The 57671-nt window shown below is 75.2% G+C and carries 44 protein-coding genes (1 of these 44 running past the window's edge); 27 read left to right on the forward strand and 17 right to left on the reverse strand.

Going from position 1 to position 57671, the window contains the following annotated elements; translation table 11 throughout:
* Nucleotides 1-141 precede the first annotated feature (141 nt).
* Entirely contained in the window at nt 142-1104 is a 963-nt protein-coding gene (locus tag ACRYM6_RS04340; protein WP_432541437.1) for a carbohydrate kinase family protein, read from the reverse strand.
* Between the two features lie 116 nt (nt 1105-1220).
* Here ACRYM6_RS04340 and ACRYM6_RS04345 point away from each other — a divergent pair, with 116 nt between their 5' ends.
* From ACRYM6_RS04345 to ACRYM6_RS04360, 4 genes are read left to right on the forward strand one after another with little or no spacing between them, the layout of a single operon-like run.
* Nucleotides 1221-2582, forward strand: coding sequence for a 6-phospho-beta-glucosidase (locus ACRYM6_RS04345; RefSeq protein WP_432541438.1), 1362 nt, complete (start codon nt 1221-1223; stop codon nt 2580-2582).
* 44 nt (nt 2583-2626) lie between these two features.
* Nucleotides 2627-5713 carry an alpha-mannosidase gene (locus ACRYM6_RS04350; protein WP_432541440.1) on the forward strand — a complete coding sequence of 1029 codons (3087 nt, stop codon included), beginning with the start codon at nt 2627-2629 and terminating at the stop codon, nt 5711-5713.
* Complete coding sequence (locus tag ACRYM6_RS04355; RefSeq protein WP_432541442.1) at nt 5710-8589, forward strand: glycoside hydrolase family 2 TIM barrel-domain containing protein; 2880 nt, start codon at nt 5710-5712, stop codon at nt 8587-8589. The genes ACRYM6_RS04350 and ACRYM6_RS04355 overlap by 4 nt, the downstream gene beginning before the upstream one ends.
* A complete protein-coding gene (locus ACRYM6_RS04360) occupies nt 8586-9590 on the forward strand; it encodes an alkaline phosphatase family protein (protein ID WP_432541444.1) in 1005 nt (334 codons plus the stop codon). Before ACRYM6_RS04355 ends, ACRYM6_RS04360 begins: the two co-directional genes overlap by 4 nt.
* 5 nt (nt 9591-9595) lie before the next feature.
* Here the strand turns inward: ACRYM6_RS04360 and ACRYM6_RS04365 are convergent, their stop codons facing one another.
* Complete coding sequence (locus ACRYM6_RS04365) at nt 9596-10366, reverse strand: DeoR/GlpR family DNA-binding transcription regulator (RefSeq protein ID WP_432541446.1); 771 nt, start codon at nt 10364-10366, stop codon at nt 9596-9598.
* A 121-nt stretch (nt 10367-10487) separates the two neighbouring features.
* On the opposite strand from ACRYM6_RS04365, the gene ACRYM6_RS04370 reads away from it, so the two are divergent.
* From ACRYM6_RS04370 to ACRYM6_RS04395, 6 genes are read left to right on the forward strand one after another with little or no spacing between them, the layout of a single operon-like run.
* On the forward strand, nt 10488-11774 hold the full coding sequence (locus tag ACRYM6_RS04370; RefSeq protein WP_432541448.1) for an ABC transporter substrate-binding protein: 1287 nt from the start codon (nt 10488-10490) through the stop codon (nt 11772-11774).
* Nucleotides 11771-12739: a carbohydrate ABC transporter permease gene (locus ACRYM6_RS04375; RefSeq protein ID WP_432541449.1), complete on the forward strand. Its 969-nt coding sequence runs from the start codon at nt 11771-11773 to the stop codon at nt 12737-12739. The genes ACRYM6_RS04370 and ACRYM6_RS04375 overlap by 4 nt, the downstream gene beginning before the upstream one ends.
* 5 nt (nt 12740-12744) lie before the next feature.
* Nucleotides 12745-13620, forward strand: a complete 876-nt coding sequence (locus ACRYM6_RS04380) for a carbohydrate ABC transporter permease (protein ID WP_432541450.1) — start codon at nt 12745-12747, stop codon at nt 13618-13620.
* Nucleotides 13620-14768: a GNAT family N-acetyltransferase gene (locus ACRYM6_RS04385; RefSeq protein WP_432541452.1), complete on the forward strand. Its 1149-nt coding sequence runs from the start codon at nt 13620-13622 to the stop codon at nt 14766-14768. The genes ACRYM6_RS04380 and ACRYM6_RS04385 overlap by 1 nt, the downstream gene beginning before the upstream one ends.
* Before the next feature lie 19 nt (nt 14769-14787).
* Nucleotides 14788-15861 carry a Gfo/Idh/MocA family protein gene (locus ACRYM6_RS04390; protein WP_432541453.1) on the forward strand — a complete coding sequence of 358 codons (1074 nt, stop codon included), beginning with the start codon at nt 14788-14790 and terminating at the stop codon, nt 15859-15861.
* Complete coding sequence (locus ACRYM6_RS04395) at nt 15858-16811, forward strand: TIM barrel protein (RefSeq protein WP_432541454.1); 954 nt, start codon at nt 15858-15860, stop codon at nt 16809-16811. The genes ACRYM6_RS04390 and ACRYM6_RS04395 overlap by 4 nt, the downstream gene beginning before the upstream one ends.
* A gap of 18 nt (nt 16812-16829) precedes the next feature.
* Here the strand turns inward: ACRYM6_RS04395 and ACRYM6_RS04400 are convergent, their stop codons facing one another.
* Both ACRYM6_RS04400 and ACRYM6_RS04405 read right to left on the reverse strand, forming a co-directional pair.
* Nucleotides 16830-18620 (reverse strand): ABC transporter ATP-binding protein, encoded by a 1791-nt coding sequence (locus ACRYM6_RS04400; RefSeq protein WP_432541455.1) that lies wholly within the window; start codon nt 18618-18620, stop codon nt 16830-16832.
* The gene (locus ACRYM6_RS04405; protein ID WP_432541457.1) at nt 18617-20443 is read right to left on the reverse strand and encodes an ABC transporter ATP-binding protein; all 1827 of its coding nucleotides are present in this window, start codon (nt 20441-20443) and stop codon (nt 18617-18619) included. Before ACRYM6_RS04405 ends, ACRYM6_RS04400 begins: the two co-directional genes overlap by 4 nt.
* An 85-nt stretch (nt 20444-20528) precedes the next feature.
* Here ACRYM6_RS04405 and ACRYM6_RS04410 point away from each other — a divergent pair, with 85 nt between their 5' ends.
* Entirely contained in the window at nt 20529-21773 is a 1245-nt protein-coding gene (locus ACRYM6_RS04410; RefSeq protein ID WP_432541459.1) for a hypothetical protein, read from the forward strand.
* A gap of 181 nt (nt 21774-21954) precedes the next feature.
* Nucleotides 21955-23088, forward strand: a complete 1134-nt coding sequence (wecB, locus tag ACRYM6_RS04415; protein ID WP_432541461.1) for a non-hydrolyzing UDP-N-acetylglucosamine 2-epimerase — start codon at nt 21955-21957, stop codon at nt 23086-23088.
* Here the strand turns inward: wecB and ACRYM6_RS04420 are convergent.
* Complete coding sequence (locus tag ACRYM6_RS04420) at nt 23078-23896, reverse strand: nitrilase-related carbon-nitrogen hydrolase (protein ID WP_432541462.1); 819 nt, start codon at nt 23894-23896, stop codon at nt 23078-23080. The genes wecB and ACRYM6_RS04420 overlap by 11 nt on opposite strands.
* A 7-nt stretch (nt 23897-23903) precedes the next feature.
* Nucleotides 23904-25220: a histidinol dehydrogenase gene (gene hisD, locus ACRYM6_RS04425; protein ID WP_432541464.1), complete on the reverse strand. Its 1317-nt coding sequence runs from the start codon at nt 25218-25220 to the stop codon at nt 23904-23906.
* 79 nt (nt 25221-25299) lie between these two features.
* Between hisD and ACRYM6_RS04430 the strand changes: the two genes are divergently transcribed.
* A complete protein-coding gene (locus tag ACRYM6_RS04430; RefSeq protein WP_432541466.1) occupies nt 25300-26208 on the forward strand; it encodes a LysR family transcriptional regulator in 909 nt (302 codons plus the stop codon).
* A 7-nt stretch (nt 26209-26215) separates the two neighbouring features.
* On the opposite strand, the gene ACRYM6_RS04435 is transcribed toward ACRYM6_RS04430, so the two are convergent.
* The 3 genes from ACRYM6_RS04435 to ACRYM6_RS04445 form a co-directional block, all read right to left on the reverse strand.
* Nucleotides 26216-27382, reverse strand: a complete 1167-nt coding sequence (locus ACRYM6_RS04435; protein WP_432541468.1) for a cupin domain-containing protein — start codon at nt 27380-27382, stop codon at nt 26216-26218.
* Between the two features lie 24 nt (nt 27383-27406).
* Nucleotides 27407-28399, reverse strand: a complete 993-nt coding sequence (locus ACRYM6_RS04440) for an ester cyclase (RefSeq protein WP_432541469.1) — start codon at nt 28397-28399, stop codon at nt 27407-27409.
* 120 nt (nt 28400-28519) lie between these two features.
* Complete coding sequence (locus ACRYM6_RS04445) at nt 28520-29521, reverse strand: LacI family DNA-binding transcriptional regulator (RefSeq protein WP_432541470.1); 1002 nt, start codon at nt 29519-29521, stop codon at nt 28520-28522.
* A gap of 140 nt (nt 29522-29661) precedes the next feature.
* Between ACRYM6_RS04445 and ACRYM6_RS04450 the strand changes: the two genes are divergently transcribed.
* From ACRYM6_RS04450 to ACRYM6_RS04470, 5 genes are all read left to right on the forward strand, one after another.
* A complete protein-coding gene (locus ACRYM6_RS04450; RefSeq protein WP_432541471.1) occupies nt 29662-30420 on the forward strand; it encodes an HpcH/HpaI aldolase family protein in 759 nt (252 codons plus the stop codon).
* 121 nt (nt 30421-30541) lie between these two features.
* Complete coding sequence (locus ACRYM6_RS04455; RefSeq protein WP_432541473.1) at nt 30542-31846, forward strand: ABC transporter substrate-binding protein; 1305 nt, start codon at nt 30542-30544, stop codon at nt 31844-31846.
* Nucleotides 31847-31892: 46 nt separating this feature from the next.
* Complete coding sequence (locus ACRYM6_RS04460; protein WP_432541474.1) at nt 31893-32765, forward strand: carbohydrate ABC transporter permease; 873 nt, start codon at nt 31893-31895, stop codon at nt 32763-32765.
* A complete protein-coding gene (locus ACRYM6_RS04465) occupies nt 32762-33649 on the forward strand; it encodes a carbohydrate ABC transporter permease (RefSeq protein ID WP_432541476.1) in 888 nt (295 codons plus the stop codon). Before ACRYM6_RS04460 ends, ACRYM6_RS04465 begins: the two co-directional genes overlap by 4 nt.
* The gene (locus ACRYM6_RS04470) at nt 33646-34314 is read left to right on the forward strand and encodes an alpha/beta fold hydrolase (protein WP_432541478.1); all 669 of its coding nucleotides are present in this window, start codon (nt 33646-33648) and stop codon (nt 34312-34314) included. The genes ACRYM6_RS04465 and ACRYM6_RS04470 overlap by 4 nt, the downstream gene beginning before the upstream one ends.
* An 11-nt stretch (nt 34315-34325) precedes the next feature.
* Here the strand turns inward: ACRYM6_RS04470 and ACRYM6_RS04475 are convergent, their stop codons facing one another.
* Together ACRYM6_RS04475 and ACRYM6_RS04480 are read right to left on the reverse strand one after the other, a co-directional pair.
* Complete coding sequence (locus ACRYM6_RS04475) at nt 34326-36416, reverse strand: ATP-binding SpoIIE family protein phosphatase (RefSeq protein ID WP_432541479.1); 2091 nt, start codon at nt 36414-36416, stop codon at nt 34326-34328.
* A 52-nt stretch (nt 36417-36468) separates the two neighbouring features.
* Entirely contained in the window at nt 36469-37323 is an 855-nt protein-coding gene (locus ACRYM6_RS04480; protein ID WP_432541480.1) for a LysR family transcriptional regulator, read from the reverse strand.
* A 159-nt stretch (nt 37324-37482) separates the two neighbouring features.
* On the opposite strand from ACRYM6_RS04480, the gene ACRYM6_RS04485 reads away from it, so the two are divergent.
* A complete protein-coding gene (locus tag ACRYM6_RS04485) occupies nt 37483-38763 on the forward strand; it encodes an MFS transporter (RefSeq protein ID WP_432541481.1) in 1281 nt (426 codons plus the stop codon).
* 71 nt (nt 38764-38834) lie between these two features.
* The gene (locus ACRYM6_RS04490) at nt 38835-39941 is read left to right on the forward strand and encodes a GNAT family N-acetyltransferase (protein ID WP_432541482.1); all 1107 of its coding nucleotides are present in this window, start codon (nt 38835-38837) and stop codon (nt 39939-39941) included.
* 3 nt (nt 39942-39944) lie between these two features.
* Here the strand turns inward: ACRYM6_RS04490 and thrS are convergent, their stop codons facing one another.
* The 3 genes from thrS to ACRYM6_RS04505 form a co-directional block, all read right to left on the reverse strand.
* Nucleotides 39945-41120 (reverse strand): threonine--tRNA ligase, encoded by a 1176-nt coding sequence (gene thrS, locus ACRYM6_RS04495; RefSeq protein ID WP_432541483.1) that lies wholly within the window; start codon nt 41118-41120, stop codon nt 39945-39947.
* A 144-nt stretch (nt 41121-41264) separates the two neighbouring features.
* Complete coding sequence (locus tag ACRYM6_RS04500) at nt 41265-42563, reverse strand: glycoside hydrolase family 32 protein (protein ID WP_432541484.1); 1299 nt, start codon at nt 42561-42563, stop codon at nt 41265-41267.
* A 17-nt stretch (nt 42564-42580) separates the two neighbouring features.
* A complete protein-coding gene (locus tag ACRYM6_RS04505; RefSeq protein WP_432541485.1) occupies nt 42581-43084 on the reverse strand; it encodes a hypothetical protein in 504 nt (167 codons plus the stop codon).
* 211 nt (nt 43085-43295) lie between these two features.
* On the opposite strand from ACRYM6_RS04505, the gene ACRYM6_RS04510 reads away from it, so the two are divergent.
* Nucleotides 43296-44117, forward strand: coding sequence for an aldo/keto reductase (locus ACRYM6_RS04510; RefSeq protein WP_432541486.1), 822 nt, complete (start codon nt 43296-43298; stop codon nt 44115-44117).
* A gap of 13 nt (nt 44118-44130) precedes the next feature.
* Here ACRYM6_RS04510 and ACRYM6_RS04515 read toward each other — a convergent pair whose 3' ends face one another.
* The gene (locus tag ACRYM6_RS04515; RefSeq protein ID WP_432541488.1) at nt 44131-44499 is read right to left on the reverse strand and encodes an ATP-binding protein; all 369 of its coding nucleotides are present in this window, start codon (nt 44497-44499) and stop codon (nt 44131-44133) included.
* A gap of 127 nt (nt 44500-44626) precedes the next feature.
* Between ACRYM6_RS04515 and ACRYM6_RS04520 the strand changes: the two genes are divergently transcribed.
* A complete protein-coding gene (locus ACRYM6_RS04520) occupies nt 44627-46375 on the forward strand; it encodes a GAF domain-containing SpoIIE family protein phosphatase (RefSeq protein ID WP_432541489.1) in 1749 nt (582 codons plus the stop codon).
* Nucleotides 46372-47292, forward strand: a complete 921-nt coding sequence (locus ACRYM6_RS04525; RefSeq protein ID WP_432541491.1) for a P1 family peptidase — start codon at nt 46372-46374, stop codon at nt 47290-47292. Before ACRYM6_RS04520 ends, ACRYM6_RS04525 begins: the two co-directional genes overlap by 4 nt.
* A 13-nt stretch (nt 47293-47305) precedes the next feature.
* Here ACRYM6_RS04525 and ACRYM6_RS04530 read toward each other — a convergent pair whose 3' ends face one another.
* Complete coding sequence (locus tag ACRYM6_RS04530; protein WP_432541493.1) at nt 47306-49159, reverse strand: diguanylate cyclase domain-containing protein; 1854 nt, start codon at nt 49157-49159, stop codon at nt 47306-47308.
* Between the two features lie 125 nt (nt 49160-49284).
* Here ACRYM6_RS04530 and ACRYM6_RS04535 point away from each other — a divergent pair, with 125 nt between their 5' ends.
* The 3 genes from ACRYM6_RS04535 to ACRYM6_RS04545 all read left to right on the forward strand — a co-directional run bounded on the left by ACRYM6_RS04535 (nt 49285) and on the right by ACRYM6_RS04545 (nt 54155).
* Nucleotides 49285-51537 carry a molybdopterin-dependent oxidoreductase gene (locus ACRYM6_RS04535; RefSeq protein WP_432541494.1) on the forward strand — a complete coding sequence of 751 codons (2253 nt, stop codon included), beginning with the start codon at nt 49285-49287 and terminating at the stop codon, nt 51535-51537.
* 43 nt (nt 51538-51580) lie between these two features.
* Nucleotides 51581-52234, forward strand: a complete 654-nt coding sequence (locus ACRYM6_RS04540) for a GNAT family N-acetyltransferase (protein WP_432541495.1) — start codon at nt 51581-51583, stop codon at nt 52232-52234.
* 148 nt (nt 52235-52382) lie between these two features.
* Complete coding sequence (locus ACRYM6_RS04545) at nt 52383-54155, forward strand: serine/threonine-protein kinase (protein ID WP_432541496.1); 1773 nt, start codon at nt 52383-52385, stop codon at nt 54153-54155.
* Between the two features lie 13 nt (nt 54156-54168).
* On the opposite strand, the gene ACRYM6_RS04550 is transcribed toward ACRYM6_RS04545, so the two are convergent.
* Entirely contained in the window at nt 54169-55476 is a 1308-nt protein-coding gene (locus tag ACRYM6_RS04550; RefSeq protein ID WP_432541497.1) for an MFS transporter, read from the reverse strand.
* A 180-nt stretch (nt 55477-55656) separates the two neighbouring features.
* On the opposite strand from ACRYM6_RS04550, the gene ACRYM6_RS04555 reads away from it, so the two are divergent.
* Nucleotides 55657-57671 carry the 5' portion of a transglycosylase domain-containing protein gene (locus tag ACRYM6_RS04555; RefSeq protein ID WP_432541498.1) on the forward strand. 298 nt of this gene lie beyond the right edge of the window, so 2015 of the gene's 2313 nt are visible here — the first part of the coding sequence; its start codon is at nt 55657-55659; its stop codon lies beyond the right edge, outside the window.

Consider the following 57671-nt stretch of genomic DNA (forward strand, 5'->3'; position numbering starts at 1 on the left):
GGTTGTGTATTGTGGCCCCCCGCCGCCAAGAAACTTTAGTATTGTTACACGGGGGGGGGGCCGGGCCGGTTCGGGCGGCCCCCCCTCCACGCATTTGTAGACCCTTTTCACGGGTCCAGGTCGTAGCCCCGGGACCAGCCGTCAGGCCCGCAGGTGCTCCAGCACCCGGCCCCAGTCTCCGGCGGGCAGGCTGTCGTGCTCGCGGTGCCAGTCGATCGTGGCGGTGAGCTCGGTCCGCGTCGGGGCGGCGGACGAGCCGCCCAGCCGTTGCACGGACAGGGACGCCGCGAGCACCGCGACGGCCACTGACGTCGTCAGCGACCAGCCCGCCGTCCGGCCGCCGCAGAAGGCGGCGACGAAGCAGTCGCCGGCACCGGTCGGGTCCACGGCGGTCACCCGGGGTGCAGCGACCTCGCAGCGCTCACCGGTCCCGGCGTCGATTGCGATCGCGCCCGCAGCCCCGCGGGTGACGACGACGAGCCCGGTCCGCTGCGCGAGGACGTCGAGCGCGGTAACCGCGTCGGACGCCCGGGTGTAGGCGAGGGCCTCGTCCTCGTTGGGGACGAAGGCGTCCACCTCGGCCAGGCGGTCGAGCACCGCGGTGTCCCACCGCCCGGTGTCGTCCCAGCCGACCCCGCCGACGACGAGCGACCCGGCGGCGCGGACGTCGGCCACCCACGTGGGCAGTCCCTCGGCGATCCCGACGTGGCAGGCGCCGACCGAGGGGAGGGGAGCGGGCAGGGTGTCGGACAACCACGTCGCGCGTTCCTCGTACGTGACGAAGCTGCGGTCGGCGGCGTTCGTCAGGGCCACGGTCACGGCCGTGTGGGCGTCGGGCAGTTCGGCGAGCCAGCGCAGGTCGAGGCGGTCCTCGGCGGACAGCGCCGACCGGACGGCGGCGCCGAACACGTCCGCCCCCGTGGCGCCGACGAGGGCGGTGCGGAAGCCGAGGCGGGCGCCGGCGACGGCGCGTGTGGCCGTCCCGCCGGGGGCGACGGTGAACCCGTCGGCGAACACCTCGGCCCCGACGGCGGGAGCGGCGACACCCGACATCACCAGGTCGCAGAACACGCGTCCGCCGAAGACGAGGTCGAGGTCGGGCACGGGTGGGCTCCTCACGGACGGGTGATCGATCGTGCAGTGGATCGCGCAACAGACTAGTCACGGATGCGCGTTCGGTCATAGTCTTCCTGCGTGAACGAGCAGCGAGGGGTGGGCGCGTGAAGCTGGCGATCCTCGGGGGCGGCGGTTTCCGCACCCCCTTCGTGTGGCAGGCGCTGTTGCGCGACCAGGGCGACCCGCGGATCACCACGGTGACCCTCCAGGACGCCGACGCGTCCCGGCTCGCGGGCATGCGCGCCGTCCTCGACCAGCTCGCCGAGGGCTTCGCCGAACCTCCTGCGCTGGAGACGACCACGGACCTCGACGTGGCCCTCGAGGGCAGCGACTTCGTGTTCTCCGCCGTCCGCATCGGCGGTCTCGCGGGCCGCTGCGCCGACGAGCGCGTCGCCCTGGACCTCGGCGTCCTCGGCCAGGAGACGACCGGCCCCGGGGGTCTCGCGTATGCGCTGCGCACCGTCCCGTTCATGGTCGACGTCGCCGAGCGCGTCAAGCGCCTCGCGCCGGACGCGTACGTCCTGAACTTCACCAACCCCGCGGGCATCATCACCGAGGCCATGCAGGGCGTGCTGGGGGACAGGGTCCTCGGCATCTGCGACACCCCGTCCGGGCTCGGCCGCCGCGTCGCCCTGCTGCTCGGGCACGACCCCGACCACGCCCGCCTCGACTACGTCGGCCTCAACCACCTCGGGTGGCTGCGCCGCGTCGAGGTGCACGGCCGCGACGTGCTGCCCGACCTCCTCGGTGACGACGGGCTGCTGGCCCACCTGGAGGAGCAGCACGTGTTCGGGGCGCCGTGGCTCAAGACGCTCGGCGCGATCCCCAACGAGTACCTCTACTACTGGTACCGCAACGCCGAGGCCGTCGCCCGCATCCGCGAGTCCTCCCTGACCCGCGGGGAGTTCCTGCTCAAGACGCAGGGCGACTTCTTCGACCAGCTGCCGCACGCCGGTTCGCGCGCCGCGCAGCTGTGGCGCGAGACCGTCCTGGACCGCAGCGCCAGCTACATGGCCGAGGCCAAGGGCGGCGAGCAGGGGGCGCCGGAGAACCCTGAGCCGCCGGAGACCGACCCCTCGCAGCAGGGCTACGCCGGGGTGGCGCTGGCCGTCATGGCCGCCATCAGCCGCGACGAGCCGTCGACCGCGATCCTCAACGTCCGCAACGGCGCGACGATCGCCGGGCTGCCGTCCGACGCCGTCGTCGAGGTGCCGGTGGCCGTCGACGGGTCCGGGGTCCGCCCCTTCGCGACGACCCCGCCCGACCTGCACCAGCTCGGGCTCATGCAGCAGGTGAAGGCCGTCGAGCGGCACGTCATCGCCGCGGCCCTGCACGGCGACGAGTCCGAAGCCCTCATGGCGTTCGCGACGCACCCGCTCGTCCGGTCCGTCGACATCGCCGAGAAGCTGCTCGCCGGGTACGTCGCCCGGATCCCCGAGGTCGCCGCCGTCTTCGGCCGCTCCTGACCCGCCCCCAGCCCCCCCAGCACCCCTCACCGAGGAGCCCTCCCGTGCACGACGACCGTTCCCTGGTCGAGGGACGCGTCCACCGCGTCCTGACCCACCGCATCCGCCCGGCGGTCCACCCCCAGCGCGTCCCCATGACCCTGACGGCGTGGCTGGTCCCGGACGAACCGGTGCCCGCCCGCGACGCCGTCGCCGCGCTGGAGGCCGGGGAGTTCGGCGGGTTCTCCGTCGGCACCACGTGGGGCCGGCCGTGGTCGACGACGTGGGTGCGCGCGCAGGCGCAGGTCCCGGCCGAGTGGGCGGGCAAGCGCGTCGAGGCGCAGTTCGACCTGGGGTTCATCGGCGACTGGCCGGGCAACCAGGCCGAGGCGCTCGTGCACACCCTCGACGGGGTGCCCGTCAAGGGCGTCGCGCCCGACAACAAGATCGTCCCGGTCGTCCGCGAGGCGCGGGGCGGGGAGACCGTCGACTGGCTGCTGGAGATGGCGGCCAACCCCGACATCATGGCCGACGACATGCGGCCCACCCACCTGGGCGACAAGTCGACCGCGGGGGACGGGCACCTCTACACCATGAAGGTCGCCGACCTCGTCGTCCTCGACGAGGAGGTGTGGATGCTCGCGATCGACGTCGAGTGCCTCGACGACCTCATGCGGCACCTGCCCGAGCACGAACCCCGCCGCTACGAGATCGCCCGCGCCCTCGACCGCGCCCTGGACGCCCTCGACCTCGACGACGTCTCCGGCACCGCCACCGCGGCCCGCGCCGAGCTCGCGGACGTCCTGTCGTCCCCGGCCGTCCGCAGCGCCCACACGCTGTCCTCGGTCGGGCACGCGCACATCGACTCGGCGTGGTTGTGGCCGCTGCGCGAGACGCAGCGCAAGACCTCCCGCACCTTCGCGAACGTCACGGCGCTGGCGCAGGAGTACCCCGAGTTCGTCTTCGCCTGCTCGCAGGCCCAGCAGTACGCGTGGGTCAAGGAGCGCTCGCCCGAGGTCTACGCCCGGATGCAGGCCGCCGCGAAGGCCGGCCAGTGGGTGCCCGTCGGTGGCATGTGGGTCGAGGCCGACGGGAACCTGCCCGGTGGGGAGGCCCTCGTCCGGCAGTTCGTCACCGGCAAGTCGTTCTTCCGCGAGGAGTTCGGCGTCGACTGCCGGGGCGTGTGGCTGCCCGACTCCTTCGGCTACTCCGGTGCGTACCCGCAGATCGCGCGGCTGGCCGACATGGACTGGTTCCTCACCCAGAAGATCTCCTGGAACCAGACGAACAAGTTCCCGCACCACACGTTCCGGTGGGAGGGCATCGACGGGTCGCAGATCTTCACGCACTTCCCGCCCGTCGACACGTACAACGCGATCTTCTCCGCCGAGGAGCTCACGCACGCCGTCGCGAACTACTCCGAGAAGGGCCGCGGCACGCGCTCGCTCGCCCCGTTCGGCCACGGCGACGGCGGGGGCGGCCCCACCCGCGAGATGCTGGAGCGCGCCCGCCGGTTCGCCGACCTGGAGGGTTCGCCCAAGGTCGTGGTGCAGGACCCGAACACGTTCTTCGCCGACGCCCGCGCCGAGTACCCCGAACCGCCCGTCTGGGCCGGTGAGCTGTACCTGGAGCTGCACCGCGCCACGTACACCAGCCAGGCGCGGACCAAGGCCGGCAACCGCCGCAGCGAGCACCTGCTGCGCGAGGCCGAGCTGTGGGCGACGACCGCGGCGCTCAACGTCCCGTCGTACTCCTACCCGCACGCCGAGCTGGACCGGCTGTGGAAGGTCGTGCTGCTGCACCAGTTCCACGACATCCTCCCCGGCTCCTCGATCGCCTGGGTGCACCGCGAGGCCGAGCAGACGTACGGCCAGGTCCGCGCCGACCTGGAGGCGCTCGTCGCCGAGGCCGTCCACGCGCTCGGGACCGGCTCGCGGGTGCTGCTCAACACCGCGCCGCACGACCGCACCGAGGTCGTCGGCGACCGGCTCGTCCGGGTGCCCGCGTCCGGTGCCGTCGTCCTCGCGGACGCGGCGCAGGAGGCCACCGCCCCGGTGACCGTCACCCGCACCGACGGCACGATCGTCCTGGCCAACGGCGTCCTCACGGTCGTCGTCGACGCCGACGGGCTGCTGTCCTCCGTCGTGGACGAGGTCAACGACCGCGAGGTGCTGGCGCCCGGTGCGCGCGGGAACCTGCTGCAGCTGCACAGCGACTTCCCGAACAACTGGGACGCCTGGGACGTCGACCAGCACTACCGCCACCGCGTCGTCGACCTCGTGGACGCCGACGAGGTCACCGTCGTGGAGGAGGGGCCGCTGCGGGCCCGCGTCCGCGTCGTGCGCACGGTGCGGGACTCGCGCATCGAGCAGGAGTACGTGCTGGCGGCCGGGTCGGACCGGATCGACGTGCGCACGGGGATCGACTGGCACGAGCAGGAGAAGTTCCTCAAGGCGGCGTTCCCGCTCGACCTGCACGCCGCGGTGAGCTCCTCGGAGATCCAGTTCGGCCACGTGCAGCGCCCGACGCACACGAACACCAGCTGGGACTACGCCCGGTTCGAGACGGCGATGCACCGCTGGGTGCACGTCGCCGAACCCGGGTACGGCGTCGCGGTGGCCAACGACTCCACCTACGGCCACGACACGACCCGCGCCGCCCGCGAGGACGGCGGGTCGACCACGACCGTGCGCCTGTCCCTGGTCCGCGGGCCGCGGATGCCGGACCCGCAGGCCGACCAGGGCCGGCACGTCCTGTCGTACGCCCTCGTGCCCGGCGCGCGGATCGCCGACGCCGTCCGCACCGGGTACGACGTGAACCTGCCGCTGCGCGAGGTCGACGGCCCGGCGGAACCGCCGCAGGCGCCGGTGACCGTGACCGGTGACGGGGCGACGCTGGAGGCCGTGAAGCTCGCCCAGGACGGGTCCGGCGACGTCGTCGTCCGGGTCTACGAGGCGTGGGGCGCCCGCGCGAAGGGCGTCCTGCGGACGTCGTTCCCGGTCGCCGAGGCCACCGTCGTCGACCTCCTGGAGGACCCGGCGCAGGACGGCACCGCGGCGGCCCGCGGGATCGCCTCGCTGCTGGAGGACGAGACCGTCGGGTTCGCGCTGCGGCCGTTCGAGGTGCTCAGCCTGCGGCTGGCCCGCGCGTGAGGGAGTGGCTGGAACCCGAGCACGTCGGGCGGCGCCGCGAACCCGTCGGCACGATCCGGCGGGCCGTGCCCGACGACGGGTCCACCTGCGTCGACCTCGACGGGGACTGGGAGTTCCAGCTCCGCCCGCACCCCGAGGCCGCGGAGCTGCCGACGTGGCGGACCGCGCGGGTCCCCGGCTGCTGGACCACCGAACCGTCGCTGTGGGGGGAGGTCGCCGACCCGCCCTGGTACACGAACGACCGGATGCCGTGGCCGGACCTGCCGCCGACCCCGCCCACCGACCGCAACCCGACCGGGGTGTACCGCCGGGACGTCACCGTCCCGGCGGACTGGGCCGGTCAGCGGGTGCTGCTGCACGTGGGGGCGGCCGAGTCCCTGCTGCTCGTCCGCGTCGACGGTGAACCCGTCGGGTCGAGCACCGACTCCCACCTCGCGGCCGAGTTCGACGTCACCGCCCGGGCGGCGCCCGGGGCGACGGTGCGGGTCGAGCTCACAGTCGTGAAGTGGTCGGCGTCGACGTTCGTCGAGGACCAGGACCAGTGGTGGCACGGCGGGATCACCCGCTCCGTCCGCCTGTTCACCCGGCCGGCGCTGCACCTGGCCGACGTCCGGACCGTCGCGGACGCCGGCGGGGACCTCGCCGTCGACGTGCGCGTCGGCTGCGACGCGGGGGAGGGCGCGCACCGGGGCTACCTGCCCGACGGGTGGCGCGTCGCCGTCCGCCTCGGGGAGACGCCGCTGGCGTTCGACGCCGCGGCGCACGCCCGCGACCTCGACGACGAGCGCATCTCCCTGTACCGCGGCCGGGCCCGGTTCCGCGGGCGGTTCCCCGGCATCGCGACCTGGACGGCCGAGACGCCCGTGCTGCACGACGTCACCGTGGAACTGCGGGACGCGGACGGGACGCTGGTGGACTCCGAGGTCCAGCGCGTCGGGTTCCGCACGGTGGAGGTCGTCGGCCCCGACCTGCTCGTCAACGGCCGCCGCATCTTCGTGCGCGGGGTGAACCGGCACGACCGCGACCCGCTCACCGGCCGGGTCGTGACGGCGGCGCAGGTGCGCGAGGAGCTGCTGACCCTCAAGCGGTTCGGCTTCAACGCCGTCCGCACGTCGCACTACCCGAACGACCCGACGTTCTACGACCTCACCGACGAGCTGGGGTTCTACGTCGTCGACGAGGCGAACATCGAGTCGCACGCGTGGGCGCACGAGCTGTGCGACGACCCGGCGTACCTGCCGGCGTTCACGCAGCGCGTGGCGCGCATGGTCCGCCGCGACCGCAACCACCCGAGCGTCATCGTGTGGTCGCTCGGCAACGAGAGCGACTACGGCGCCAACCACGACGCCGTCGCGGCCTGGGTTCGACGCGACGACCCGACCCGCCCGGTGCAGTACGAGGGTGCGATCAAGGACGACTGGGACGCCGGCTCCGCGGCCAGCGACATCGTCTGCCCCATGTACGCCCACATCGGGCAGATGGTCGAGCACGTGACGCGGAACCCGCCGACCCGACCGGTCATCCAGTGCGAGTACTCCCACGCCATGGGGAACTCCAACGGGTCGCTGTCGGACTACTGGGCGGCGATCGAGTCGCTGCCCGGGCTCCAGGGCGGGTTCATCTGGGAGTTCGCCGACCACGGGATCCTCCAGCGCACCGACGACCGGCTGCCCGCCGGGCTCGCCGGGACCGGGCGGTTCGCCGGCGGCGTCCCGGCCGACGGGTTCCGCTGGGCCCACGGCGGCGACTTCGGGGACACCCCGCACGACGGCGCGTTCTGCCTCGACGGGGTCGTGCTGCCCGACGGCACCCCCAAACCCGTCATGCACGAGCACCGGGAGCTCGCCTCGCCCGTGCGGCTCTCGTTCGCCGACGGGGTCCTGTGCCTGCGCAACGCGCACGACTTCTCCGGCCTGGGGCACCTGCGCGGGCAGTGGGTGCTGGAGGCGAGCGACGGCACGTCGCGCTCGGTCCCGGCGCAGCTGCCCGACGACCTGGGACCGGGGTGCACCGCGACCGTCGAGGTCCCCGCCGAGCTCACCGGGGCCGGGACCGGGGAACGGTGGCTGCAGCTCGTCGTGACCCAGGCCGAGGGCACGGCGTGGAACCCCGCCGGGGCCGAGGTCAGCCGGCCGTGCGTGCGGCTGCCCGACCGGGAGCGGCACGTCGCCGGGGGACCGGCCTCCCCGGTCGTCCTCGACGCCACCGGTGCCCTGGAGCTCCCGGGCCTGGCTCGGCCCGAGCTCACGCTGTGGCGCGACCCCACGGACAACGACGACATCGCCGGGGACGGGGACCGCTGGCTGGCCGCCGGTCTGCGCGACGCCGGACCGTCCGTCGTCGCCGTCGAGGGGTCCACCGTGGTGTCGGTGCTGAAGACCGCGGCCGGTGAGGTCCGGCACACCCAGGTGTTCCGGTGGGACGAGCGCGGCCTGCGCTCCGAGGACGCCGTGGAGCTGCCCGACGGTCTCGAGGACGTGCCGCGCGTCGGCGTCCGCGTCCCGCTCGCGGGCACGGCGACCGGTGCCCGCTGGTTCGGGACCGGCCCGTGGGAGACGTACCCCGACCGCCGCACCGCCCCCGTCGGCTGGCACGAGCTGCCCGTGGCCGACCTCGCCGTCCCGTACGTCCGGCCGCAGGAGAACGGCGCCCGCACCCACGTGCGGGAGCTCGTCGTGACGACCACGGCCGGGGTGCTGCGCTTCTCCTTCGCGCAGCCCGTCACGGTGACCGTCCACCCCGACGCCGTCGTCGTCGACGCCGCGCACCGGGGGCTGGGGTCGGCGTCCTGCGGCCCGAACGCGCTGCCGCCGTACCGCATCGCGACCGGGACGCACCGCTGGACCTGGTCGGTGCAGCCCGAAGGGTTCGCGTGAAGCTGCTGCTCGTCGGGCTGGACGGGGTCCGCGTGGACCTCGCCCTGCCCGACGTCGTCGCAGCGGACCCGGCCTTCGCCGAGCCCGACCACCCGGCGGACCCGAGGTTCGGCGCGGCCGCGCGCGAGACGCCCGTCGTGGGAGGGACGACCGCGCGGGTCGCGCCGACCCTGGCGCGGCTCGCGGCCGGCGGCCGCGTCGTCCCGGTGTGGATGACCCCGCCCACCGACTCCGGCCCCGGGTGGTCCTCGCTGCTCACCGGCACCACGCACGAGCAGAACGGCGTGTGGTGGAACGAGTTCGTGGGCCACCGGCTCGCGCGCTGCCCCGACCTGCTCTCGCAGGTGTTCGCCGCCGACCCGCGCGCGCGGACGTTCGCGGCGTGCACGTGGCGCGCGCTCGTCGACCCCGGCGGGCCCGGGCCGGTGATCCACAGCCGGCCCGACCAGCAGGTCGGCGGGCAGCACCAGGTGTTCGCGGCGACCGACGTCGCCGACGGCTGCCGGTCGGCGGACCGGCAGGTGCGGACGCGGGCGGCGTGGGTCCTCAACCACGAGGGGCCGGACGCCGCGTTCGTGCACCTGGAGGGCCCGGACGAGGCCGCGCACCGGCACGGGTCCGCCGGACCGGAGTACCTCGAGGCGCTCGCCGACGCCGACGAGCACGTGCGGTGCCTCGTCAAGGCGGTCGCCGAGCGGTACGAGCAGCTCGGGGAGGACTGGCTGGTCGCGGTGACGACCGACCACGGCCACAAGCCGGAGGGCGGGCACGGGGAGGACGAGGTCGTCGTGCGGCGCTCGTTCCTGCTGCTGCACCGCATCGGCGGTCCGCTGCCGGCCGGGCTGCTGGGCCTGGGCACCCTGCGCAGCCACGAGGTCGCGCCGGTGCTGCTGGGCGCCGTCGGCGTGCGGCCCGGCTCCTACGCGGCCGACCACCCCGTCGGGGAGCTGCGCGACGTCCCGCCCTCCGGGCCCACCCGGGACCTGCGCTTCGAGTGGTGAGCCGGTCAGGCGGGGTGGGTGCCGTCCACGACCTCGACCGCGACCCCGGCGTTCCGCAGGGCCGAGGCGGTCTCCTCGTCGGGGTGGGCGTCGGTCACCAGGTGGCGGTAGGCGCCGGCGTCGCAGACCGTGGCCGTGCCGCTGCCGGGGAACTTCGAGGCGTCGGCGAGCAGCACGACCTCGTCGGCGGCCGAGATCATCGCCCGCTTCACCGGGACCTCCTCGGCCACGGTGTCCACCGAGTGCCCGCTGCGGCGGATCCCGCTGGTGCCCAGCAGGAGCAGGTCGGCGCGCAGCTGCCGCAGGCTCTCCTCGGTCAGGTACCCCACGAGGGACCGGTGCGCGGGGCGGACCTGGCCGCCGAGGAGGACGAGGTCGACGGCGGGGTCCTCGCCCAGCTCGGCGTAGACGGCGAGGTTGCGCGTGATGACGGTGACGGGCCGGCCGCGCAGGTACCGGGCGACGCGGCCGGCGGTGGTGCCGATGTCCAGCAGCACCGACTGGCCGTCGCGGACGCGGGCGGCCGCCGCGCGGGCGATCGCCTCCTTGGGCCCGGCCTGCCGGTCGACGAGGTCGGCGTAGACGTCGTCGCGCAGGTCCACGGGGCGGGCGCCGCCGTGGACGCGTTTGAGCAGGCCCGCGTCGTCCAGCTTGACCAGGTCCCGCCGGATGGTGGCCTCGGACAGGCCGAGGCGTTCCACCAGTTCGGACACCGTCGCCGGCCCCTGCAGGCGGACGACTTCGACGATGGCCTCACGCCGCTCCCTCGCTTGCACGTTCGACAGAATACCTTGCGCGTTCGCGCAGATGGCAAGTAGCGTTCGCGCAACAACGCCGGAGAAGGCTGCCGAGGATGACCGTTCGATCACGGCGCCGGATGTCGAGAAGGGTCTCGCCATGAACCTGTCCCGTCGCAACCTCCTCCTCGGCTCGGGGCTGGCCGCCCTGGGAGCCGGGGCCCTGTCGGCCTGCTCCACCAGCAGCACCGGCGGCGGGTCCGGCGGCGGGGGCAGCGCCGGCAGCGGCACCGCCCTCTGGTACTGGGCCGGCGGCCTCAGCGACCAGGTCGTCGCCGCGGCCCGGACGCAGTTCCCCGACGCCGGCATCACCCCGTCCGTCGTCGGCGGCGACTTCAAGCAGAAGCTGCAGACCACCCTCACCGGCGGGTCCTTCATCCCGCAGATCACCGGCGTCAAGGGCGAGGACATGCCCTTCTTCCGCAGCGTGGCCGACAAGTTCACCGACCTCAACACCCTCGGCGCGCAGGACGTCGCCGCCACCCAGCTCGCCTGGAAGTGGGCCGAGGCGCAGACGCCGGACGGAAAGCAGCTCGGCTTCCCCATCGACATCGGCCCGACCGCGATGTTCTACCGCGAGGACATCCTCGCCCAGGCCGGCCTGCCGACCGACCCGGCGGCCGTGTCGGCCGCCATCGCCACCTGGGACGAGTTCTACGCCTTCGGGCAGGAGCTGCACGGCAAGGTGCCGGCCAGCTTCCCCGTCGAGGCCCTCGGCAGCGTCTTCCAGATCATCATCGGTCAGCTCTCGCAGCGGTTCGTCTCCGAGGACGACACCTTCGTCGGGGACAGCGACGAGATGAAGCAGGCCTGGGACACGACCGTCAAGGCGCAGACCCTCGGGATCAACGCCAACGTCGCCCAGGCCAAGGACGCCAGCCTGGCCTCCGGTGTGATCGCGATGGAGATGGGTGCCGCCTGGGGTGCCCTGGACATCAAGAACGCCGCCCCCGACACCAGCGGCGCCTGGCGCGTCGCGAACAACCCGGTCAAGCCCACGAACTTCGGCGGTTCCTTCCTCACGATCCCGGCCGCGACCGAGGACAAGGAAGGCGCCTTCGAGATCATCAAGTGGATCCTCAGCACCGACAACCAGGGGCAGGCCTACACCGACGCCAGCATCTTCCCGGCCGACCCCGCCGCGTGGGACCTGCCGGCCCTCACCGGGGGCGACGAGTTCTTCGGCGGGCAGAAGACCATCGAGGTCTTCGGCCCGGCCGGCAAGCTCGTGCCCGAGCAGTACGTGGCGGCGTCGGACTCGGCGGTCTCCGCGCCGTACTTCAACGAGCTCACGAACGTCGAGGCGTCGGGCAAGGACCCCGAGCAGGCCTGGAAGGACGCCGTCTCCGCCGCCCAGGACATCGCGAAGCGGCAGGGCGTGAAGTGAGTTCGGCCGGCGTGGACCGGGGGTTCCGGCGCGTCAGCGCCAGGCCCCCGGCCCCGGCGGGTGCCCCCCGCGCGCGGGGGAACCTGCGGTTCTGGCCGCAGTACGTGGCCGTCAGCCCGTTCTTCCTCCTGTTCGCGGCCTTCGGCCTCTTCCCCGTCGGCTTCTCCGCCTGGCTCGCCTTCCACCGCTGGGACGGGATCAGCCCCGTCACGTTCGCCGGCCTCGAGCAGTTCCGGTTCCTCGCCGAGGACGCGACCTTCCGCAAGGCCGTCGTCAACACCCTCGTCATCTGGGTCCTGTCGACCGTCCCGATGCTCATCGCGTCGCTGGCCATCGCGTCCCTGCTCAACTCGGTGCGACGGTTCAAGACCTTCTACCAGGTGGTGCTGTTCCTCCCCAGCGTCACCTCGATCGTCGCCATCGCGATCTTCTTCAAGGCGATCTTCAACAACCAGGTCGGGCTGGTGAACCAGGTCCTCACGGCGATCGGGCTGCCCGCCGTGGAGTGGCTCAACGGCTGGTGGACGATCAAGATCGTCCTCGCGCTGCTCATGACGTGGCAGTGGGTCGGGTACAACGCCATCATCTACTTCGCCGGCCTGCAGGCCATCCCCGGCGAGGTCTACGAGGCGGCCAAGATCGACGGCGCCGGGGCGCTGCGGACCTTCTGGTCGATCACCGTGCCGATGCTGCGGCCGGTCATCCTCTTCACCGTCGTCATCTCCACCATCACCGGCCTGCAGACGTTCGCCGAACCGCAGGTCCTCTTCGGTTCCAACGCCGCGGTCAACCCCAACAGCGGTGGACCCGGCCAGGCCGGGCTGACGATGGTCCTGTACTTCTACCAGCAGGCCTTCAACAACAACAACTACGGCTACGGCGCGGCCATCGCCTACGCGGTCCTGGCCATCGTCGGCGTCTTCGCCCTCGTCAACTGGCGCCTGGTCGCCCGGTCGGAGAAGTGAGCTCGATGGCCCTGCGCACCGTCCCCCCCGCCACCGTCGGAGCCCGGCCGGCGAAGAACCGCGCCGTCCGGAACCCCGCGCGGTGGGCGCACGTCCCGCTGGGTCTCACCGCGCTCCTGCTGCTGTTCCCGTTCTACTGGACCGTGGTCATGGCCACGAACACGAACAGCGATTTCTACCGCACGCCCCCGCAGGTCGTGCCCGGGACGCACCTGCTGGAGAACGTCTCCTCCGTCCTCACGAGCCTGAACTTCTTCGGCTCGATGGCCAACACGTTCATCGTGGCGACCTCGGTCACCGTGCTCGTCCTCTTCTTCGACTCGATGGCGGCCTTCGCCTTCGCGAAGTACGAGTTCCCCGGCAAGAAGTTCCTGTTCGGCCTCATGATGCTGTTCTTCATGCTGCCCGCGCAGCTGTCCACCGTCCCCCAGTTCATCACCATGATCAACCTGGGCTGGGTCGGCACGCTGCAGGCGCTCATCGTCCCCGCGGCGGCCAACGCGTTCGGCATCTTCTGGATGCGGCAGTACATCTCCAGCGCCCTGCCGGACGAGATGCTCGACGCGGCCACCGTCGACGGGTGCGGCTTCTTCCGCCAGTACCTGCTCATCGTCCTGCCGGTCATCCGCCCGGGCCTGGCCTTCCTCGGCATCTACACCTTCGTCGCCGCCTGGAACGACTACGTCTGGCCGCTCATCGTCCTGGTGAACCCGGACATGCTCACCCTGCAGGTGGCGCTGTCCCAGCTCAACGCCAGCCGCGGGACCGACTACGCGGTCGTCATGGCCGGCGCGCTGCTCGCGATCGTCCCCCTCGTCGTCGTCTTCCTCGTCTTCTCCAAGCAGTTCGTCGCCGACTCCGTCAAGGGCGCGGTCCGCTGATGGGGCGCACCGTCGTGCGCGCCGCCCGCCCGCAGGAGCAGGCGGAGACCGACGCCCTCGTCGGCGCCGCGTTCTCCGCCGAACCCCCGCGGCGGCGGACGCCGGACGGCCCGGGCACCGCGGAGCCCATCGCCCGCGTCGCGGTGGACGAGGACACCGGCCGGGTGCTGGCCACCGCCGTCGCCCGCCCCACCGGGCAGTGGTGGGGCGGGCGCCGGGTGCCCGCGGCCGCCCTCGCCGGGGTCGCGGTCGACCTCACCGCCCGGGGCCGCGGGGTCGGTCGCGCCCTGGTCGCCGACACCTTCGCCGCCGCCCGGGAGGCGGGCGCCTCGCTCGTCGCGCTCATCCCCTCCACCCACGCCTTCTACCGCGGCGCCGGGTGCGGCGTCGCCGGCCGCCGGTCGGTGTACGCGATCGGCACCCACGACCTGCGCGCCCTGCCCCGCGACCGCTCGCTGACCCACCGCGAGGCCACCGCGCAGGACGCGCCGCGCGTCGCGGAGCTGGTCGCCGCGCACGGCGCCCGCACCAACGGCGTCCTCGACCACGACGAGCGGACCGGCTCGGCCGTCCCGTACGTCGCCGAGCGCGACGGCGCCGTCGTCGGCTGGTGCGCCCTGGGGCGCCGGCCCGTGCGCCCCGGCCACGGCGGGAACTACGCCGTCGTCGTGCACGACCTCGTCGGCGCCGACCCCGCGGCCGAGCTCGGGCTGTGGCGCGACCTGGCCGCCGACGAACCCAGCGCCCGCGAGGTGCACGCCCTCGTCCGCCCCGGCGGGCTGCTGGAACAGCACCTCCCGCGGCAGACCGAGGTCGTCGAGGACGCCACCTGGATGCTCGGGCTCCTCGACGTCCCCGCCGCCCTCGCCGCCCGCGGCTACCCCCACGGCCTCACCGGCCGGGTCGTGCTCGACGTCACCGGCCACGGCGTCCTCACCCTCGACGTCACCGACGGGCGGGGGACCGTGACGCCCGGCGGCACGCCGTCCGTGCGGGTGGGCCCGGCCGACCTCGCCTCCCTCTACGCCGGGCACCTCGACCCGCTCACCGCCCGGCACGCCGGGCTGCTGCACGGCGACGACCACGCCGTCGGGCTGCTGCGCACGCTCCTCGCCGGACCGCCCGCGGTCCTCGACCGCCCCTTCTGACCACCTCCGAGGAGAGACCGTGACCCTGCGCTGGGGAGTCCTCGGGCTCGGCACCATCAGCCGCGCCGTCCACCTGCCGCTCATCGCCCGGCTGCCCGGTCACGACCTCGCGGCCGTCGCCGACCTCGACCCCGGCCGCTGCGCCGAACTGGCCGCCGCGTACGGCGCGCGGGCGCTGACCCCGGCGGGGCTGCTCGCGGACGAGGACGTCGACGCCGTCCTCGTCGCCACCCCCGGCCGGCACGCCGCGCACGCCGTCACCGCCCTGCGCGCCGGCAAGCACGTCCTGGCCGAGAAGCCGTTCGCGCTGTCCGCCGAGGAGGTGCGCGAGGCCGTCGCCGTCGCGCGGCGGACCGGGCTGCACCTGCAGGTCGGGTACATGAAGGTGCACGACCGGTCCGTGCAGGTCGTCGAGGACGCCCTGCCCGGGCTCGGCGACGTCCGGCTCGTGCAGATCAGCGTCCGCCACCCCGTCGACGCCCCGCAGGTCGAGCACCTGCGCCTGGCGCCGCCGGCCCCGCCGCCCGCCGCGGCCGCCCCGCTCGTCGCCGCGGACGACGCCGCCGAGGAGCGGGCGCTGGACGCCGCGGTCGGCGCCGACGCGCCGCCGCAGCTGCGCCGGCTGTTCCGGTCGGTGCTGTGCGGGTCGGTGGTCCACGAGCTGTCCCTGCTGCGCGCCCTGGGCTTCGGCAGCCCCCGGTTCGACCACGTCGACCTGCTCGGCCGCGACGGCGCGGCCCCGCCCACGATCTTCGCGACCGGCCGCCTCGACGGCGGCGCGCGGTTCGTCCTGGACTGGGCGTGGACCCCCGACCGGCCCGAGTACGCCGAGACCGTGCGCATCACCACCACCGCCGGCGAGGTCGTCGTCGACGTCGCCCCGCCGTACCGGCTGGACGCGACGAGCACCGTCACCGTCACCGGCCCGGGCGGCACGCACCGCCCGCCGGCCGGCGCCGACGGCGCGTTCCAGCGCCAGCTCGAGTCGTTCGCGGCCGCCGTCGGCGGTTCCGCCCCGCACCCCCACTCCGCCCCCGAGGGCGCCCTGCACGACCTGGTGGCGCTGCAGCGGGTCGTGGAGCTGGTCCGGTGACCGGCCGCTGGATCGCGGGGGCGCCGGTCAGCTTCGGCGTGTGGGGCCCGCACGCCGGGGCCCCCGACGGGGACGGCGACGCGATCCTCGGGGCGCTCGCCGCCGCCGGGTACGCGGGCAGCGAACTGGGCGACACCGGGTTCCTCGGCGACCCCGGCCGGACCGCCGACGCGTTCGGGACGCACCGGCTCGCGCCCGCCGGGGTCTACGTGGGGCTGCCGCTGGCGCGGGGGGAGTGGAGCGCGCCGGAGCGCGCCGGCTTCGCGCTGACCTGCCGCACCCTGCGCGCCGCGGTGGACCGGCACGCCCTCACCGGCGATCCCGGTGCCCCTGCGGCCCGGATCGTGCTCGCCGACGACGGGGCCCCCGGCCTCGACGCCCCCCGCGACCCGGCGGACCGGGCGTCGGGGCTGGGCGACGCGGCCTGGGCCCGCGCCGTGGACCTGCTCGCCGAGGCGGCCGCGACCGCCGCCGGGCACGGGCTCGCGACCACGTTCCACCCCCACCTGGGCACGTACGTCGAGTCCACCTGGGAGGTCGACCGGCTGCTGGCGACCACGCCGCTCACGGTGACGCTCGACACCGGGCACGCGCTGCTCGCCGGCACCGACCCGGTCGGGGCGGTCGCGCGCTGGGCCGGGCGGATCGACCACGTGCACCTCAAGGACGTCCGCCTCGACGTGCCGCGCGCGGCGCGACGCGGGGGGCCGGTCCCGCTGCGGGACTGGTGGGCGGACGCGAACGTCCCGTTCGGGGCCGGCGACGTCGACCTCGCCGGCGTCCTGCGGGAGCTGCGCCGCGACGGCTACGCGGGGTGGCTGGTGGTGGAGCAGGACGCCGCCCCGCACGGCGGGCCGCAGCTGGCGCGGTTCGCGGCCGACCAGGAGCACAACCTGCGGGTGCTGCGGGGACTCCTGGACGACCGGCCGGGGGACGGGCCGGGGGACTGACCGGGGGACTGACCGGGCTCAGCCGTTCTGGGCCGTCCACGCCGCGTGCAGCCGCGAGTACGGCCCGCCCGCGTGGGCGAGCTCGGTCGCCGGACCGACCTCCACGACCCGGCCGGAGTCCACGACCACCACGGTGTCGGCGGCCTCGGCGGTGGACAGGCGGTGGGCGATCGCGACCGACGTGCGGCCGCTGAGGACGCCCTCCAGGGCGCGCTGCAGCCGGACCTCCGTGGCCGGGTCCACCGAGGACGTCGCCTCGTCGAGGACGAGCAGGTCGGGGTCGGCCAGGTGGGCGCGGGCGAGCGCCACGAGCTGCCGCTCGCCGGCGGACAGCCGCTCCCCGCGCTGGCCGACGGGGGTGTCCAGGCCCTCCGGCAGGCCGTCCAGCCACGACGTCAGGCCCAGGTCCGCGAACGCCCCCCGCACCTGGGCGTCGGTGGCGCCGGGCAGGCCGCGCCGCACGTTGTCCCCGACCGTGGTGTCGAAGAGGAAACCCTCCTGGGGGACGGCGACGACCCGGCGGTGCAGCTCGGCCGACGGCAGGTCGCGGGCGTCCACCCCGGACAGCAGGACGCGGCCCGCGACGGGGTCGACCAGGCGCGTCACCAGGCGCGACAGGGTGGTCTTGCCCGAGCCGGTCTCGCCCACGACGGCCGTGCGGGACCCGGCGGGGAAGTGCAGCGTCACGCCGGACAGCACGACCTTCGAGGTCCCCGGGTAGGAGTAGGCGACGTCCTGCACGCGGACGTCCACCGGGCCGCGGGGCAGGGACCGGGGGGTGCGCGGCTCGGGCACCGAGACGGGGGTGTCGATGAGGTCGACGACCCGGCGCCAGCCGGCGAGGGCGTTCTGCAGCTCGTTGAGGACCTCCGTCGCGGCCTGGACCGGCCCCACCCACAGCTGCGCGAGGAACAGGAAGGCCAGCAGCCGGCCCAGGGTGATGTCCCCGTCCAGGCCCAGCAGCGTCCCGACGACGATGACGAGCGCGACGACCAGGCCGGACACGAGCACCCCGGAGGAGAACGTCACCGCCGTCGCCGTCTGCGCCTTCACGGCCTGCCGCCGGTGCGCCTCGATGGCCTCGTCGATGCGCCGCCAGGACCGTTCCGACGCGGCGTGGGCGCGGATGACGTCGGCGCCCACGACCGTCTCGGACACCGCGGCGAGCAGGTCGCCCATCCGGACGCGCACGGCCCGGTAGGCGCGGGTCACCGGCCGCTGCAGCCGCTGGCGGGCCAGCACCAGCGGCACGAAGCAGCCGATGACGACGAGGGCCAGCTGCCAGGAGTAGAAGAACATCAGCGCCGTCGCGAGCAGCACCTGCCCGGCGGACAGGACCAGCACGAGCATCCCGGTCTGCAGGAACGTCGAGATGGTGTCGACGTCGCTGGTCACCCGGCTCACCAGGGACCCGCGCCGCTCCCCGCTCTGGGTGAGGACGGCGAGGTCGTGGACGTGCCGGAAGGCGCGGACCCGCAGCGTCGCCAGCCCGGCCTCGGTGGCCCGGAACAGCCGCACGTTGACGATCCACGCGGTGCCGGCCGTGACGAGCACCAGGAGGGCGGCCGCGGCGCACAGCAGCACGACGCGGGTCACGTCGGGGCCGCCGTCGGCGGACACGCCGGTGTCGACGGTCTGCTGGACGGCGATCGGGACGGCGACCTTGCCCAGGGTCGTCGCGGCGGCGATGGCCAGGGTCACCCCGAGGCCCTCGGCGAACTCGGGGGTCAGCTCGCGGGCGCGGGCGATGACGCCGCGCTCGGCCGCCGGCTCCCCGGTCGTGGTGGTGGTCGTGGTGGTGGTGCTCACGCGGCGCCCTCCTCGGCGGCCCGGTCCGCGGCGGCGCGGGCGTAGGCGGTGACGAGCTCGCGGTAGCCCTCGTCGCGGGCGGCGACCTCCGCGGCGGGGCCGCGGTCGACGACCCGGCCGTGGTCGAGGTGGACGACCTCGTCGGCCAGCGCGATCGTCGCGGGGCGGTAGGCGACGACCACGACGGTGGTGCCCAGGCCCGTGCGCTCCAGGCCGTCGAGGACGGCCCGCTCGACCGCGGGGTCCAGGGCGCTCGTCGCGTCGTCCAGCACCAGCAGCCGGGGGCGGCGCACCAGCGCGCGCGCCAGCGCGAGCCGTTGCCGCTGCCCGCCGGACAGGGTGGAGCCGCGCTCGCCGACGAGCTCGTCCAGCCCGCCCGGCAGCGCCGCGACGAACCCGTCGGCCTGCGCGAGCCGCAGCGCCTGCCACACCTCCTCGTCGGAGACCTCCAGGCCGAGGGCGACGTTGCCGCGGACGGAGTCGTCGAACACGAACGTCGACTGCGGCACCAGCGAGGCCGCCCCGGCGACCTGGCCCTCGGCCAGCTCGCGGACGTCGACGCCGTCCAGCAGCACCCGCCCGGTCGAGGGGTCGACGAGGCGGACCAGCAGCCCGGCCAGCGTCGACTTGCCCGCGCCGGTGCCGCCGACGACGGCGACCGTGGTGCCGGCCGCGACGTCGAGGGTCACGTCGGTCAGGACCGGTGGCGGCGGGGGGTGCTCGGTGCCCGGGTCGGCCAGCGGGTCGGCCGCGGGGGCCGGGTGCCGGTAGGACAGGTTCGACGTGGTCACGCCCAGCGCGCCGCCGTCGGGCAGCGGGCGCTCGCCCCACGGCGTCGTGGCGCTCTCGCGCAGCACGTCCTGGAGGCGGGCGTCCCCGGCGACCGTGCGGGGCAGGTCGGCCAGCAGCCACCCGAAGGAGCGGACGGGGAAGGCGAGCAGGCTGAGCAGGTAGGCGATCTGCACGAGGTCGCCGACGCCGGTGTGGCCGGAGGCGACCCGCACCGACCCGACGACCAGCACGAGCAGCGTGCCCAGCGACGGCAGCGCCTCGATGATCGGCTCGAACGCGCCGCGGGTGCGCCCGGCGGCGACGTTGGCGTCCCGCAGCCGCTGCGCGTCGGCGCGGAACCGGTCGACCTCCTCGTCGGCCAGGCCCAGCGTCTTGACGACCAGCGCGCCCTCGAAGCTCTCGTGGGCGGTGGCCGAGACCTCCCCGCGCAGCCGCTGCACCGCCACCACCAGCGGCGACATCCGCCGCTGGTAGACGATGTTCGCGCCGAGCAGGGCGGGCACCACGACCAGCCCGACCGCGGCGAGCACCGGGTCGGCCAGGACCATCGCGACCCCCGCGAAGACGATCAGCACGGCGGTGCCCAGCGCGAACGGCAGGACCATCGTCGCCTGCCAGGTCGCCTCCACGTCCGAGCTGGCGGTCGCCAGCAGCCGGCCCGCGGGGTGGGCGTGGTGCCAGGCCAGCGGCAGGTCCAGGTAGCGCCGGGCCAGCCGCCGGCGGTACCGGGCCTGGAGGGCGAACGTGAACGCGCCGCCGAAGATCCGGCGCAGCAGGACCCCGCCGACCAGGGCGAGGGTCACCGACATCAGGGTCGCCCCGGCCAGCCACGCGTCGCGCGCGGTGACCTCGCCGGTGCCGTTCACGGCGGGGACCACGACGTCGGTGGTGACGCGGCCGACGAGGAAACCCGACAGGGCGTTGCCGGCGCCGAAGACCACCGAGCCGACGATCGCGATGCGGAAGGGGCGGGGCTCCTCGCGGATGCCGCGGGCCAGGGTTCGCACGCCGTCGAGGAACGTTCCACTCACCTCCGGAGCCTTTCACAGGGGCTGCACGGTCGCTCCTCCTCGCCGGTGGTGGAGGCGACCGCGCCCGGGGTGACAGGCTGGCCCGGTGGCACACGACGACACGAACCCGGACACGAACCCGGACGCGAACCCGGTGACCGAGTCCCACGCGCTCGGCGAGCGCGCGATGGCGGACCTGCGCGGTCCCTTCACCGCCTGGCTGGACGAGAACGTCGAGGTCGACGAGGAGGTGGGCCCCGAGGCCGTCGTCGAGGCCCTCACCGTGGGCGCCGGCGGGCTGCTGACCCTGCGCCCGGGGGCGGTGCTGACCCGGCTGACCCCCGAGGACGTCGACGTGCTCGTCACCCGCGTGATCCCCGCGCTGGTGGAGGACTCCGGCACGCCCGAACCGGAGGAGATGGCCGAGGACCTCGCCGCGATCTGGTGGCAGCTGCTGACGTTCCTCGGGGAGACCGGCCGCTGGCAGGGGTCGGCGGGGGACCTGGAGACGTGCCTGGTGCTGGTCGCCGGGGAACCCCCGGAGATCGCCGAGGTGCTGGCCGCGGCCGCCGAGGACGTCGACGCCGACGAGGAGGACGAGGCGGTCCTCGCGTCCTTCCCCGTGCGGGCCGCGCAGGCCGTCCTGGCCCACGTCGGGGACGGCATCGCCGTGCCGGACGACGCCGAGCTGTCCGCCGACGACGTCACCGCGGTCCTGGCCGGGTTCGAGCACCGCCTCCCCAGCACCGTCGACGCGGACGGCGAACCCACCGAGCTGGAGGACGTGCCGTGGCTGCGGCAGGTCGTGCTGCTGATGATCGCGCTGGACCTGCTCGACGGCGAGGACGAGACGCTCCTCGCGCCCGGCGCGGAGGCCGAGGGCTGGCTCGCGCGCGAGGACGGGCCGCGCGAACTGCGCCGCCACCTCGTGGGGCGGTTCGTCCTGGACGACCCCGAGACCCTCGACGAGGGTTTCTCGATCTCCGACGCGGTGCTGCCCACGGTCCTGGCCTCGGCCGTGACCGGTCACCCCTTCGACGACGCGGCCCTGGACGAGCTCGTCGACAGCGCCGCCGGGCTCGGGCCGGCCGCGGGCGTGGCCGTGGCCGAGCTGCGGGCCCGGCTGTCCGACCTCGGCGTCCTGGGCCTGCTCAGCGAGTCCGCGCCGTGGACGATCGCGCGCGGGTTCTGGCCCGCGGTCGCCGCGGCGGCCGAGGACCACGAGGAGGAGGACGTCCTGGGCGACCTGTTCGGCGACGGGGAACCGCACTGGCTCCAGGGCGTCATGGGTCAGCTCGGCGTCGGGGACGACCAGATGCGGCAGATCCGCGACATCCTCGGCGGCCGCTGAAGCGGTCGCTGAGGCGGACACCGCGGGCGCGGAGCGTGGTGGCGTCCTCACGGAACGGGGGGTCCCGGGCGCCCGGGGCCCCCCGTCCTCGTGAATCTCGGCGGATCCGCCCCGAGCGGGGCCGGGTGTGCGTCACCCTCGGTGCGGCAGGAAACCGCACCACCGTCACCGGAGCCTCGTCGTGATCGACACCCCGCGTCCGCCCGCACCCCACCGCGTGCTCGTCGTCCTCGGCACCCGGCCCGAGGCCGTGAAGCTCGCCCCCGTCGTGCGGGCCATGGTCGCCTCGCCGCGCTTCGAACCCGTCGTCGTCACCACCGGGCAGCACCGCGAGATGCTCGAGCAGATGCTCACCGCCCTCGAGGTCGTCCCCGACGTCCGGCTCGACGTCATGCGCGAGCGCCAGGACCTGCACGGCCTCACCTCCCGCCTCGCGCGCGAACTCGGCGCCGTCGTCGCCGGCGCCCCGTTCGACGCCGCGGTCGTGCAGGGCGACACCACCACCGCGTACAGCGGGGCGCTCGCCGCGTTCTACGAGGGGATCCCCGTCGCGCACGTCGAGGCCGGGCTGCGGTCCGGCGTCGCGACCGACCCGTTCCCCGAGGAGCTGAACCGCCGCCTCGTCGCCCGGCTCGCGCGCTGGCACTTCGCCCCCACGGCGCCCGCCGCGGAGAACCTGCGGCGCGAGGGCGTTCCCGTCGAGGACGTCGAGGTCACCGGGAACACCGTCATCGACAACCTGCTGTGGGTCGTCGGCCGCGGCCTGGGCACCTCGGCGTTCCCGCCCGCCCGCACCGGCGGCGGACCCCGGATCGTCGTCACCCTGCACCGCCGCGAGAACCAGGGCGACACCATGGCCGCGCTCGCCCGCACCGTCGCCGACGTCGCCGACGCCCGCGACGCCGAGGTCGTGCTGCCCCTGCACCTGAGCCCCGCCGTCCGCGACGCCGTGCTGCCGGTGCTGGGCGACCACCCGCGCGTCCGCGTCACCGGACCGCTGGACTACCTCGACTTCACCGCCACCCTCGCCGACGCCGACCTGGCCCTCACCGACTCCGGCGGCGTGCAGGAGGAGGCGCCGTCCCTGGACGTCCCCGTCCTCGTGCTGCGCCGCACCACCGAGCGCCGCGAAGCCGTGGACGCCGGTGCCGCCGCGCTCGTCGGCACCGACCCCGAGGAGGTCCGCCGGTACGCGCTGGACCTGCTGGACGACCCCGGCCGGTTGCGGCGCATGGCGTCGGTCGCGAACCCGTTCGGCGACGGGCGGGCCTCGGCGCGCGTCCTCGAACGCCTCGACCGCGACCTCACCCCCTGACCGGGGCCGGCGCCCGGTACACGTCGGGGCGCCGGTCCTCGAACAGGTGGGCGCGGGCGGTCAGCCGCTTGTCCCGCGCGAGCGCCAGGTCGACCTCGGCCAGCAGCAGGCCCTCGGCGTCCCGGGACGCGACCGGCCAGCCGTCCGCGCCGACGACCGTGGTGCCCGCGGTCCAGCGCACCCCGCGCTCGGTGCCCGTCCGGTCGCAGCAGGCGACCACCACGCGGTTCACCCGGGCCGTCGCCATCGCGATGACCACCTCCGGGGGGCGCTCGCCGTCCGGGCGGGGGACCAGCGGCCAGTTCGTCGGGACGGCCAGCACCTCGGCCCCGGCGAGGGCGAGCGCGCGCGTCAGCTCGGGAAACTCCAGGTCGTAGCAGACCAGCGGCGCGACGCGCCCGGCCCGGGTGTCCAGGACCGGGGGCGGTGCGTCCCCGGCGGTGAAGAACCGCTTCTCCTCGTCCCACAGGTGCACCTTGCGGTAGACCGCGAGGACCCCGGTCGCGTCGACGACCGCGGCGCTGTTGAAGACCGTGCCGTCCGGGGCGAGTTCGCAGAACCCGCCGACGACGACGGCGTCCCCGGCGGCGCGGGACCACTGCGCGAACACCTCGTGCCCGGGGTCGATCGCGAGGCCGGCCGCCTCCTGCGGCGAGGTGAACACGTACCCGGACGTGACGAGCTCGGGCAGGACGACGAGGCCGGCGCCCGCGGTGACGGCCTCCCGCACCGCGGCCACCGACCGGGCGCAGTTCCCGGCCAGGTCGCCGACGCGGGGGGCCGCCGTCCAGCAGGCGATGCGGGTCACCGAGGTCTCACCGCCACCGGGCGGTGCGCAGGGTCGCGGTGGCGCTGTGCGCGGCCATCCCCTCGGAGTCGGAGATGACCTGCACGGCCGTCGCCAGGTCGGGCGTCGCCTCCCGCGAGACCCGCTGGTAGGTGAGGGGCTTGAGGTAGCGGGAGACCGAGAGCCCGGCGCTGTGCTTGGCCCCGCCCGCCGTGGGCAGCGTGTGGTTCGTCCCGGCCATGCCCTTGTCGGAGTAAGCGACCGTGGACCACGGGCCGAGGAACAGCGAGCCGTAGCTCGTCAGCCGGTCGTGGTACCAGTCGTCGTCGGCGGTGAGGACCTCCAGGTGCTCGGGCGCGAGGTCGTCCATGAGCGCGGCGGCGGTCTCGCGGTCGGCGGCCCAGGTGACGCTGCCGTGGTCGCGCCACGCCGCCCCGGCGATGTCGCGGGTGGCCAGGGTCGCCAGCTGCCGGTCGACCTCGGCGACGACGGCCCGGCCCAGTTCCTCCGACGTCGTGACGAGCGCGGCGGGGGAGTTCGGGCCGTGCTCGGCCTGGCCCAGCAGGTCCGCCGCGACCAGGACCGGGTCGGCGGTCTCGTCGGCGATCACCGCGACCTCCGACGGGCCGGCGAGCAGGTCGATCGCGACGGTCCCGAACAGCTGCCGCTTGGCCTCGGCGACGAACGCGTTCCCGGCGCCGACGAGCATGTCCACGGGGCCGTCGCCGACGAGGCCGAACGCCATCGCGGCCAGCGCCTGCACCCCGCCGAGGACGAACACCCGGTCGACGCCGGAGACGGCGGCGGCGTAGAGCACGGCGTCGTTGGCGCCGCCGCCCGGTTGCGGCGGCGTGCAGGCCACGACGGAGGGGACCCCGGCGACCTTCGCCACGCCGACCGTCATGAACGCGCTGGCCGTCAGCGGGAACCGCCCGGCGGGCAGGTAGGCGCCGACGCGGCCGACGGGGACGTACCGCTGCCCGACGAGCAGCCCGGGGGTGAGTTCGACGGAGAAGTCGACGAGGTGCTCGCGCTGGGCCGCGGCGAACGCGCGGGTGCGCTCGCCGCCGAGCTCGACGGCGGCGCGCAGGTCGGCGGGCAGGCGGTCGCCGCTGCGGGCGATCGTCTCCGCGTCCAGTTCCACCGGGCGGCCGTCGTACCCGTCGAGCTCGGCGGCGTAGCGCAGGACGGCGTCCAGGCCGCCCTTCTCGATGTCGGTGAGCATCCCGGACACGCGGGCCGCGACGGCGGGGTCGCGCTGGGCCGGCGGGGTGCTGACGGCCGGCGACTTCAGCGGGCGGAACCGGCCCGCGAGGGCGGTGAGGAGGGCGGGGGTGAACTGCATGCCAGCAGGCTAGGAACCTCGCCGAACCCCGGACAAGAGCGAGGTTTCCTCCGGGACCGGCAGGACTACCCTGTCGGTCGTGACGCTGAACCAGTTGCGGGCCTTCCTCACCGCCGCCCGCACGGGGTCGTTCGCCGCGGCGGCGGTGGAACTGGGCGTCGCCCCGGCGTCCGCGTCCGAACTGGTGCGCCGCCTGGAGGAGGAGCACGGGATCGCGCTGTTCCACCGGGGGCCGCGCCGGCTCGTGCTCACCGGTGCGGGTGAGCAGTTGCGGCCGTTCGCCGAGCAGTCCGTCGCGGCCGCCGACGCGGGCGCCGAGGCCGTGCGGTCGGTGCGCGACCTCGGCGGCGGGGTCGCGACGTTCGGGTTGCTGCGCAACGCCGACCACTACCTGCTGTCCGGTCTCGTGGAGGACTTCCACGCCCGGCACCCGCGGGTCAGGGTGCGGCTGGTGGGGCTGAACTCCGTGGAGGTCGCGGCGGCCGTGGCGGCCGGGGACGTCGAGGCGGGGATCGTGGTGCTGCCCGTCGACGACGCGGGGCTGACGGTGACGCCGCTGCTGCGCGACGAGGTGCTGTACGTCAGCGCGGACCCGGGGCGGCTGACGCGGCCGGTGACGGTCGCCGACCTCGCCGCGGTCCCGCTCGTCCTCTACGACGCGCACCACGGCTGGCGCGACCCCACGCGGCGGCAGGTCGCCGACCGCGCGCGGCTGGAGGGTTTCCGGCTGGAACCGCTCATCGAGGTCGAGCACGTCGAGGCGGCGCTCGGGCTGGTCGCCCGCGGGATCGGCGACACCTTCGTCAGCCGGGCCGTGGCGCGGGGGGCGGGGTTCCCCGCGCAGCTGGGGACCGTGGGTTTCGCCGAGCCGCTGCACGACGTCCTGGCGCTCGTGCAGCGGGAGGGGATCGCGCTGTCGCCCGCGACGCGCGAACTCGCGCGGCTGGCCCGCCAGCGCCTGCTCGCGCAGGGCGCCGACGGGCCGTGAGCGCGGCTCAGTCGTCCTCGGTGGCGGTGACCATCACGCCCACGGGGGCGAGGTAGCCGTTGGGGTCGATCATCCGGTCGGTGTCCCGGGCGGCGTCCACGACCTCCGGCGCCCAGTCCAGGTGCACGCGGTCGTCGCCGGAGTTCACGACGAGGAGTTCCCCGGCGCCGGTGGGGCCGGTCTCGACGCAGCGGAACGCGCGCCAGGCCCCCGGCGGCACGGAGAACGAGTCGCCCGCGCCGAGTTCCACGGTGGTGGCCGGGTCGCCGTTGAGGGTGACCGCCCACCGGCCGGTCTTCACGAGCAGCGCCTGGGTGCGGTCGTGCCGGTGCCGCAGCAGGCCCTCCTCGGCGCCGGCGCGGACCCAGGCCATGTTGAACGAGTGCGGTTCGGTGATCGCGGGGACCTGGCGGCGGTCCTCGCTCATGCCGTACCCGATGACCAGGCTGAGTTCGGCGGCCCCGCCGGGCAGCGTCGCGCACAGCAGCGCGTTCCGGCTCCAGACGCGGTCGGCGGGCTGGACGACGCGGCGGCGCATCTCCTCCACGGAGTACGCCGTCAGCTCGTCGATGTACTCCTGCTTCATCGGCTTGATGAGGGGGACGCCCTCGGGCAGGGTGTCGCCGGCGACGGTGTCGACGAGCCGGTTGTCGGCCGTCAGGTGCAGGCCGTACGACTCGGCCTCCCGCAGGACCGACGGGCCCCAGATGATGCCGCCGGTGACGTCGCGGCCCAGGACGGTCCACAGGATCCCGTCGTCGGGGCCCTCGTTGGTGAAACCCCGGAAGATCCAGGTGGGGATCGAGATGACGTCGCCGTCGGTGCTGACGTACTCGCCCTGCTTCCCGTCGACGCCCCAGCGCAGCCGGAACTCGCCGCCGAGGTTGACGAAGACCTCGGCGGTGAAGTGCAGGTGCAGGTTGTTGGAGATGCCCTTCGGCATCCCCGCCGCGCCGGTGTTGAACCCGTGCGGCTCGGTGAGGTTGACGAACTGGGCGGCGTTCTGGGAGACGCCGGCGCCGATGAAGGCGTAGTTCTCCTTGCGGTCCGACCCGGGGGTCCGGCAGTCGATGAAGGCCGCGTTGCAGGCGACCCAGTCGCTCCTGCGGATGGTGCGGCGCTCGACCTCGGCCGCGTCGACGGTCAGGTCGGTCTGCGCGTGGTCGGTGGTCATGGCGGGTTCCTCCTGGGCGGGCGGTCAGTAGATGTTGGTCGGGCGGGTGCCGTCGAGCGGGTCGACGTCGCCGCGCGTGCCGGCGATCTGCGCGCGCAGGGCGATGTCGTCCCACAGGCGGACCTCCTTGACGAGCGCCCCCTGGTGGAACGTGAACTGCGAGATGCCCAGGACGTCCACCGGCCGCCCGGTGCGGGGGCCGTAGGTCGGGACGCCGGTGTAGTCGCCGACGAACTTCCACGTCACGGCGACGCGCAGCCCGGCGTACCGGACGTCGAAGTTCGTCTGGATATCGCGGACCTCGAACTGCCCGGCCGGGAAGGACTCCAGGAAGCGCAGCAGCGCCCGCCGGTACCCCTCGGGCCGGATGACGACGCGGTTGCCGACGGTGAGCAGCACGAGGTCGCGGGCGAAGAACTTCTCGGTCTTCTGCAGGTCGCGCTCGTTCCAGACGGTCTGGATCAGGTCGAGGACGCGCTCGACCTCGGAGCGGTGCTCGTCGGGCCGGGGACCGGAGTCGCCGGCGGCGACGACGTCGACGGGGGCGGGGCGGGTCCACGACCCCGAGTACCCGCGGAACGCCTGCGCGCGGGCCAGCTCGTCCAGGTCCAGCCCGTGGGCCAGCGCGCCGGCGAGGGAGTCGCGGACGACCCACTCCTCGACCATGCGGCCGCGGCGGTAGAGGCAGTTGGCGATGGTGCGGCTGTGCTCGGAGGTCTGCAGGTGCCCGGACAGGACCAGGTGGGAGCTGAGGAAGGCGTCCTGGCCGCGGGCCTCCCAGATGACGTCCTCGGCCTGCCCGGTCCGGTCGGGGGTGGCGGCGATCCGCATGAGGGTGCCCTCGATGACCTCGTCGCGGGTGGTCGACGTGCCGTAGGCGCCGTGCACGATCGAGTCCGGTTCGTAGTTCTCGCGGATGAAGCTGATCGCGCGATCGACCCAGATCAGGTCGGTGACCTCGCGGATGAAGTCGTCGGGGTCGGCGTACGGCTTGTACGCCACCGGGTCGAGAGCCACTGGAGAACATCCCTTCGCTGGCGGTCCGAGGAGCCTCGGCGCCCCACGGCCCCGCCAGGGTATGCGTATGCACAGACGGTGGCAAGGGGGTCGTCCCCGCGGTGGGGAACGGCGCGGGGGTCAGCGCGCGGGGGCCGGTCCCAGGGAGCGGCGCTCCACGAACGTGCTCGGGAACGTCTTGTGCGACAACGGTTCCTGCGGCCCGTCGAGGCGCCGCACCGCCAGCCGCGCGGCCTCGCGGGCCATCTCGTGGAAGTCGTAGGCGATGGTCGACAGCTGCAGCACCGGCCAGGCCGCCGGCGGCAGGTCGTCGAAACCGACGATCGAGACGCCCCCGGGGACGTCCACGCCGGCCCGGCTCGCGGCGTTCAGCGCGCCGTAGGCGACGACGTCGTTGCCGCAGAAGACGAGGGTCGGCGGTTCGGGCAGCGCCAGGAGCTCGGTGACGGCCGCGTCGCCGACGGCGGTGTCGTACGTCCCCCGGCGCACGTACCGGGACTCCAGCCCGAGGCCGTGGTCGGCCAGCGCGGCGCGCAGGGCCAGTTCGCGGTCCTGGCCCGTGCTGGTGTTGCTCGGCCCCAGGACGGCGCCGACCCGGGTGTGCCCCAGCTCCCGCGCCCGGCGGGCCGCGGCGGCGAAACCCGCGGCGGGGGAGACGATCGTGGCGTCGGCGTCGACCTGCGTGCTCGTGCGGTTCAGGTACACGAACGGCATCCCGCGGTCGCGCAGCCGCAGCGGGGCGATCGAGTCGACGGTCGTCGTGGCGAGGATGACGGCGTCGATCCCGTTGGCCAGCAGGCGGTCCGCCACGTTCCCGTCGTCGGTCGACTCGGTGTGCAGGACGAGCTGGTACCCGTGCTGCTCCAGCTCGCGGTGCATCGGGGCGATGATGTGGTGGTAGAACTCGTTGCCCAGGTCGGTGACCAGCAGCCCGATGCGGCGGGTGCGCCCGGACGACAGCGCCCGGCCAGCGTCGCTGAGCACGTACCCCAGCAGGTCGGCGGCCTCGCGGACCCGCTGCTTGGTCCGGTCCGACAGGCGCGGGTCGTCACGCAGCGCCCGGGAGACCGTGGGCTGCGAGACGCCCGCCACGCGCGCGACGTCGCGGCTCGTGACCGCCATGCCTGCGACCCCCCGTTGCTGCGCGACCCCGTCGGCCCTGCCCCGGACCCCGCGGGAGTCTAGCCGACCCGGGGGCTGCTCAGGTATACGTAGGCACAGACCGGCTGGACGTCGGCGGGGGGGACCACGGGGGTGGGTGCGTGAGCACGGACGGGCGCGGGACGTCGCTGCGCGAGCGCGCGCACGCCGGGGAGAAGCTGCTCGGCGTGCTCGTGCGCACGCCTTGCGAGGAACTCGTCGAGATGGCCGCCGTCGCCGGGTTCGACTACGTCGTGCTGGACTGCGAGCACGGGCCGGGCGACCTCGTGCCGCTGCGCCAGCACCTGGTCCTCGCGGCCGTGCACGGGGTGCCGGTCGTGGTGCGCGTCGGCAGCGGGGACCCCGGGATGGTGCTGCGGGTCCTGGACCAGGGCGCCGAGGGCGTGCTCGTCCCGCACGTCGACGACGCCGCGCAGGCCGCCGCCGCCGTCGCCTCGGCCCACTACCCGCCGCTGGGGCACCGGGGCTTCGCGACGTACTCCCGCGCGGGCCGGTTCGGGACGGTGGACCCGCAGGCGCACCGGGAGGACCAGCTGCGCCGCACGCTGGTGCTGGCGATGGTCGAGTCCCCGGCCGGGGCGGCGGCCGCCGAGGAGATCCTGCGCACCCCCGGGCTCGACGGCATCATGGTGGGGCCGGCCGACCTGGCCGCCGCGACCGGCCCGGGCGACCCGTCCCCGGCGGAGTCGACGGCCCGGGTCCACGCCGCGCTGGCCGGCGGCGGGGGGCTGCGGCTGGACATCGTGGGCGGGGCCGCGGCGGCGTCCGCGGCCTTCGCCGACGGGGCCGACCTGGTCGTCTACAACCTCGCGCACGCGCTCGTGGCGCACCTGCGCGAACTGCGCCTGCCGCGCCCCTGAAACCCCTGCGCAACCGCTGCGCAACACCGCCGGAACCCGCCCGTGATCTCGTGCCCGGGTGTCCCCGGTTTCTCCCGGGTGAGGCTTCCCTTCGCGCTGTGCATACGCATACCCTCTGGCCATGCCCACAGAGAAGCGCACCTTCGCCCTCATCGCCGCGGCCGTCGCGGGTGCCCTCGCCCTCACCGGCTGCGGTGCCGGCAGCCGGGTCGGGAACGAGAACGGGACCTCGGTCACCTGCGACTACGAGGCCCCCAGCGAGGAGACGACGGTCAACGTCCTCGCCTACAACTCCTCCGCCATCGACCCCTTCACCGACACCATGGTGTCGAGCTGCACGAAGGGGGACGTCACGGTCAAGCACGACCCCATCGACTTCGGCGGTCAGGTCACCAAGACCACCGCCACCCTCGCCGGCGAGACCGGCACCTACGACATCGTCGAGACCTACGGCTTCGTCATCCCCGGCCTGGCCGAGGAGGAGAAGCTCGTCCCGCTGGACGACCTGTACGCGAAGTACGCCGCCGACGCCGACCTGGACGCCATCAGCGAGTCGATGCGTCAGGGGATGTCCTACGAGGGCAAGCTCTACGCGCTGCCCATGCAGGCCCAGATGTTCGTGATGGCCTACCGCACCGACGTCTTCGAGCAGGTCGGCCTCGACGCCCCCACGACGTTCCCCGAGATGGTCGCCGCCGCCGAGGCCATCAAGGCCGCCGGGATCATGGAGCACCCCATCGCGCTGCCCTGGCTCGCGACCTCCGACATCACCACCAGCTTCGAGGCCGCCATGAACTCCCTCGGCGCCGACTTCGTCGACGCCGACGGGAACGTCACCCTCGACGGACCCCAGGCGCGGCAGGCCCTGGAGGCGCTGCTGTCCCTCAAGCCGTACACCGACCCGCAGGTCACGACCTTCGACCAGCCCAAGGTGCAGCAGCAGATGTACAACGGCACCGCCGCCATGGCCATCATGTTCTCCGGCCGGATGAACGACCTGACCCTGCCCACCAACAGCGACCTCGCCGAGGAGTTCGCCTTCGCCGGGGCGCCCAAGGTCAGCGCCGACGCGCCGTACAGCTACAGCCGGCTGTCCATCGACGGCTGGTCCATCCCGCACAACACCAAGCTCGACCACGACATGCTCTTCACCATGATGGCCTCCGCCGTCGGCGAGGACGCCTCCAAGGCGTCGATCCCCGCGGCGTACCCGGCGCGCGAGGGCCTGGTCACCTCCTCCAACTCGCCCTACGGCGAGGCCGCCAACGCCTCGATCGCCTCCACCATGCCGCCCGTGGTCTCGCCCGTCCTGGCCGACGTCAGCAACGAGATCCGCCCGGTCCTGGCGCAGGTCCTCACCGGTCAGCTCCCCGTCGCCGACGGCCTCGCGCAGATGCAGGCCGCCGCCGAGAAGGTCGCCGGCTGACCCACCCACCCGCTCCGTCCCGCAGTCGCCGAGGAGGACGTCGGTCGTGAAACCCCGTGAGTTCTGGTTGTTGTTCTCCCCGAGCCTGGTCGTGATGGTCGGCCTGCTCGTCGTGCCCCTGGTGCGCACCGTGCAGTGGAGCTTCGAGGACGTCCGCTACGGCAGCGCCGGGACGTTCGTCGGGCTGGCCAACTTCGCCGCCGCGCTCACCGACGCCCGGTTCGGCCGGGCCGTCCTGTTCACCGTCGTCGTCACCGTCGTGACGACCGCGGTCCTGCTGGTCCTGGGGTACCTCATCGCCATCGGGGTGAACCGGCTGACCACCTCCCGGCCCCTCGTGCTGGGGATCATGCTGATCTCCTACGTGCTGCCCAACCTCGTCGGCGCCGTCGCCTACTCGTGGCTGTTCGACGACAACTTCGGTGGGCTGGTCAACCGCTTCATCGGGTTCCTCGGCGGGTCGCAGGTCCTGTGGTTCACCGACCAGGTGCCCAACGCGGTCGTCGTCGTCTCGAACACCGTGTGGCACATGCTCCCGTTCGCGATGCTCATCGTCCTGGCCGGGTTGCAGTCGGTCCCCACCGAGCTGCGGGAGGCCGCCACGATCGACGGGGCGTCGTCCTTCCAGACGCACCTGCGGGTCATCATCCCCACGATCCGCGGCGTCCTGGGGTTCGTCACCCTCATCTCGATCATGGACGTCCTGCGCATGTTCGACAACCTCGTGCCGCTGTCCCCGCAGGCCGCGGCCATCGGGAACGAGTCGATCATGATGTACGTGTACTCGGTCGCGTTCGCCGACGGGGCGCAGGACCTCGGGCTCGGCAGCGCCATCAACGTGCTGACCATCGGCCTGATCCTCGTCATGCTCATCCCGTTCATCCGCGGGATCTTCAAGGAAGCCAAGGTGGCCCGATGACCGTGCACACCGAACCGGCCACCGACGTGCGCAAGCCGTCCGCAGGGCCCGCCCTGCGGACGGTCCGCCGCAAACCCCCGGTCGTCACCGGCGTCCTGCTCGCGGTCGTCTGCGTCGTGATGCTCGGGCCGTTCCTGTGGATGGCGCTGTCGGTCACGAAACCCACCAACGTCGCCTTCGCGAACCCCCCGGTCCTCACCGGGTACGAACCGACGCTCCAGGCCTTCGTGAACCTCTGGCAGACCACCTACTTCGCGGACTACCTCACGAACACCGTCGCGGTCGCCGTCATCTCCACGGTCGTCGCCCTCGTCATCGGGATCCCCGCGGCGTACGCGCTGTCCCGGTTCCCCAGCTACGTCTCGGCCCTGCTGCTCGTGCTCGCGCTGGTATTCCGGGCCCTGCCCCGGTTCTCCGTCGTCCTGCCCATGTACGACATCAGCCGCGCCCTGGGGATCTACGACACGACGTTCGCGATGGCCGTCGCGCTCGTCGCCATCAACCAGCCCTTCACGATCTGGCTGCTGCGCAACTTCTTCGCCGACATCCCCCGCGAGCTCGACGAGGCCGCGATGATCGACGGCTGCACCCGCATCGGGATGCTGCGCCGCGTGATGATCCCGCTCATGCGCCCGGGGATCCTCACCGCGGGGATCTTCGTGTTCCTCTTCGCCTTCCAGGAGTACCTCACCGCGCTGGTGCTCACCGACTCCTCGTCCAAGACCGTCCCGGTGTTCATCGCCACCCAGCTCGGGCAGACCCTGCCGATGCTCCAGCAGGCCGGCGCCGCCTCGCTGCTGCTGACGCTGCCCGTGGTCGTCATCGCGTTCGTCGCCCAGAAGTACCTCGTGGCCGGCCTCAGCGACGGCTCCGTGAAGGGGTGAGCGCGCTCGTCCTGCTGCCCGGGATGAACTGCACGGAGGACCTGTGGACCGGCTGCGGGCTCGACCACGCCCTCACCCCGGCCCTGGACCGCGAGTCCGTCGGCGAGCAGGTGAGCGCGCTCCTGGACCGGCTCCCGCCGCGGTTCGTGCTCGCCGGGCTGTCCCTGGGCGCGATCGTCGCGATGGAGCTCGCCGTGCGGGCCCCCGACCGGGTCGAGTCGCTCGTGCTGGTCTCCACGAACTCCCGCGCCCCCACCCCGGGGCAGCGGGAGTCGTGGGCGCGCTGGCGGGCGGCGCTGGCGGCTGGCCGCTCCGCGCGGGACCTGCAGGGCGAGCTCCTCGACGCGCTGCTGCCGCCGGAGGTCGCCGCCACCCGCCCCGACCTCGTCGAGCGCGTCCTGGCGATGGGCCGCGACGACGACCTCCTGCGGCGCCAGCTCGCGCTGCAGGAGTCCCGCACCGACCTCCTGCCGCGCCTGCCCGCGCTGACCGTCCCCACCCTCGTGGTCTCCGGTGACCACGACCCGATCTGCCCGCCGCCGTTCCACGCGACCATCGCCGAGGCGGTTCCCGGCGCCGGCCTCGTGAGCCTGCCGGCCGGTCACCTGCCGCCGGTGGAACTGCCCCGGGAGTTCGGGGACCTGCTGCGCTCGCGCGGGGCCTGAACCGCCCGGGGTCAGTCCACCTCGACGGCCAGCTCCGCCCACACCGTCTTGCCGTCCCCGGTGGTCCGCACGCCCCACGCGTCGGCGACGGCCTCCACGATCGCCAGGCCCCGCCCCCCGAGAGCGTCCGGCCCGGCGTCGCGCTCGCGCGGGGAACGGGTCGAGGAGTCCTCCACCTCCACCGTCAGCCGCCGCGCGGCGCCGTCGAACCGCAGCGTCAGGCCGGCGCCGCCGCCGGCGTGGACGAGGGCGTTCGTGACGAGCTCGGACAGCACGAGTTCGGCCTCGTCGGCCAGCTCGTCGGCCGACCAGGCCAGCAGCCGCCCGCGCAGGAACTCCCGCGCCGAGGCCACCGACCGGATGTCCGGCGGCAACCACAGCGACGCGTCGAGCCGTCCCGCGGTGCTGCCCGTGAAGGTCGCCACCAGCAGCGCGGCGTCGTCGGTCAGCTCGTGCGGGATCGCGTCCATCACCGCCGAGGCCAGCCGCTCCGCGGACCGCCCCGGGTCGGCGCCCACCGCCTCCTGCAAGGTCGCGCGCAGCACCCGCTCGCCGCGCTCGGACCCCTCGCCCAGCACCTCCACCACGCCGTCGGTGTGCAGCACCAGCGCACCGCGCCCCAGCAGGCGGTGCTTCGCCGTCGGGTAGGTGGCCCCCGGGTCGACCCCCAGCGGCGGCCCGGGGTCCAGGACCACCTCGTGCAGCCCCGCGTCGTCGACGACCAGCGGCGCCGGGTGACCGGCCGAGGCGACGGTGACGACGCCCGTGGCCGTGTCCAGCCGCAGCAGGCAGCACGTCGCGAACAGCCCCGCGTCCAGGTCCACCAGCAGGCGGTTCGTCCGCTCCAGCGCGGCGGACGGGTCGTGGCCCTCGCTGACGTACGCGCGCACCGCCGTCCGCAGCTGCCCCATCAGCCCCGCGGCGCGGGTGCTGTGCCCCTGCACGTCGCCGATGATGAGCGCCACGTCGCCCCCGCAGTCCACCGCGTCGTACCAGTCGCCGCCGATGTCGGCCCCCGCCAGCGCCGGGGCGTACCGCGTGGCGACCTGCAACCCGTCCCGCGCCGGCAGCCGGGTCGGCAGCAACCCGCGCTGCAGGTCCCGGGCCAGCACCGCCAGCGCCTCGTGGGACCGCGACAGCGCCTCCCGCGAGGAGCGCTCGGCGTCCAGCAGCTGGGCCCGCTCCAGGGCCACCGTGATCTGCGCCGCCACCGCCGCGAACAGGTCCAGGTCGCTGTGCTCCAGCGGGGACCGGGAGGAGGCCCGGTCGTCCCAGCCGACGGTCAGCGCCCCCAGCACGACGTCGTCCCGCCCGCGCAGCGGGACCACGAGGACCACGCCGGAGCGGTCGGGGTCCAGCCCGTCCAGGTCGCGGTACCCGGCGACCTGCTCGCGCGTCACGACCAGCGGGCGCCCGGTGCGCACGGCCTGCGAGACCGGGGTGTCGGCCCCCCGACGCACCCGCCGCAACGCCTCCGGCAGCGGCGGGTCGCTCGCCCCGACCAGGTCCTCGCCGTCCAGCACGTGCAGCGACGACGACAGGCAGCCCAGGACCTCCACGACCGCCGGCGGGATCCGCGCGGTGATCTGCGCGCTCGTCGCGCTCGTCTGCAGCAGCCCCGTGATGCGCTCCAGCAGCGCCGCCCGGGCCGCGGCCGTGGCCGCGACCCGCTCGGCGGCCGCCAGCAGCGTCGTCTCCACCGCCATCCCCAGGCTCAGGGCCAGGACGGCGGCGGCCTGCTCCTCCTGCGCGGTGAAGCCGGTGGCGCGGGTCAGGACCAGCGCCCCGCGCGCCCCGTCGGCGTCCAGCGGCGCGACCAGCGCCGAACCGGTGGCCGGCAACCCCGGCAGCCCCGCCGGCCGCGACTGCCGGGGCCGGCCCGGCGCGACCGCCACGGGTGGGGCCTCCACGTCGACGAACACGTCACCGTCGAGCAGGTACAGCGGGCCGTGCGCCCCGGACCCGGCGAACCACACCGCGCTGTGCTCCGCGCCGAGCGCCGACCGGGCCGAGCGCGCGGCGGCGCGCAGCAGCGCCGGCAGGTCCCCGGCCACCCGCGGGTGCGTGACGTCGAGCAGGTGGCGGTGCAGACCCTCGAACACCTCCGCACCGTACCCACGGGCGCGGCGCGCGGCCCGCCGGCGAGTGGTGCGCTCAGCGGGTGGAGGACAGGCTCGACGGGCCGCTGGACAGCACGGCCGCGGCCAGCGCGCGCGACGCCGGGCGGTCCTGCGTGCGCGGGTTCGTCAGCAGCACCAGGTCGATCTGGCCCAGCTCGGGCAGCTTGTGCTGCGCGCCCAGCGCGACGAGCTGGACGGGCACCAGGGAACTCGCCAGGCAGGAGACGCCGATGCCCGCCGCGACCGCCGCGATGAGCCCGTTCACGCCGCGGCACACGCACGCCGAGCGGTAGCCGATGCCGACGCGGTCCAGGGCCTCGTGCATCGCGGCCGCGCTCAGCGACGGCGACGGGTAGACGGCCAGCGGCACCGGCTGGGTGAGGTCCAGGCGCGTCGAGGGGTTGCCCACCCACACGAGGCGCTCACGCTTGACGAGCTTGCCCTCGCCCGACCCGCGCGGGCGCTTGCCGATGAAGATGTCGAGGCGGTCGTTCTCCAGCCGCCGGTGCAGGGTCCCGGACTGGTCGACGGTGAGCTCCAGGTCGACCCGCGGGTTCTCGGAGCGGAAGTCGCGCAGGATCTGCGGCAGCCGCGTCAGGGCCAGGTCGTCGGACATGCCGATCCGCAGCCGTCCCACCGGGCGGGCGCCGGTGAAGTACGCCGCGGCCTGCTCGTGGGAGGCCAGGATCGAGCGGGCGAAACCGATCATGGCCTCGCCGTCGGGGGTCAGGACGACCGAGTGGGTGTCGCGGTGGACGAGCTGGCGGCCCACGGAGTCCTCCAGCTTCCGCACGTGCTGGCTGACCGTGGACTGCCGGACCCCCAGCCGCGCGGCGGCCTGGGTGAACGAGTGCGTCTGCGCCACGGCCAGGAAGGTGCGCAACTGCACCGGCTCGAACGTCCCCGCCGGTCCCCGCCCCGTCGCCACCGCGCCCGCCCCTTCGCGTCGTCATCACGACCCGTGATGACTGATAAGCCGCCGATGCGGCTGCAGCCTACCCGCCGGGTCGCCGATGATGGGGGGGACACCTCAGGAGGCACCAGTCCAGTGACAGCGGCAGCCGCCGGGACCAGCACCGAACCCACCAGCACCACCACCACCACCACCGAACCCACCGGTCGCGGGACCTTCGCGGCCCTGCGGGTCCGCACCTTCCGCGTCTACGCCACCGGGCAGGCGTTCGCCAACACCGGCGTCTGGGTGCAGAACATCGCCCTCGACTGGCTCACCCTCGAACTCACCCGCTCCCCGGCCGCCGTCGGCGTCGCCATGGCGCTGCAGTTCCTGCCCATCCTGCTGTTCGGGATGCACGGCGGGATGATCGCCGACCGCTACCCCAAGCGGAACATCCTGCTCGTCACGCAGCTGTGCAGCGCCACCGTCGCCACCGCGCTCGCCGTCCTCACCCTCACCGGGCACATCACCCTCGGCGCGATCTACGCCCTCGCCCTCGTCGGCGGGTTCGTCATCGCCCTCGACAACCCCACCCGGCAGTCCTTCGTCGCCGAGGTCGTCCCGCCCGCGTACGTCCGCAACGCTGTCGCGCTCAACGCCGCCGTGTTCCAGACCACCCGTCTCGTCGGGCCCGCGCTGTCCAGCGTCCTCATCGGCACCGTCGGCGCCGGGTGGGCGTTCGCCGTCAACGCCCTGCTCTACCTCGGGCCGACGATCGCGCTCGCGTCCCTGCGCGCCGGCGACCTCCAGCCCGTCACCGCCCTGCCGCGCGCCAAGGGGCAGCTGCGCTCGGCGCTGCGCTACGTCGCCGACCGCCCGCACGTCGCCTGGACCATCGCCCTCGTCGGCGTCTTCGGCACCTTCGGCCTGAACTTCCCCGTCGTCCTCACCGCCATGGCCTCCGAGACGTTCGACGGCGGCGCCGGGCTCTACGGGACGTTCAACGTCGTCCTCGCCGTCGGGTCCATCGCCGGGGCCCTGCTCGCCGGTGGCCGAAGCCGCTCCCGGCTCCGGCTGATCCTCCTGCTCGGCGCCGCCTTCGGCGCCGCGCAGACGATCGCCGCGTTCGCGCCGAACCTGCCCACGTTCACGGCGGTCCTCGTCGTCATGGGCGTCACGAACCTCGCGTTCCAGGCCATCGCGAACTCCTCCGTGCAGCTGTGGGTCGACCACGAGTACCGCGGGCGCGTCATGGGGCTGTACGTCCTGGTGTTCATGGGCGGAACCCCCCTCGGCGGGCCGCTCGTCGGCGCGATCACCGAGCACGTCGGCGTCCGCGCCGGGATGGCCGTCTGCGGGCTCGTCCCGCTGGCCGCCGCGCTCGCCCTCGCTGGGTTGCTGGCGGTGCGGGGGGCGCGGGTCCGCACCGCCTGAGGACGCGCGGGAGGTGCGGGGGTCCCGTGAAACCCGGTGGACGGTCCGGCGCCCGTGCGCCACAGTGCCGCGTGCCCCTCTCCGTGCGCTCCTGGGAAACCGCCGACACCGCACCCACCCGGGAGGTGTTCCGGCGCAGCGTCCACCGCACCGCCGCCGACCACTGCTCACCGGAACAACGCGATGCCTGGGCCCCGGCCGAGGCCGACCTCGCCGAGTGGGGCCGGGCGCGGGCCCGGGCCGGGACGCGGGTGGCGGTGCGCGACGGCGAGGTCGCCGGGTTCACCGACCTGTCCGCCGACGGCCACATCGGCATGTTCTCCGTCCACCCCGACCACGGGCGCCGAGGCGTCGGTGCCGCCCTGCTCGACGACGTCCTGCGCACCGCCGCTGACCGCGGCCTCACCCGTCTCACCGTCGACGCCAGCCTCACCGCACGACCGTTCTTCCAGCGCGCCGGGTTCACCGTCGTGCACGAGCAGCGCGTGCACCGCGGGGGGCAGGAGTTCACCAACGTGGCGATGCGGCTGGACCTGCCCGCCGCCGGGGGACGGGGCACCCGGCCCCGGCAGGTCGTCTGGGACATGGACGGGACCCTGCTGGACTCCACCCGCGTGGTGCCCGCCGCCTTCGTCGGGGCCGTGGCCGAACTGGGCGGGCCGGCCGTCGACGTCGACGAGGTCGTGGCGGCCTACTCCCTGGGCGTGCCGGAGGCGATGCTCACCCACCTGCTGCGCCGGCCCCTGCGGCCGGGGGAGGCCGAGGCGTACTACCGGCGCCTGGAGGGCGCCGCCGTCGACCCCTACCCCGGGGTCGCGCAGACGCTGGACGACCTGCGCGCGGCCGGGCACCGCGTCGCCGTGTTCACCGGCGCCGCCGTGCGCGGGGCGCGCACCCTGCTGCGCGCGGCGGGCCTGCAGGTCGACGTCCTCATCGGCGGCGACCTCGTGGAACGCCCCAAACCGGCGCCGGACGGGCTGCTGCTGGCCGCGCGGACGCTGGGGGTCGACCCGTCCGACCTGCTGTACGTCGGGGACGCGCCCACCGACCTGGGTGCGGCCCGGGCCGCCGGCGCGCACGCCGTGGCCGCCGCCTGGGGGCACCTGCACGACCCCGCCGTCTCCGCCGACGCCACCTGGCGCTCGCCCCGGGAGGCGCTGCGGGTGCTGCCGGGGTGAGCGCTACCGGGCCCGCCGGGCAACCGCGTCCAGGAGGTCGGCGTGCAGACGCCCCACCGGCACCCGCTCACCGTCGACGGCCACCGACCCGTCGGCGACCTCCGCGTCCCCGACGACCGCGACGTGCGAGACCCGGCGCTCGCGGGCGGCCCGCACCCGGCGCGGCAGCGGGCCCGCGTCGTCCACCGCGACCCGCAGCCCGTCGAGGCGGTCGGCCAGGGCGCGGGCGTGCGCGCCGTGGCGGTCCCCGCTGACGGGCAGCACCAGCAGCTGCACCGGCGCCAGCCAGGTCGGCCAGCGTCCCCCGTCCTGCTCCAGCAGCACCGCCACGAGCCGTTCCATCGAGCTCAGCAGCCCGCGGTGCACCATCACCGGGCGGTGCCGGGCCCCGTCGGCGCCGACGTACTCCAGGCCGAAGCGCTCGGGCTGGACGTGGTCGACCTGCACGGTCGACAGGGTCTCCTCCCGGCCGGCGGCGTCGGCGACCTGCACGTCGACCTTCGGGCCGTAGAACGCGGCCTCCCCGGGCGCCTCCTCGTACGGGCGGTCGCCGAGGGCCTCCCGCAGCTGGTCCTCGGCGCGGCGCCACACGTCGTCGTCGCCGAGGTGGGCGCCGCGGTCCCCGCGCAGCGACAGGCGCAGGCGGCTGACCCGGACCCCCAGGACGCGGTACGCCTCCTCGATCCCGGCGAGGGCGGTGCGGACCTCGGCGACGACCTGGTCGGGGCGGCAGAACGAGTGGGCGTCGTCGAGGTTGATCTGCCGGACGCGGCGCAACCCGCTCAGGACGCCGGACAGCTCGCTGCGGAACATCGACCCGAGCTCGGCGTAGCGGACCGGCAGGTCCCGGTAGCTGTGCGGGCGGGCGGCGTAGACCTGGGTGTGGTGCGGGCAGTTCGCCGGCCGCAGGACGTACTCCTCGTCGCCCACGCGGACCGGGGGGAACATGTCGGCGGAGAACTTCTGCCAGTGCCCGGACCGCTCGAACAGTTCCCGCTTGGCCAAGACGGGGGTGCTGACCCGGTGGCAGCCGCTGCGCCGGGCCAGGTCGGCGGCGAAGCGCTCGAGCTCGCCGCGGACGACGGCGCCGTCCGGCAGCCACAGCGGCAGGCCGGGCCCGACGAGCGGGGAGGTGTCGAACAGGCCGAGGTCGCGGCCGAGCTGGGAGTGGTCGTGCACGGGTTCCTCCGGGGTTTCGGGGAGGTCGCCCCGGGGGAACGAGAACAGCCCCGGGGGAGACCCCCGGGGCTGTTCTGGGTTCAGCTCAGCGCTGACCGCGACGCCGGGAGTGGACCGGCGTCGTCGTCTGCTGCGGGCTGAACATCACGGCCCCAGCGTGGCACGGGGCGCGGCGTCCTGTCGAGCCCGTTCCGCGAGCACCTCGACCCGGGCGCTGCCGCCGGTGCGGACCTCGCTGAGGGGTTCGGCGGGGAACACCAGCTGCGTCACCGACAGCGGCCCGGCGAGGACCTCGACCGAGCAGCGGTCGAGGAACACCGAGAACCCCGTGGTCCCGGCGGGCAGCGGCACCCGGTCGGTGCGGGCGAACTCCCCGTGGAACCCCACGTCCCCGCACCGGCTGCGGTCCACCACCAGGTCGGTCCCCTCCACGGCCAGGCGCAGCACGTCCGGGCCCGCCGCGAACTCCCACGTCGCGTCCCCGGAGAACCCGCACCGCAGCAGCGCGGCGGGCGGGAGGCCGGTGACCTCGTGCGCGTACGCGGCCACGACCTCCGGGGAGAACGACTGCACGAGAACGGGTTCCCCGTCGTCACCGGCGGTCAGGGACAGGTCCCGCGGCAGGGTCATCGCCCCCCGCCACGGAGCCGTCGGGGTCGCCCCGGCGTACGTCGGCTGCGCCATCCAGCCGATGAGGACGCGGCGGCCGTCCGGGGCGTCCGTCCACGTCGAGACCGCGTACACGTCCGGGCCCACGTCGAACGAGCGCGCCGGCCCACCCGTGAAGCGCGCACCGTCGAACGACCCCACCCGGTACTCCACCCGCGAACCCGTCGCGTCCTGCACGCTCAGCAGCAGCACCCACCGCTCCTGCCCGTCCAGGTCCAGCGGGAACAGGTCCGGGCACTCCCAGATCCCCACCCCGGGCTCGTCGGAGAACCGGCCCACCTCCGTCCACGAGCGCAGGTCGGTGGAGGAGTGGACCAGCACCGTCCGCTCGTCCGCCTCGACGGTCACCATCCGCCACCCGTCGCCGTACCGGAACACCTTCGGGTCGCGGAAACCCGTCGACCCGCGGTCCAGCACCGGGTTCGCGGGGTCCTTCACGAAGGTGTCGCCGTCCTCGCTCCAGGCCAGCGACTGCGCCTGCCGGCCGTCGTCGTAGGCGCTGGTGTAGACGGCCGCGACCCGCCCGTCGTGCACGACGGCGCTCCCGGAGAAGATCGCCTCGGGCCCCTCGTGGCTGATCGCCAGCGGCCGGTGCTCCCAGTGCAGCAGGTCGCGGGACACCGCGTGCCCCCAGCTCATGTTCCCCCAGTCCGCGCCGTGCGGGTTGTTCTGGAAGAACAGGTGCCACAGCCCGTCGCGGTGCAGCAACCCGTTGGGGTCGTTCAGCCAGGTGTCGACGGCGGTGAAGTGCGCCAGCGGCCGGAAGTCGGTCATCGCCCGATCCTGCCCGGTCACAGCGGCGGTGCCACCAGGACCTCGAAGGCGTCCAGCTCGGCCAGGAACGCCTCCCGCTCCTCCTCCGAGGCCCGCGAGCGCGCGATCGCGTCGCGCTGGCGCTGCACCAGCTCGTCCAGGGCCGGCGCGCCGGCGGGCTCGGCGGGTGGCCCGTCCCCGGCCGGTCCCTCGGTCAGGGTGAGCGTCATCGCGAACCGCGGCCCGGCCTCGGCGACGGCGTCGCGGTAGCCGCGCTCCACGTCGTCGGCCGCGACGCCCCGCCCGGCGTGCGCGCCCGGGTCGAAGAACACGTCGGCGTGCCGGACGCCGCGCTCGGCCGCCGCGGCCAGCCGCGCGAGCGCCCGGTCGCGGAAGTCCGCGCGGGTCACCGGTTCCCCCGGGGCGCCGGGGGCGTCCAGGTGCAGGTGCGGTTCCACCTTCGGCAGCGCGGCGACCACGGAGGCGGGGACGGAGCTGGGTACGGAGCTGGGGACGGATCGGGGGACGGCGTCGGGGTCCATGCCCGCATCCTGCCCCGGCCCCGCCGCCGGCGACCCGTCGTGAGCGTCGTCCCGACCGGTCAGCGACGACTCCCGACCACCGCCCTCGGGCACCGCCACCTCCCGCTCGGGACCGTCACCGGGGTCCCGTCGTCGTCCCGCTGCGGGCCCGCGCCGGCCCGGTCCCGCTGCCCGCCTCGCCGGGGTGCCCACCCCGCCGTAGGGTCGGCCCGTGACTGCTCCCACGATCACCCTGAACGACGGCGTCCAGATCCCCCAGCTGGGTCTGGGGGTGTGGCAGGTCCCGCCGGAGGAGACCGCCTCCGTCGTCCTCACCGCCCTGCAGGCCGGGTACCGGCACATCGACACCGCCGCCGGGTACGGCAACGAGGCCGGTGTCGGGGACGCCCTGCACGCCAGCGGGATCGCGCGCGAGGACGTGTTCATCACCACGAAACTCGCCAACGGCGAGCACGGCCGCGACAAGACCCTCGCCGCGTTCGACGCGTCCCTGGCGAAACTGTCCGTCGACTACCTCGACCTGTACCTCATCCACTGGCCGCAGCAGGCCGACGACTACGTCGAGACGTGGCGGGCGTTCGAGGAGATCAAGGCCTCCGGCCGGGTCCGCTCCATCGGGGTGTCGAACTTCCAGAAGACCCACCTGCGCAAGCTCCTCGACGAGACCGGCACCGTCCCCAGCGTCAACCAGGTCGAGGTCCACCCCTACCTCGTGCAGGAGGACCTGCGGGCCTTCAACGCCGAGCACGGCATCGCCACCGAGGCGTGGAGCCCGCTGGCCCAGAAGCTGAACCTCATCGAGGACCCCGTCGTCACCGGCATCGCCGCCGACCTCGGCCGCACCCCCGCCCAGGTCGTCATCCGCTGGCACCTGCAGCAGGGGAACATCGTCATCCCCAAGTCCGTCACGCCCGAGCGGATCCGCTCCAACCACGACGTGACCGGCTTCGAGCTGACCGCCGAGCAGGTCGCCGCCCTCAGCGGCCTGGACCGCGCCGAGCGCACCGGCCCGGACCCCGACGTCTTCGGCTGAGGCCCGCCCGGACCTACGTGAGGGGCAGCTCGAACCAGACGGTCTTGCCCGACCCCGCCCGGTCCGAACCCCACCGGTGGGCGAGGGTGTCGACGAGCGCGACACCCCGCCCGCCGGTCGCCGTCGGCGGCACGTGCCGCACCTGCGGCCGGCCGCCGCCGCCGTCGCTGACCGACACCCGGACCGTGCCGTCCGTGCGGCGCCAGCGCACCTCGATGGGCTCACCGCCGTGCCGCACCGCGTTCGTGACCAGCTCGGTCGTCAGGAGCTCCAGCGTCTGCCGGGCCTGGTTGGTGAGCGTGACCGCCGCGAACTGCTCGCGCAGCCAGGTGCGGGTGCGCCGAGCGGCCGAGGGGTCGGCCCGCAGCTCCAGACGCGTCATGCCACCTCGCTCATCCCCACGATCCTGCACCAGTTCGACGGCCCAACTCTCGCACCCGCCGGGCCGCGGGCAACCCGGACCCACCCGGCGGTGTGCCGATCGGGGGCCCACCAGCGATGATGCCCCGATGCGTCCAGCAGGTGGCGACCGACCCGCCCACGACCCCACCCCGGCGGGACTGCGGGACAGCACGCTGCTGCCCGCGCACCCCGACGCCGTGCTCGACCGCTTCGCCCGCCTGGGCACCCTCGCCCTGGGCACGCCGGTGGCGCTGGTGTCCATGGTCAGCCGGTACGGGCAGGTCTTCCCCGGCGCCGTCGGGCTGCCCGAGCCCTGGCAGACCGCCCGCGAGACCCCGCTGAGCCACTCGCTGTGCCAGCACGTCGTGGCCTCCGGCAAGGCCTTCGCCGTCGAGGACGCCCGGCTGGACCCCCTCACCGCGGACTCCCTCGCCATCCCCGACCTGAACCTGATCGCCTACGCCGGCGCGCCGCTGCGGCTGCCCGACCCCCGCACCGGCCTCACCGAGCCCACCGCGCCCGTCGTCGGCGTCCTGTGCGCCATCGACGACGCCCCCCGGCGCTGGACCCCCGAGGAGCTCGGCGTCCTGGACGACCTCGCCGCCGCCTGCTCGGCCGAGCTGGGGCTGCGGCTGCTGGAGGAGCGCAACCGGCTGCTGCTGAGCCTGGGGGACGCGCTCGTCGCGACCCGCACCGTCGAGGAGGTCAGCGCCACGGTCGCCGCCGTCACCCGCTCCGAGCTCGGCGGCGCCTGGAGCGGGCTGCTGCTGCCCGAGGGCCGCGACCGGCTGCGCTTCACCGACCTGTCCACGCTGCCCCCGGACACCCCGGGGAGCTGGCGGACCATCGACCTCGACGCCCCCGTGCCGGCCGCGGCGGCCGCCCGCGAGCGCCGCCCGTACCTGTTCAGCGACATCGCCGGGCTGCGGGCCGCGTTCCCCGACGTCGAGGCGCGGGCGACGATGCCGCGGTTCGCCGCGTCGGCGTACCTGCCGCTGCTGGTGCAGGACCGGCTCGTCGGGGTGCTGTGCCTCGTGTGGGACTCCGAGCGGCAGACGCTGGAGGCCGAGGCGGAGGTGTGGAGCGCGCTGGCGCGGTTCACGGCGCAGGCCCTGGACCGGGCGCAGCTGGAGGGGGAGCGCCGGTCCCGGGCCGGGGTGCTGCAGGCGGCGCTGCTGCCGCGGCTGCCGGGGGCGACGGGCCGCCTGACGGTCCGCGGCCGGTACGTGCCGGCGACGCGGGAGGAGCAGATCGGCGGGGACTGGTACGACGTCGTGGTCGGGGCCTCGGGGGCGGTGACGCTCGTGCTGGGTGACGTCGCGGGGCACGACATGGCGGCCGCGGCCACGATGGCGCAGGTCCGCGGGCTGCTGCGCGCGTTCGTGTGGGACGGTGCGCGGTCGCCGGCCGACCCGGTGCGGCGCCTGGACCGGGCGCTGCCGGGGCTGGGCGTCGACGGGCTGGCGACGCTGGTGGTGGCGTGCGCGGAGGAGACGGCCGACGGGTTCGCGCTGCGCTGGACGAACGCCGGTCACCCGCCGCCGGTGCTGCTGCACCCCGACGGGCGGACCGAGCTGCTGGACGGCGCCCCGGACCTGCTCGTGGGGCTGCTGCCGGACTCCCCGCGCCACGAGCACGTCGCGCCGGTCCCGGCGGGCGCGACGCTCGTCCTGTACACCGACGGGCTCATCGAGCACCGCGGCCGCAGCCTCGCCGGTGGTATCGACCGCGTGCGGGACTCGTTGCGGCGCAACCGGTTCGCTGACCTGGACGAGCTGCTCGACGGGTTGCTGGCCGAACTGGTCGGGACCCGCGGGGAGGACGACTGCGCCCTGCTGGCGGTGCGGTTCCCGTGACCGGTCACCTCACCGACGTCACCGGCCTGGAGGTCGGGCACCTCACCCGCCGCGGCGGGGGGTGGCTGACGGGCGTCACCGTCGTCCTGACCCCGCCGGGGACCGTCGGCGGGGTCGACGTCCGCGGCGGCGGGCCAGGCACCCACGAGACCGACGCCCTGGACCCGCGCACCCTGGTCCCCACCGTCGACGCCGTCGTCCTGACCGGCGGGTCGGCGTACGGGCTGGTCACCGCCCACGGCGTGCAGCGCTTCCTGGCCGAGCGGGGCCGCGGGTTCCCCGTGGGCCCGGGGCCGGGGGAGGTCGTGCCGATCGTCCCGGCGGCCGCGGTGTTCGACCTCGGCCGCGGTGGCGTCTTCGCGAACCACCCCACCGAGGGGATGGGGTACGCGGCGGCCGCCGCGGCCCGGCCCGGGCCGTTCGCCCGCGGTGTCGTCGGGGCCGGGACGGGCGCCCTGCTGGGGGGCCGGTTCAAGGGCGGGGTGGGGACGGCGTCGGCGCCCGCGGGCGCGGCGGTGGTCGCGGCGCTGGCCGTCGTGAACGCGGTCGGCCTGCCGGTGCCCGGGCCGGTGCCCGCCGCGCCGGTGACGCCCGGCCCGCTGAACACGACGCTCGTGGTGGTGGCCACCGACGCGCTGCTCGACCCCGCCGAGACGTCCCGGACGGCGACGGCCGCGCACGCCGGCCTGGCCCGGGCGCTGGACCCGGTGCACACCCTGGCCGACGGGGACACGGTGTTCTCGCTGGCGACCGGGCGGGTGGAGCTGGCCGCCGCGCGGCCCGAGCGGGTGGGGCAGCTGGTGGAGCTGCAGCGGGTCGCCGCGGACGTGGTGCGCGCGGCGGTCCTGGACGCGGTGGCCTCGGCGGAGACCGTCGGGGACTGGCCCGCCTTCCCCCTCCCGCCGGCCCGGGACTGACCCGGGGCGGTCCTCAGGCGCCGGTGGTGCGCAGGTCGATCGTGCGCGGGCCCGGCGCGGCGGAGCGGACGCGGCCCTTGCCGGACCCCTTCGCCGCGTACATCGCCTGGTCGGCCTGCTGCAGGACGCGGGTCGCGTCCTGCCCGGCGTCGGCCATCGCCAGCCCCACGCTGATCCCGACGGAGAACTCCCAGCCGGCGACGGCGAACGGGGCCCTCATGGCCTCCACGACCCGCTCGGCGACGACGCGGGCGGCCTCCTCGTCGGGCAGGTCGGGGCAGACGACGGCGAACTCGTCCCCGCCGAGGCGGGCCACGGTGTCGCCGGGGCGGACGGCCGCGGTGAGCCGGTCGGCGACGTCGATGAGGACGTGGTCGCCGGCCGCGTGGCCGCCGGTGTCGTTGACGGGCTTGAAGTCGTCGAGGTCGCAGTAGAGCAGCGCGACGCGGTCGCCGCTGCGGGCCGCCGCCGACAGGGCGTGCCGCAGCCGGTCCTCCAGCAGGGTGCGGTTCGGCAGGCCGGTCAGCGGGTCGTGCAGGGCGGCCTCGCGCAGGCGGCGCTGCACGAGGCGGCGCTGGGTGACGTCGGCGACCTGGACGACGGCGCCGACCTCACCGGGCCGGCCGTCGTCGCCGGGGGTGGGCCAGGCGGCCGCGGCCAGCTCCAGCCAGACCTCCCCGTCGCCGTGCTGCAGCTCGGCGTGCCAGTGCGCCGGGCGGCCCGCGCCCACCTCCAGCGCCATCTCGGTGACGGCCTCCACGAAGACGTCGCGGTGCTCGGGGTGGACCTGCTCGGACCAGTCCGAGCCGACGGCCACGTCGACGCCCAGCATCGACTGGAGCCGGTCGTTGACGCGGGCCACCACGGCCGAGCCGTCGGGCCGCAGCCGCAGGAGGGCGACGCCGAGCAGCGCGTCGTCGAAGGTGCGGCGGAAGACCTCCTCGCGCTTGCCGGCCAGGACCACGGCCCGCTCGCGGGACCGGACGACCAGCGACATGACGAGCGCGACGGCGCCGGAGGTGAACAGCAGCGCCTGCAGGGCCACGGCCCCGGTGTCGCCGGTCCCGCCGTACGGGCCGTACCCCTCGACGGTGCCGGCGGTCGCGACGAGCGCGACGGCGAGCTGGCAGGACAGGGCGCGGCGCACCGGCAGCCGCGCCGCACCCCACAGGACCGGGACGACGACGAGGAAGGCCCACGGCCCGCGCCCGCTCCAGAACACCGCGGCCGAGACCGCGACGGACAGGCCCAGGACGAGCAGCCACTCGCAGGCGGCGGCGCGGGCCCGGCGCTCGTCCAGCGGCCGGGCGGCCGGCGGCACGAGCAGCGGCGGGGCCAGCAGCAGGACGCCGAGCAGCTGCCCCAGGGCGTAGGTGACGCCCGCGTGCGGGTCGGCGACCTGGACGAGCGCGGCGGCCGCGGCCACCCCGGCGGCGCTGCCGGCGGTGAACCGCCAGGCGTCGCGGCCCCGTCGCAAGCGCGCAGGCTCCCCTCGGCCGAGCACGGAGATCACGGCGGCACCGACCCCGCACTGCAGCGCCTGCGCGCTCGCGAACACCGTCGGGTCGATCCCGCCGACGCCGTGCAGGTGGCCGGCGGCCAGCGATCCCACGAGCGTCCCGGCGACGCACCACCACCGCCGGGCCGGTCGCCGCACCGCCAGCGCCAGCGCCGCCCCCGCGGCCGGCCACCACAGGACGCCGGTGGCGGTGCCGGCCCCCACCAGCTCCGGGGCGATCGTCGACAGGACGGCCACGACGGCGGCCGTCGTGATCGCCAGCCGCACGCCGCCGCCCCGCACGCGGGAGGCCGGGTCGGTGGCCCGGCCGGTCTCACCCGTCCGGCCCTGCTGCGCTGTCGCGATCATGCCGACCCACTCGGCAGGTCCGCGCCGCACCTTGAGCGCCCGTCCGGGTGAACCCGCGATCGTGATCCGATCGTCACCTCGGGGCGTGGTCGGGGGCACCGCGCCGGGGCGGGGACACTGGCCCCGTGAGCACCCCGCACTCCTCGCACTGGGGCGCGTTCCGCGCGGAGGTCACCGGCGACGGGGTGCGCGTCAGCGCCCACCCCGACGACCCCGAGCCGTCCGCGCTGCTGGGCAACGTCGCCGTCGCCGCCACCCCCACCGCCCGCGTCCTGCGCCCGCACGTGCGGCGCGGGTGGTGGGAGGACGGCCCCGGCCCCGACGACCGCCGCGGCCGCGACGAGTTCCTGCCCGTCGCGTGGGACGACCTGCTGGACCGCGTCGCGGGGGAGTACCGACGGGTGCTGGACGCGCACGGCCCCCGCGCCGTGTTCGCCGGGTCCTACGGCTGGGCCAGCGCCGGCCGGTTCCACCACGCCCAGAGCCAGCTGCACCGGTTCTCGCACCTGCTCGGCGGCGCGGTCCGCTCCTCGTGGACCTACAGCCACGGCGTCGGCGAGGTCCTCCTGCCGCACGTCGTGGGCAGCCAGGAACCCCTGCTGTCGCCGACGTCCTGGGCCAGCGTCGAGGCGCACACCGACCTCGTGATCGCCGTCGGGGGGCTGCCCGCGAAGAACTCCGAGGTCGCCGCCGGCGGCATCACCCGCCACGAGGTCGCGGGCCGGCTGCGCGGGGCCCGCGCCCGCGGCGCCGAGTTCGTGCTCGTCTCCCCGCTGCGCGACGACCTGGCCGACGGGCTCGGCGCCCGCTGGCTGCCCGTGGTCCCCGGGACCGACGCGGCGCTGCTGCTGGCGATGTGCCACGTCCTGCTCACCGACGGGACGTACGACCGGGAGTTCCTGGCCCGCTGCACCGCCGGGCACGAGGAGTTCCTGGCGTCCCTGGCCGGCCGGACGCCGCAGTGGGCCGCGGCGATCACCGGGATCGCGGCCGCCGACATCGTCGACCTGGCCCGGCGCGCCGTCCGCGGCCGGACGATGGTGACGGTCAGCTGGTCCGTCGCCCGCACCCGGTTCGGCGAGCAGCCCCTGTGGGCGGCCATCGCGCTCGCCGCGATGATCGGCCAGATCGGCCTGCCCGGCGGCGGTTTCGGCCACGGGTACGCCTCCACCGGCGGCGTCGGGAAACGCACCGGCGCCCACCCGCTGCCGACGTTCCCGCAGTTCGCCGACCCGCTGCGGGTCCGCATCCCCGTCGCCCGCATCGCCGACGCGCTGCTGCACCCGGGGGAGCCGTACGAGGTCGACGGCCGCCGCGAGGAGTACCCGCACCTGCGGCTCGTGCACTGGGCCGGCGGGAACCCCTTCCACCACCACCAGGACCTGTCCCGGTTGCAGCGCGCGTTCCGCGCCGCCGAGACCGTCGTCGTCCACGAACCGTTCTGGACCTCCACCGCCCGGCACGCCGACATCGTGTTCGCCGCCACCACCACCCTGGAGCGCGAGGACGTCGGCGCCGCCCGCTACGACGACCGGCTCATCGCGATGGGCCGCGTCCACGCCCCCCTCGGCGAGGCCCGCGACGACTACGCCACCCTGTCCGGCCTGGCCGCCCGGCTCGGGACCGGCGAGCGGTTCACCGAGGGCCGCACGGCCCGGGAGTGGGTCGAGCACCTCTACGAGCAGTGGCGGACCGGCCCGGCCGCCCGCGCCGGGATCGACGCCCCGCCGTACCCGGAGTTCGTCGCGGCCGGCGAGTTCGCGCTGCCCGCCGAACCGGCCCCCAAGGTGATGTTCGCGAGCTTCCGCGCCGACCCCGCCCGGTTCCCGCTGCGCACCCCCAGCGGCCGACTGGAGCTGCACTCGGCGACCGTCGCGGGGTTCGGCTACGACGACTGCCCCGGCCACCCCGTCTGGCTGCCCCCCGAGGAGGTCCCGGACGCCGCGTTCCCGCTGCACCTGGTCGCGAACAACCCCGCGACCCGCCTGCACAGCCAGCTCGACCACGGTGCGACGTCGCAGGCCGGGAAGGTCGCCGGCCGCGAACCGGTCCGCATGCACCCCGCCGACGCCGCCGACCGCGGCCTCGCCGACGGGCAGGTCGTCGTGCTGCGCAGCCGCCGCGGCAGCTGCCTGGGCGGGCTCGTCGTCTCCGACGCCGTCCGGCGCGGTGTCGTGCAGATGTCCACCGGCGCCTGGTTCGACCCCGTCGCCGGGGCCGCGGCCGGGGTCACCTGCGGGCACGGGAACGTGAACGTCCTCACCCGCGACGTCGGGTCCTCCCGGCTCGCGCAGGCCTGCACCGGGCAGCACGCCACCGTGCAGGTCGAGGCGTTCACCGGGGTCCCGCCGCGGGTCACCGTGTTCGACGCGCCCTGAAACCCCCTCGCCCGGCCGGCGCCGGGCCCGCCACGATCTGAGGGTGCTGCCCACCGACCTGCACCCGTTCGCCGCGCTGCGCGTCCTCGCGCCCCACCCCGACGGCGACGTCGAGCTGCGCACCGGCGACCTCGACGGCCTTGTCGCCCTCGCCGCGGTCGCCGCCCGCGGTGTCCACGCCGACGGCGAGCAGCCGTTCGCGCACCCCTGGACCGACTGCGACCCCGCCGAGCGCGCCCGCCGCACCCTGCGCTGGCACCTCGCCGGCTGGGGCGGCTGGACCCCGCAGGACTGGCGGCTCGACGTCGTCGTCCGCCGCGGCGGCGTCGTCGTGGGCACCCAGTCGCTGGAGGCCACCGGTTTCGGGGTGCTGCGCGAGGTCGTCACCGGCTCCTGGCTCGGGCTGGAGCACCAGGGCCGCGGGACGGGGACGCCGATGCGCGCCGCCGTCCTGCACCTGGCCTTCGCCGGGCTGGGCGCGGTGAGCGCGCGCAGCGAGGCGTACCTGGACAACCCCCGCTCGCTGGGGGTCTCGCGCCGGCTGGGGTACCGCGACGACGGGCGGCAGCGGACGGTCCGCGCCGGCCGCGCCGCCGTCCAGCAGCGGTTCCGCCTCGACGCCGCCGACTGGGCCGCGACCCCCCGCCCGCGGGTGCGGCTCGACGGCCTCGACGCGACCCGGCGGGCGCTCGCATAGCGCGCCCGGAGCAGAACTTCAAGGATTCGCGTGTCGGATCGCCCGAACGTGTCGGCCCGCCGGGCGCGGTGGGGCATCATGGGGGTCCGAACACGGCGCGGCACCCGACGAGGGCGGTCGACGCCGCCGAGGCGCGGAGGTGCCGCAGGTGACCACCGAGGGATGGCCGGACGACAGGCTCACCTCATCCGACGTCCCGTCCCTCGTCCGTCACCACGCGGGACCGGCCGACGACCCGGATCGGTTCGAGCTGCTCGGGGAGGCCGACGGCGCCGACGAGGCGTGGCACGTCCTGGACCACCGGGCCGCCACCGGTGAGGCGCTGTTCACGCTCGCCGCCCTGCGCCCGGCCGCCGTTGCCGACCTCGAGGTCGTGCACGACGACGAGCAGGACGAGGCGCGCTCCCGCGAGCAGACCTGGCGCGAGCGCGCCGCCGGGCTGGCCCGCGTGCACCACCCCCGCCTCGCCGGGGTCGTCGCCACCTTCCGCGGGCCCGCCCCGCACCGCCCCGGGCAGGCCGGCACCGGACCGGAGTGGGACTACGCCGTCCTGGAGCAGGCCGCGGGGCGCTCGGTCGCCGACTGGCTGCGCGACGACCCCGGCGCCGACGTCGACGAGCGGTTCACCGTCCTGGCCACCGCCGCCAGCGTCCTGGCCGAGCTGCACCGCGGCTCCGAGGACGCGCCCCCGCTCGTGCACGGCGACATCACCCCCCGCTCGCTGCGGCTGGGCGGGTTCTGGCCCACCGACGGCGTCCGGCTCGCCGGGGCCAGCCTCGGCGGCCGCCGCGCCCAGGGCGTCTACACCGCCCCCGAGGTCCGGGCCGGGGCGCTGCCGTCCGCCGCCAGCGACGTCTTCGGGTTCGGCGCGACGTCGGTGTTCCTGCTCACCGGCATGCCCCCCGCGACCTCCCCGGACGGGGACGTCGACCCGTCCCTGGTGCGCCGCCAGCTCGGCGCGGCCGCCCTCACCGCACCCCACCCCGGGCTCGCGGACCTGCTGCTGCAGGCGCTGTCCCCGGACCCCGCCCAGCGCCCGGACCGGCTGCCCGCGTGGGTGAACGGGCTGCGCGCCTTCGTGGAGCCGCGCCCCTCGCTGGACCCGTACGACGACCTCGGCCACCGGGGGGCGACGGCGTTCGCCCCGGTGCCCGCCCACCGCAGCGCCCGGTCCCTGCCCAAGCGGCCGGTCGTCGTGGTCGTGGGGGCGCTGCTGCTGGCCACCGCGGGCACGGCCGTCGCCATCGCCGCCGTCCAGCAGGGCCGCCTCAAGGACGTGCCCAACCCGGTGGCGATCGTGCAGCCGCCGCAGGAGTCGACGCCGGTCCCGACGACGACGGTCCCGCAGCCGGCGACGACCGCGACGACACCGCGCGAGGAGACCACCGGCGCCGGGCAGGCGCCCTCGACGCGCCGCTCCCCGGGCGCCGGGCGGACCACCCCGGCCAGCCCGAGCGCGGTCCCGAGCAGCCCGGCGGCCGGCGAGCCGACGGGCCCGGCCGCGGGCGTCCCCGTCCCGGCCGGCACCGAGCAGGCGCCGCCCGCCCCCGTGGTGCCCCCGCCCGCCGTGCCGCCGGCCGAGACCCCGACGGCGACGGCGCCGCCGCCCGTCACCGGGCCCAGCACCCCGCCCCCCGCCCCGACGCCCACCCCGACGGCGCCGACGCCGACGCCCACCCCACCGGCCCCGACACCGCCGGCCCCGACGCCGAGCAGCCCTCCGCCGGTCGTCACCCCGCCCGTGGTCACGCTCCCGGGGCAGCCCCCGACGGGGGCACCGGCCCCGACGAGCACGGCCACGAGCACGGCCACGAGCACGGCCACGGCGACGAGCACCGCCACGAGCACGCCGACCCGTTCCTTCGACCCGTACGAGCCGCGGTCGGCGCCCACGGTCGTCGACGTCCCCGACGGCCCCTGACCCGCCCCGGGGCTCAGGCGGCCGAGCGCGTCCGGCCCCGCCCCTGCACCACGGCGCACACCGCGTACCCCGCGGCCAGCACCACCGCCACGGGCCCGAGCCGTCCGTCGTCGGGGACGAGGACGACGGCGGCCGCGCACGCCAGGCAGTACGTCACGTTGAACACCAGGTCGTAGGCGGTGAACACCCGCCCGCGGTAGGCGTCGTCGACGCTGCGCTGCACGACGGTGTCCACGCCGATCTTCGCGCCCTGGAACCCCAGCCCCAGCAGCCCGGCCGCGACCGCCAGCACCGGCTGCGACGTCGAGACGCCCACCAGCAGCTGCCCGGCGCCCGCGACCAGCAGGCACCCCGTGATCCACGGGTGCACCCGCCCGGGCCGCGCCCCCCACGGGGCCAGCACCGCCGCCAGCCCCGACCCGGCCGCGACCGCCGCCAGCAGCACCCCCAGCGCCGCCAGGCCCGCCGCCGGGTCCGCGGGGTCGGCCAGCACCTGCCGGCACAGCACCACCATCGCGACCGTCGTCAGCCCGAAGCACCAGCGGTGCCAGGCCACCAGGCCCAGGGCCGCCGCGGCGGGCACGCGCTCGCGCAGGTGCCGCACCCCGGCCGCCACGTCGCGGGCCGCCTCCCGCACGCCGCGCCGCGGCGCGCCCGTCCCCGGCGGCGGCCCCAGCAGCGGTCGCGGGAAGGTCAGCGCGACGGCCCCGGCCGCCGCGTACGCCAGGGCGGACACCACCAGCGCCCCGACCCCGGCGCCGGAACCGGTGCCCAGCCAGGCCGTCACCGCGACCGTGGCCGTCGCCCCCGCCCCGGCGGCCACCGTCCCCGACGTCGGGGTGATCGAGTTCGCGAGCACGAACCGCTCCGGGGCCACGACGTGCGGCAGCGCCGCCGACAGCCCCGCCAGCAGCGCGCGGTTCACCGACAGCACCGCCAGCGCCAGCACCCCGACCACCACGTCGGAGGCGCCCAGCCCCAGGGCCAGCGCCCCGGCCAGCGCCAGCGCCGCCCGCAGCAGGTTGCCGAACCCGAGCACGGACCGGCGCGGCCGGCGGTCCAGCAGCACCCCCGCCCACGGGCCCACGACCGTGAACGGCAGCAGCAGCACCGCGGAGGCGAACGCGACCGCCGCCGGGGTCGCCTGCCGCTCGGGGGAGAAGAAGAACAGCGACGCCAGGCCTGCCTGGAAGGCCCCGTCGGCCGCCTGCCCGGTCAGCCGGACGGCCATCAGCCGCAGGTACCGGCGGGTGCGGAGCAGGTCGCCCAGCTCGGGCAGGACGCCTCGGCGCAGCTCCCGGTCCAGCTCCTCGCGCGCCACGCTCGACACCGTAGCGACCGTGTGGAGGTGTGGTGCGGACCCGTCCGCGCCGCCGGGGACGGCGGGCCGCCCCCCGGCGGCTGCGCATACTGGACGGGGACCGGTGCCGCAGGACGCACCGGCGACTGCCGATGGAACGGCAGCACCGACGACTCCCCGATGCCGGAGGACCAGACCGCAGTGGCTTCGCGACGCCCCGCCCCCGTGCCGCCGAACCGGCCCCAGGCCCGACGCGGGCCGGCCCCCCGCGGTCGCGGCCCGGTCCGCCCGGCGCGCCGCCGCCCGCGCCGCCGCGCCGTCCTCGGCTGGCTGCTGGGCCTGGTCGCGGCGGGCTTCGTGCTGGCCGTGGGCGGGTTCGCCGCGGCCTACGCGCTGGTGAAGGTGCCGGACCCGAACGCGCTCGCCGACGCCCAGGTCAGCACCGTCTACTACGCCGACGGCACCACCGAGCTGGGGACGTTCGCGTCCCGCAACCGCGAGAACGTCACCCTCGACCAGGTCCCCGACCACGTGCAGAAGGCGATCCTCGCCGCCGAGGACCGCAGCTTCTACGAGAACCGCGGCGTCTCCCCGACCGGCATCGCGCGGGCGCTGTGGACGAACGTCACCGACGGCACCAGCCAGGGCGGGTCGACCCTGACCCAGCAGTACGTGAAGAACTACTACCTGACCGACGAGCAGTCGTACACGCGCAAGTTCAAGGAGTTCTTCATCTCCTTGAAGATCGACCAGCAGCAGACGAAGGACGAGACCCTCGTCAACTACCTCAACACCGTCTACTTCGGCCGCGGCGCGTACGGCATCCAGGCCGCCTCGCAGGCCTACTTCGGGGTGGACTCCTCCCAGCTGGACGTCTCCCAGGGCGCGCTGCTCGCGGCGCTGCTGAAGGGGCCCGGCAACTACGACCCCCGCAAGGGCGAGACGCAGGCCGCGAACGCGCGGTCCCGCGTCGACTACGTCCTGGACGGGATGGTCTCCCAGGGCTGGCTGACGGCCGCGGACCGGGCCGCGGCGGGCCTGCCCGAGACGATCGAGCCCAGCGGCAACGACAACCAGTGGGCCGGCACCAACGGGTACCTGCTGAAGACCGTCGAGGACGAGCTGACGGGGACCGTGGGGCTGAGCGAGGAGGACATCCAGCGCGGCGGCCTGAAGATCGTCACGACGTTCGACCCGAAGGCGCAGGCCGCGGCGGTGCAGGCCGTGCAGGACCAGCTGCCCTCGAAGCTGCCGGCGGGTTTCCACGTCGCGCTGTCGGCGATCGACCCGGCGACCGGCGGGGTGCGGGCGATGTACGGCGGGGCGGACTACCTCGCCACCCAGTGGAACGACGTCACGCAGGCCACCGCCCAGCCGGGGTCGACGTTCAAGCCGTTCGCGCTGGTCGCGGCGCTGGAGCAGGGGATCTCGCTGCGGACCACGTTCAACGGCGCCAACGGCCAGGAGGTCGACGGCAACCGGTTCCGCAACTTCGGCGACGAGAGCTTCGGCCGCATCGACCTCGTCACGGCGACCGAGCACTCGGTGAACACCGTCTACGCCCAGCTCAACGACCGCGTCACCCCCGCCGCGACCCGGGACGCGGCCGTCGCCGCCGGGTACCCGGAGGAGACTCCCGGCATCTCCGGTGACCAGTACATCTCGAACGTCCTGGGGACCTCCGCGCCGCACCCGATCGACGTGACCCAGGCGTACGCGACGTTCGCCGCGCAGGGCAAGCGCACCCAGTGGCACACCATCACCAGCATCGACGACTCCACCGGCACCCGGACCTACACCGCCTCGCCCACCGTCCAGCAGGCGTTCTCCAGCGACGTCGCGGCCGACACCACGTACGCCCTGGAGCAGGTCGTGAACTCCGGGACCGGGTCGTACGCCAAGCGGCTGAACCGGCCCGCGGCCGGCAAGACAGGCACGACGAACGACAACCTCGCCGCCTGGTTCGCGGGGTTCACCCCGGACCTGGCCGCGTCGGTGGCGCTGTTCCAGACCAGCGCCGACGGCACGAAGAACGTCTCCCTGGACCTCGGCGGCCGGGAGGTCACCGGCGGGTCGTACCCGGTGCGGATCTGGACGGCGTTCATGCGCGCCGCCCTCGACGGGACGCCGAAGTCGGACTTCCCCGACCGGGCGAACGTCGGCGGGACCCGCGGGTCCTCCGGCAGCGGCTCGACCTCCACGTCCACGTCGTCCTC

The sequence above is a fragment of the Kineococcus rugosus genome (assembly GCF_050871975.1).
Lineage (GTDB): Bacteria > Actinomycetota > Actinomycetes > Actinomycetales > Kineococcaceae > Kineococcus.

Excerpts from the sequence above, each read along its gene's own strand:
- ACRYM6_RS04370 (WP_432541448.1), top strand. The coding sequence starts at position 10,488 with ATGAACCTGTCCCGTCGCAACCTCCTCCTCGGCTCGGGGCTGGCCGCC.
- ACRYM6_RS04380 (WP_432541450.1), top strand. The coding sequence starts at position 12,745 with ATGGCCCTGCGCACCGTCCCCCCCGCCACCGTCGGAGCCCGGCCGGCG.
- ACRYM6_RS04385 (WP_432541452.1), top strand. The coding sequence starts at position 13,620 with ATGGGGCGCACCGTCGTGCGCGCCGCCCGCCCGCAGGAGCAGGCGGAG.
- hisD (WP_432541464.1), bottom strand. The coding sequence starts at position 25,220 with ATGCAGTTCACCCCCGCCCTCCTCACCGCCCTCGCGGGCCGGTTCCGC.
- ACRYM6_RS04435 (WP_432541468.1), bottom strand. The coding sequence starts at position 27,382 with ATGACCACCGACCACGCGCAGACCGACCTGACCGTCGACGCGGCCGAG.
- ACRYM6_RS04445 (WP_432541470.1), bottom strand. The coding sequence starts at position 29,521 with ATGGCGGTCACGAGCCGCGACGTCGCGCGCGTGGCGGGCGTCTCGCAG.
- ACRYM6_RS04455 (WP_432541473.1), top strand. The coding sequence starts at position 30,542 with ATGCCCACAGAGAAGCGCACCTTCGCCCTCATCGCCGCGGCCGTCGCG.
- ACRYM6_RS04465 (WP_432541476.1), top strand. The coding sequence starts at position 32,762 with ATGACCGTGCACACCGAACCGGCCACCGACGTGCGCAAGCCGTCCGCA.
- ACRYM6_RS04500 (WP_432541484.1), bottom strand. The coding sequence starts at position 42,563 with ATGACCGACTTCCGGCCGCTGGCGCACTTCACCGCCGTCGACACCTGG.
- ACRYM6_RS04505 (WP_432541485.1), bottom strand. The coding sequence starts at position 43,084 with ATGGACCCCGACGCCGTCCCCCGATCCGTCCCCAGCTCCGTACCCAGC.
- ACRYM6_RS04515 (WP_432541488.1), bottom strand. The coding sequence starts at position 44,499 with ATGACGCGTCTGGAGCTGCGGGCCGACCCCTCGGCCGCTCGGCGCACC.
- ACRYM6_RS04520 (WP_432541489.1), top strand. The coding sequence starts at position 44,627 with ATGCGTCCAGCAGGTGGCGACCGACCCGCCCACGACCCCACCCCGGCG.
- ACRYM6_RS04530 (WP_432541493.1), bottom strand. The coding sequence starts at position 49,159 with ATGATCGCGACAGCGCAGCAGGGCCGGACGGGTGAGACCGGCCGGGCC.